The organism is Halomonas sp. 328 (assembly GCF_015645095.1).
In the GTDB taxonomy this organism is placed as follows: Bacteria; Pseudomonadota; Gammaproteobacteria; order Pseudomonadales; family Halomonadaceae; genus Bisbaumannia.
This window is the reverse complement of record NZ_JADOTW010000024.1, coordinates 1-56209: the sequence shown is the minus strand read 5'-3', so window position 1 is coordinate 56209 and position 56209 is coordinate 1. Positions and strand designations below refer to the sequence as shown.

General features: G+C 66.7%; 52 protein-coding genes and 1 pseudogene (1 of these 53 cut by a window edge). 22 read left to right on the top strand and 31 right to left on the bottom strand.

All coding sequences use genetic code 11. From position 1 onward, the window contains the following. The 19 genes from mgtE to argC all read right to left on the bottom strand — a co-directional run. Positions 1-1129, bottom strand: the 5' portion of a protein-coding gene (gene mgtE / locus IHD13_RS13215) for a magnesium transporter (protein WP_195861507.1). The gene continues 248 nt to the left of window position 1, outside the view; the window shows 1129 of its 1377 coding nt (coding positions 1-1129); it begins with the start codon at positions 1127-1129; its stop codon lies beyond the left edge, outside the window. A 147-nt stretch (positions 1130-1276) separates the two neighbouring features. Next, complete coding sequence (locus IHD13_RS13210) at positions 1277-1705, bottom strand: F0F1 ATP synthase subunit epsilon (protein WP_195861506.1); 429 nt, start codon at positions 1703-1705, stop codon at positions 1277-1279. A gap of 27 nt (positions 1706-1732) precedes the next feature. After that, positions 1733-3103: a F0F1 ATP synthase subunit beta gene (gene atpD, locus IHD13_RS13205; protein WP_195861505.1), complete on the bottom strand. Its 1371-nt coding sequence runs from the start codon at positions 3101-3103 to the stop codon at positions 1733-1735. 90 nt (positions 3104-3193) lie between these two features. Further along, the gene (atpG, locus tag IHD13_RS13200) at positions 3194-4075 is read right to left on the bottom strand and encodes a F0F1 ATP synthase subunit gamma (protein WP_195861504.1); all 882 of its coding nucleotides are present in this window, start codon (positions 4073-4075) and stop codon (positions 3194-3196) included. A gap of 73 nt (positions 4076-4148) precedes the next feature. After that, positions 4149-5693 (bottom strand): F0F1 ATP synthase subunit alpha, encoded by a 1545-nt coding sequence (gene atpA, locus IHD13_RS13195; protein WP_195861503.1) that lies wholly within the window; start codon positions 5691-5693, stop codon positions 4149-4151. Positions 5694-5709: 16 nt separating this feature from the next. Beyond that, positions 5710-6246 carry a F0F1 ATP synthase subunit delta gene (locus tag IHD13_RS13190; protein WP_195861502.1) on the bottom strand — a complete coding sequence of 179 codons (537 nt, stop codon included), beginning with the start codon at positions 6244-6246 and terminating at the stop codon, positions 5710-5712. Positions 6247-6257: 11 nt separating this feature from the next. Further along, positions 6258-6728: a F0F1 ATP synthase subunit B gene (locus IHD13_RS13185; protein ID WP_195861501.1), complete on the bottom strand. Its 471-nt coding sequence runs from the start codon at positions 6726-6728 to the stop codon at positions 6258-6260. 73 nt (positions 6729-6801) lie between these two features. After that, positions 6802-7029 carry a F0F1 ATP synthase subunit C gene (gene atpE, locus IHD13_RS13180; RefSeq protein ID WP_195861500.1) on the bottom strand — a complete coding sequence of 76 codons (228 nt, stop codon included), beginning with the start codon at positions 7027-7029 and terminating at the stop codon, positions 6802-6804. A gap of 68 nt (positions 7030-7097) precedes the next feature. Continuing rightward, complete coding sequence (gene atpB / locus IHD13_RS13175) at positions 7098-7925, bottom strand: F0F1 ATP synthase subunit A (protein WP_195861499.1); 828 nt, start codon at positions 7923-7925, stop codon at positions 7098-7100. Between the two features lie 12 nt (positions 7926-7937). Then, positions 7938-8342, bottom strand: coding sequence for an ATP synthase subunit I (locus tag IHD13_RS13170; protein WP_195861498.1), 405 nt, complete (start codon positions 8340-8342; stop codon positions 7938-7940). 201 nt (positions 8343-8543) lie between these two features. Continuing rightward, entirely contained in the window at positions 8544-9461 is a 918-nt protein-coding gene (locus tag IHD13_RS13165) for a ParB/RepB/Spo0J family partition protein (protein WP_195861497.1), read from the bottom strand. A gap of 10 nt (positions 9462-9471) precedes the next feature. Further along, positions 9472-10242 carry a ParA family protein gene (locus IHD13_RS13160; protein WP_195861496.1) on the bottom strand — a complete coding sequence of 257 codons (771 nt, stop codon included), beginning with the start codon at positions 10240-10242 and terminating at the stop codon, positions 9472-9474. 41 nt (positions 10243-10283) lie between these two features. Next, positions 10284-10937 (bottom strand): 16S rRNA (guanine(527)-N(7))-methyltransferase RsmG, encoded by a 654-nt coding sequence (gene rsmG, locus IHD13_RS13155; RefSeq protein ID WP_195861495.1) that lies wholly within the window; start codon positions 10935-10937, stop codon positions 10284-10286. Then, the gene (gene mnmG / locus IHD13_RS13150; protein ID WP_195861494.1) at positions 10934-12838 is read right to left on the bottom strand and encodes a tRNA uridine-5-carboxymethylaminomethyl(34) synthesis enzyme MnmG; all 1905 of its coding nucleotides are present in this window, start codon (positions 12836-12838) and stop codon (positions 10934-10936) included. The genes rsmG and mnmG overlap by 4 nt, the downstream gene beginning before the upstream one ends. Positions 12839-13363: 525 nt before the next feature. Continuing rightward, positions 13364-14131 (bottom strand): amino acid ABC transporter ATP-binding protein, encoded by a 768-nt coding sequence (locus IHD13_RS13145; RefSeq protein WP_195861493.1) that lies wholly within the window; start codon positions 14129-14131, stop codon positions 13364-13366. A 12-nt stretch (positions 14132-14143) separates the two neighbouring features. Next, a complete protein-coding gene (locus IHD13_RS13140) occupies positions 14144-14815 on the bottom strand; it encodes an amino acid ABC transporter permease (protein ID WP_195861492.1) in 672 nt (223 codons plus the stop codon). Between the two features lie 105 nt (positions 14816-14920). Further along, on the bottom strand, positions 14921-15688 hold the full coding sequence (locus IHD13_RS13135; RefSeq protein WP_195861491.1) for a transporter substrate-binding domain-containing protein: 768 nt from the start codon (positions 15686-15688) through the stop codon (positions 14921-14923). A 140-nt stretch (positions 15689-15828) separates the two neighbouring features. Further along, positions 15829-16197, bottom strand: a complete 369-nt coding sequence (erpA, locus tag IHD13_RS13130) for an iron-sulfur cluster insertion protein ErpA (RefSeq protein ID WP_195861490.1) — start codon at positions 16195-16197, stop codon at positions 15829-15831. Between the two features lie 348 nt (positions 16198-16545). Beyond that, a complete protein-coding gene (gene argC, locus IHD13_RS13125; RefSeq protein WP_195861489.1) occupies positions 16546-17577 on the bottom strand; it encodes an N-acetyl-gamma-glutamyl-phosphate reductase in 1032 nt (343 codons plus the stop codon). Between the two features lie 88 nt (positions 17578-17665). On the opposite strand from argC, the gene IHD13_RS13120 reads away from it, so the two are divergent. The 10 genes from IHD13_RS13120 (at position 17666) to IHD13_RS13075 (ending at position 27874) form a co-directional block, all read left to right on the top strand. After that, positions 17666-19414 carry a chloride channel protein gene (locus tag IHD13_RS13120; RefSeq protein ID WP_195861488.1) on the top strand — a complete coding sequence of 583 codons (1749 nt, stop codon included), beginning with the start codon at positions 17666-17668 and terminating at the stop codon, positions 19412-19414. A 27-nt stretch (positions 19415-19441) separates the two neighbouring features. Then, a complete protein-coding gene (hemJ, locus tag IHD13_RS13115; protein WP_195861487.1) occupies positions 19442-19873 on the top strand; it encodes a protoporphyrinogen oxidase HemJ in 432 nt (143 codons plus the stop codon). After that, positions 19873-20706, top strand: coding sequence for a bifunctional hydroxymethylpyrimidine kinase/phosphomethylpyrimidine kinase (gene thiD / locus IHD13_RS13110; RefSeq protein WP_195861486.1), 834 nt, complete (start codon positions 19873-19875; stop codon positions 20704-20706). Before hemJ ends, thiD begins: the two co-directional genes overlap by 1 nt. A 2-nt stretch (positions 20707-20708) precedes the next feature. Then, positions 20709-21359, top strand: coding sequence for a thiamine phosphate synthase (gene thiE, locus IHD13_RS13105; RefSeq protein ID WP_195861485.1), 651 nt, complete (start codon positions 20709-20711; stop codon positions 21357-21359). A 78-nt stretch (positions 21360-21437) separates the two neighbouring features. After that, positions 21438-22727, top strand: a complete 1290-nt coding sequence (hemL, locus tag IHD13_RS13100; RefSeq protein ID WP_195861484.1) for a glutamate-1-semialdehyde 2,1-aminomutase — start codon at positions 21438-21440, stop codon at positions 22725-22727. Between the two features lie 22 nt (positions 22728-22749). After that, a complete protein-coding gene (locus IHD13_RS13095) occupies positions 22750-24327 on the top strand; it encodes a bifunctional aminoglycoside phosphotransferase/ATP-binding protein (RefSeq protein ID WP_195861483.1) in 1578 nt (525 codons plus the stop codon). 163 nt (positions 24328-24490) lie between these two features. Next, the gene (gene rdgB / locus IHD13_RS13090) at positions 24491-25090 is read left to right on the top strand and encodes an RdgB/HAM1 family non-canonical purine NTP pyrophosphatase (protein WP_195861482.1); all 600 of its coding nucleotides are present in this window, start codon (positions 24491-24493) and stop codon (positions 25088-25090) included. Then, positions 25087-26256 carry a radical SAM family heme chaperone HemW gene (hemW, locus tag IHD13_RS13085; RefSeq protein ID WP_195861481.1) on the top strand — a complete coding sequence of 390 codons (1170 nt, stop codon included), beginning with the start codon at positions 25087-25089 and terminating at the stop codon, positions 26254-26256. The genes rdgB and hemW overlap by 4 nt, the downstream gene beginning before the upstream one ends. 37 nt (positions 26257-26293) lie before the next feature. Beyond that, the gene (locus tag IHD13_RS13080; protein ID WP_195861480.1) at positions 26294-26968 is read left to right on the top strand and encodes an OmpA family protein; all 675 of its coding nucleotides are present in this window, start codon (positions 26294-26296) and stop codon (positions 26966-26968) included. A 66-nt stretch (positions 26969-27034) separates the two neighbouring features. Then, on the top strand, positions 27035-27874 hold the full coding sequence (locus IHD13_RS13075) for a 23S rRNA (adenine(2030)-N(6))-methyltransferase RlmJ (RefSeq protein ID WP_195861479.1): 840 nt from the start codon (positions 27035-27037) through the stop codon (positions 27872-27874). A 76-nt stretch (positions 27875-27950) separates the two neighbouring features. Here the strand turns inward: IHD13_RS13075 and mnmE are convergent, their stop codons facing one another. The 4 genes from mnmE to rpmH form a co-directional block, all read right to left on the bottom strand. Beyond that, positions 27951-29324, bottom strand: coding sequence for a tRNA uridine-5-carboxymethylaminomethyl(34) synthesis GTPase MnmE (mnmE, locus tag IHD13_RS13070; protein ID WP_195861478.1), 1374 nt, complete (start codon positions 29322-29324; stop codon positions 27951-27953). Between the two features lie 105 nt (positions 29325-29429). Beyond that, positions 29430-31112, bottom strand: coding sequence for a membrane protein insertase YidC (gene yidC, locus IHD13_RS13065; protein ID WP_195861477.1), 1683 nt, complete (start codon positions 31110-31112; stop codon positions 29430-29432). Between the two features lie 116 nt (positions 31113-31228). Next, positions 31229-31612: a ribonuclease P protein component gene (rnpA, locus tag IHD13_RS13060; protein WP_195861476.1), complete on the bottom strand. Its 384-nt coding sequence runs from the start codon at positions 31610-31612 to the stop codon at positions 31229-31231. A gap of 13 nt (positions 31613-31625) precedes the next feature. Further along, positions 31626-31760, bottom strand: a complete 135-nt coding sequence (gene rpmH / locus IHD13_RS13055; RefSeq protein WP_010626003.1) for a 50S ribosomal protein L34 — start codon at positions 31758-31760, stop codon at positions 31626-31628. A 545-nt stretch (positions 31761-32305) separates the two neighbouring features. Here rpmH and dnaA point away from each other — a divergent pair. The 4 genes from dnaA (at position 32306) to gyrB (ending at position 38517) form a co-directional block, all read left to right on the top strand. Further along, positions 32306-33766: a chromosomal replication initiator protein DnaA gene (dnaA, locus tag IHD13_RS13050; protein ID WP_195861475.1), complete on the top strand. Its 1461-nt coding sequence runs from the start codon at positions 32306-32308 to the stop codon at positions 33764-33766. Between the two features lie 63 nt (positions 33767-33829). Then, complete coding sequence (gene dnaN, locus IHD13_RS13045; protein WP_195861474.1) at positions 33830-34936, top strand: DNA polymerase III subunit beta; 1107 nt, start codon at positions 33830-33832, stop codon at positions 34934-34936. Between the two features lie 44 nt (positions 34937-34980). Next, on the top strand, positions 34981-36093 hold the full coding sequence (gene recF, locus IHD13_RS13040; RefSeq protein ID WP_195861473.1) for a DNA replication/repair protein RecF: 1113 nt from the start codon (positions 34981-34983) through the stop codon (positions 36091-36093). Positions 36094-36096: 3 nt separating this feature from the next. Next, entirely contained in the window at positions 36097-38517 is a 2421-nt protein-coding gene (gyrB, locus tag IHD13_RS13035; protein WP_195861472.1) for a DNA topoisomerase (ATP-hydrolyzing) subunit B, read from the top strand. A 115-nt stretch (positions 38518-38632) separates the two neighbouring features. On the opposite strand, the gene gmhB is transcribed toward gyrB, so the two are convergent. The 3 genes from gmhB to glyQ all read right to left on the bottom strand — a co-directional run bounded on the left by gmhB (position 38633) and on the right by glyQ (position 42401). After that, positions 38633-39205: a D-glycero-beta-D-manno-heptose 1,7-bisphosphate 7-phosphatase gene (gmhB, locus tag IHD13_RS13030; RefSeq protein WP_195861471.1), complete on the bottom strand. Its 573-nt coding sequence runs from the start codon at positions 39203-39205 to the stop codon at positions 38633-38635. 176 nt (positions 39206-39381) lie between these two features. Continuing rightward, entirely contained in the window at positions 39382-41448 is a 2067-nt protein-coding gene (gene glyS, locus IHD13_RS13025) for a glycine--tRNA ligase subunit beta (RefSeq protein WP_195861470.1), read from the bottom strand. A 2-nt stretch (positions 41449-41450) separates the two neighbouring features. Next, the gene (glyQ, locus tag IHD13_RS13020; RefSeq protein WP_195861469.1) at positions 41451-42401 is read right to left on the bottom strand and encodes a glycine--tRNA ligase subunit alpha; all 951 of its coding nucleotides are present in this window, start codon (positions 42399-42401) and stop codon (positions 41451-41453) included. A gap of 124 nt (positions 42402-42525) precedes the next feature. On the opposite strand from glyQ, the gene rfaD reads away from it, so the two are divergent. Together rfaD and waaF are read left to right on the top strand one after the other, a co-directional pair. Further along, entirely contained in the window at positions 42526-43482 is a 957-nt protein-coding gene (rfaD, locus tag IHD13_RS13015; RefSeq protein ID WP_195861468.1) for an ADP-glyceromanno-heptose 6-epimerase, read from the top strand. Next, positions 43475-44518 (top strand): lipopolysaccharide heptosyltransferase II, encoded by a 1044-nt coding sequence (waaF, locus tag IHD13_RS13010; RefSeq protein ID WP_195861467.1) that lies wholly within the window; start codon positions 43475-43477, stop codon positions 44516-44518. Before rfaD ends, waaF begins: the two co-directional genes overlap by 8 nt. On the opposite strand, the gene IHD13_RS13005 is transcribed toward waaF, so the two are convergent. Next, positions 44515-46185: a sulfatase-like hydrolase/transferase gene (locus IHD13_RS13005; RefSeq protein ID WP_195861466.1), complete on the bottom strand. Its 1671-nt coding sequence runs from the start codon at positions 46183-46185 to the stop codon at positions 44515-44517. The genes waaF and IHD13_RS13005 overlap by 4 nt on opposite strands. Before the next feature lie 134 nt (positions 46186-46319). On the opposite strand from IHD13_RS13005, the gene IHD13_RS13000 reads away from it, so the two are divergent. Further along, entirely contained in the window at positions 46320-47102 is a 783-nt protein-coding gene (locus IHD13_RS13000) for a glycosyltransferase family 2 protein (protein WP_195861465.1), read from the top strand. A 51-nt stretch (positions 47103-47153) separates the two neighbouring features. Here IHD13_RS13000 and IHD13_RS12995 read toward each other — a convergent pair whose 3' ends face one another. Beyond that, entirely contained in the window at positions 47154-48224 is a 1071-nt protein-coding gene (locus IHD13_RS12995) for a glycosyltransferase family 9 protein (RefSeq protein WP_195861464.1), read from the bottom strand. 41 nt (positions 48225-48265) lie between these two features. Between IHD13_RS12995 and IHD13_RS12990 the strand changes: the two genes are divergently transcribed. Together IHD13_RS12990 and IHD13_RS12985 are read left to right on the top strand one after the other, a co-directional pair. Continuing rightward, positions 48266-49408 (top strand): glycosyltransferase family 4 protein, encoded by a 1143-nt coding sequence (locus tag IHD13_RS12990; RefSeq protein WP_230086296.1) that lies wholly within the window; start codon positions 48266-48268, stop codon positions 49406-49408. Further along, a complete protein-coding gene (locus IHD13_RS12985; protein WP_230086295.1) occupies positions 49405-50409 on the top strand; it encodes a glycosyltransferase family 9 protein in 1005 nt (334 codons plus the stop codon). The genes IHD13_RS12990 and IHD13_RS12985 overlap by 4 nt, the downstream gene beginning before the upstream one ends. Here the strand turns inward: IHD13_RS12985 and IHD13_RS12980 are convergent. Next, on the bottom strand, positions 50400-51116 hold the full coding sequence (locus tag IHD13_RS12980) for a 3-deoxy-D-manno-octulosonic acid kinase (RefSeq protein WP_195861463.1): 717 nt from the start codon (positions 51114-51116) through the stop codon (positions 50400-50402). The two genes, IHD13_RS12985 and IHD13_RS12980, sit on opposite strands and share 10 nt — an antisense overlap. On the opposite strand from IHD13_RS12980, the gene IHD13_RS12975 reads away from it, so the two are divergent. Genes IHD13_RS12975 through waaA form a run of 3 tightly spaced genes read left to right on the top strand, consistent with a single transcriptional unit; the run spans position 51115 to position 54921 of the window. After that, positions 51115-52182, top strand: a complete 1068-nt coding sequence (locus tag IHD13_RS12975; RefSeq protein WP_195861462.1) for a glycosyltransferase family 9 protein — start codon at positions 51115-51117, stop codon at positions 52180-52182. The genes IHD13_RS12980 and IHD13_RS12975 overlap by 2 nt on opposite strands. Beyond that, entirely contained in the window at positions 52179-53609 is a 1431-nt protein-coding gene (hldE, locus tag IHD13_RS12970; protein WP_195861461.1) for a bifunctional D-glycero-beta-D-manno-heptose-7-phosphate kinase/D-glycero-beta-D-manno-heptose 1-phosphate adenylyltransferase HldE, read from the top strand. The genes IHD13_RS12975 and hldE overlap by 4 nt, the downstream gene beginning before the upstream one ends. A 31-nt stretch (positions 53610-53640) precedes the next feature. Then, positions 53641-54921, top strand: coding sequence for a lipid IV(A) 3-deoxy-D-manno-octulosonic acid transferase (gene waaA, locus IHD13_RS12965; RefSeq protein ID WP_195861460.1), 1281 nt, complete (start codon positions 53641-53643; stop codon positions 54919-54921). A 22-nt stretch (positions 54922-54943) separates the two neighbouring features. On the opposite strand, the gene rpiA is transcribed toward waaA, so the two are convergent. Together rpiA and IHD13_RS12955 are read right to left on the bottom strand one after the other, a co-directional pair. Then, positions 54944-55618 carry a ribose-5-phosphate isomerase RpiA gene (rpiA, locus tag IHD13_RS12960; protein WP_195861459.1) on the bottom strand — a complete coding sequence of 225 codons (675 nt, stop codon included), beginning with the start codon at positions 55616-55618 and terminating at the stop codon, positions 54944-54946. A gap of 189 nt (positions 55619-55807) precedes the next feature. Then, positions 55808-56209: pseudogene (locus tag IHD13_RS12955) on the bottom strand (DUF6708 domain-containing protein); the annotation flags it as partial.

Genomic DNA, 56209 nt, shown 5'->3' with positions numbered 1-56209 from the left:
TGGTCAGACCGAGCGCCCCGGCCACCAGCAGCTCCCGACCCAGCAGCTTGCTCCAGTCCTTGACCCCCACGTCGCCGGTGGCCATGCCGCGCACCGTCAGGGTGGCGGCCTGGGCCCCTGCGTTACCGCCGCTGCCGATCAGCAGCGGCAGGAAGAACACCAGCGCCACCTGGGCGGCGATGGTCTCCTCGAAGTAAGCGATGCCGGCCCCGGAGAAGAGGTTGGCGAAGACCAGCAGCACCAGCCAGAAGACCCGCTTGCGATAGAGGCTCCACAACGGTACCCGGCTGACGCCATCTTCCAGGGCACCGATGGACATCCCCTTGTGGATATCCTCGGTGGCCTCGGACTCGGCCACGTCCATGGCGTCATCGTGGGTGACGATGCCCACCAGGCGCTGCTCGGCGTCGATCACCGGAATCGCCAGCAGGTCGTAGCGAGCCACCAGGCGCGCCACCTCTTCCTGCTCCTCGTCCACCGGGGCACTGATCACGTCCTTGATCATCAGGTCGTCGACCCGGGCCCCGGGCCGCGCCACCATCAGCTGGCGCAGGGAGAGGGTCCCGGCCAGCCGGCCGTCGGGCTCGACGATATAGAGCTGGTAGACGGTCTCGGCATCCGGGGCGGTCTGACGCACCCGCATCAGTGCCTGGGAGACGGTCATGCCGCTGGGGATGGCCACATAGTCCGAGGTCATGATGGCCCCGGCGGTGCCCTCCTCGTAGCTGGCCAAGCGCTTGAGCTCCTCCCGCTCCTGCTTGGCCATGCGTCGCAACAGGCCCTCGCGACGATCCTCGTCGAAGAGGTTGAAGAGGTCGGCACGTTCGTCGGAGCTCATCTCCTCCAGCACCAGCAGCAGGGCGTCGTCGCTGATCTGAGCCGCCCAGGCCAGCTGCAGTTCGGCGGGCAGGTAGCCCAGCACATTGGCCCGTCGCTCGATGGGCAGGCGCTCCATCAGCGCCTGGAAGCGCACCGCGCCCTGCTCTTCCTCGGCGATATCCTCGAGGATCTCGCCGATATCCGCGGCGCGCAGTTCCGGCAGGGCCTCATCCAGGGTGCCGGCATCCTCCTGCTCCAGGGCCGCCAGCAAAGCGCTCTTCTGCTCGGTGAGGGTTTCGTTCAGCGACATGGGCATCCTCCTGATGCCTCCACGATTCACGCGGCGACATATGACGGAATCTTCCGGAGGGTCTCCGGACAATGGGAGTCATGATACCAGACACGAAAACGCCCCCCGAACACTGTTCGAGGGGCGTTTTCCACGGCGCGGGCGAGATTAGCCCTGACCGAGTTTCTTGCGCAGCTGCTGAAGGGTCCGCAGCTGGGCCACGGCTTCGGCGAGTTCCGCCGCGGCGCGGGTGTAATCCAGCTCCGCGGACTTCTCGTTGAAGGACTTCAGCGCATGCTGGCGCGCCTCTTCGGCGGCGGCCTCGTCCAGATCATCGGCACGCACGGCGGTATCGCCGAGGATGGTCACCACATCGGGCTGCACTTCCATGAAGCCGCCGGAGATGTAGAAGTTCTCTTCCTCGCCACCGTCATGAATGACACGAATCGGACCCGGCTGCAGCTCGGTCAGCAGCGGGGCGTGCCCGGGCAGGATGCCCAGGTCGCCCATGACGCCGGCCGCGACGATCTGCTCGATCTGGCCGGAGAACACCGCTTTTTCGGCGCTGACGATCTCGCACTTGAAGCTGTTCGCCATAGTCTAGTCCTCTTGGTGGACGGCCCTTTACTTGTTGGCTTTCTCGACGGCCTCGTCGATGGTGCCAACCATGTAGAAGGCCTGCTCCGGCAGGTCGTCGTAGTCGCCGTTGAGGATGCCCTGGAAACCACGGATGGTCTCCTTCAGCGACACGTACTTGCCGGGCGCCCCGGTGAAGACCTCGGCAACGAAGAACGGCTGCGACAGGAAGCGCTGGATCTTACGCGCCCGGGCCACGGTCTGCTTGTCCTCGTCGGACAGCTCGTCCATGCCCAGGATGGCGATGATGTCCTTGAGCTCCTTGTAGCGCTGCAGCACGCCCTGCACGCGGCGGGCGGTGTCGTAGTGCTCGTCGCCAACCACCAGCGGATCCAGCTGACGGGAGGTGGAGTCCAGCGGATCGATGGCCGGGTAGATACCCAGCTCGGCGATGGAGCGGGACAGTACCACGGTGGCGTCCAGGTGGGCGAAGGTGGTCGCCGGGGACGGGTCGGTCAGGTCATCCGCGGGCACGTAGACCGCCTGCACGGAGGTGATGGAGCCGGTCTTGGTGGAGGTGATGCGCTCCTGCAGGACACCCATCTCCTCGGCCAGGGTCGGCTGGTAACCCACCGCGGAAGGCATACGACCCAGCAGCGCCGAGACCTCGGTACCGGCCAGGGTGTAGCGGTAGATGTTGTCGACGAACAGCAGCACGTCGCGGCCTTCATCGCGGAACTTCTCGGCGATGGTCAGGCCGGTCAGGGCCACGCGCAGGCGGTTCCCGGGCGGCTCGTTCATCTGACCGTAGACCAGCGATACCTTGTCGATAACGTTGGAGTCGGTCATCTCGTGATAGAAGTCGTTACCCTCACGGGTCCGCTCACCCACGCCGGCGAACACGGAGAAACCGCTGTGCTCGATGGCGATGTTGCGGATCAGCTCCATCATGTTGACGGTCTTGCCGACGCCGGCGCCGCCGAACAGGCCGACCTTACCACCCTTGGCGAACGGGCAGACCAGGTCGATGACCTTGATGCCGGTCTCCAGCAGCTCGTTGGAGGCCGCCTGATCCGCATAGCTTGGTGCCTTGCGGTGAATCGGCATGCGCTCTTCTTCGCCGATCGGGCCGGCTTCGTCGATGGGGCGACCCAGCACATCCATGATGCGCCCCAGGGTCTCCTTGCCCACCGGCACGGAGATGGCTGCGCCGGTGTTCTCGACGTCCATGCCCCGCTTGAGGCCTTCGGTGGAGCCCATGGCGATGGTCCGCACCACGCCGTCGCCCAGCTGCTGCTGGACCTCGAGCACGGTCTCGGAATTGGCGACATTCAGCGCGTCGTAGACCTTGGGAACATCGTCCCGCGGAAACTCTACGTCAATCACCGCGCCGATGATTTGTACGATACGTCCGCTCATCTTGGTTCCTCTCAAAACCCTGTAAATGAAATCCGGTGACGGAGGGTGGGGCCGATGGTCACGCCCGGGCTCGCATCACCCTCCGTGGTGCTATACGGCGGCGGCGCCGCCGACGATCTCGGAGATCTCCTGGGTGATGGCGGCCTGACGGGCCTTGTTGTACACCATCTCCAGGTCGTCGATCAGTCCGCCGGCGTTGTCGGTGGCATTCTTCATGGCGATCATTCGCGCGGCTTGCTCACAGGCCGCGTTCTCCACCACCGCCTGATAGACCTGTGACTCGATAAAGCGCGTCAGCAGGCTATCCAACAGCACCTTGGGGTCCGGCTCATACAGGTAGTCCCAGCTTCCGGGACGCGTCTGTTCTTCACTCTGATGCCCATTGCCCATGTCCGGGGAGAGGGGCAGTAACTGCCGCACCACCGGTTTCTGCGTCATGGTGTTGACGAACTCGTTGTACACCACGAACAGACGATCCAGGCGTCCCTCGTCATAGGCATCCAGCATCACCTTGACGCTACCGATCAGATCCTGCACCTCGGGGCTCTCCCCGAGGCCGCTCTTCGCCGCGACGAGGTTGCCCCCGTAGCTGCGGAAGAAGCCGCCGGCCTTGGAGCCCAGGGCACAGAAATCGATCTCTGCGCCCTGCTCGCGCCACTTCACCACGTCCTGTACCACGGCCTTGAACATATTGACGTTCAGGCCGCCGCACAGGCCGCGGTCGGTGGAGACGACGATATAACCGACTCGCTTGCCCTCGCGCTCGACCATGTAGTCGTGCTTGTACTCGGGGTTGGCGTCGGCGATATGACTCACGACGTTGCGGATCTGCTTGGCGTAAGGCTGGCTGGCCTTCATCAGATCTTGTGCTTTACGCATCTTCGACGCAGCGACCATTTCCATGGCGCTGGTGATCTTCTGCGTATTCTTGATGCTCCCGATCTGGGTGCGAATCTCTTTTGCAGCTGCCATAGCGATCTACCTTTCGTTCGTGGCCCTCAGAAAGCTCCAGGGCCCACCCCGCGAGCGGAGTGGGCCAGTGGCGTTACCAGCTCTGAGTGGCCTTGAACTTCTCGAGACCCGCCTTGAGGCCGTTCTGAATCTCCTCGCTGTAGTCGCCGGTCTGGTTGATCTTGTCGATCAGCTCGGCATGCTCGGCCTTCATGTAAGCGTGCAGGGCACGCTCGAAGTCCAGCACCTTGCTGACGTCGATATCGTCCAGGAAGCCTTCGTTGGCGGCATACAGGGAGATCCCCATCTCGGCCACGGACATCGGCGAGTACTGCAGCTGCTTCATCAGCTCGGTGACGCGCTGACCGTGCTCCAGCTGCTTGCGGGTGGCCTCGTCCAGGTCGGAAGCGAACTGGGAGAAGGCCGCCAGCTCGCGGTACTGGGCCAGGGCCAGACGCACGCCGCCGCCGAGCTTCTTGATGATCTTGGTCTGGGCCGAACCACCCACCCGCGATACCGACAGGCCGGCGTTGATGGCCGGGCGGATACCGGAGTTGAAGAGGTCGGTCTCCAGGAAGATCTGACCGTCGGTGATGGAGATCACGTTGGTCGGAACGAAGGCGGAGACGTCGCCACCCTGGGTCTCGATGATCGGCAGGGCGGTCAGGGAACCGGTCTGGCCTTTCACTTCGCCATTGGTGAACTTCTCCACGTAGTCGGCGTTGACGCGCGCGGCGCGCTCGAGCAGACGGGAGTGGAGGTAGAAGACGTCACCCGGGTAGGCTTCGCGGCCCGGCGGACGACGCAGCAGCAGGGAGACCTGACGGTAGGCCCAGGCCTGCTTGGTCAGGTCGTCATAGACGATCAGGGCGTCCTGGCCGCGGTCGCGGAAGTACTCGCCCATGGTGCAGCCGGCGTAGGGAGCCAGGAACTGCATCGGGGCCGGGTCGGAGGCACCGGACGCGACCACGATGGTGTGCTCCATGGCGCCGTGCTCTTCCAGCTTGCGTACCACGTTGGCGATGGTCGACTGCTTCTGACCGATGGCCACGTAGATGCAGGTAACGCCCTTGCCCTTCTGGTTGATGATGGCGTCGATGGCGATGGCCGACTTACCGATCTGGCGGTCGCCGATGATCAGCTCACGCTGACCGCGACCGATCGGTACCATCGCATCGATGGACTTGAGGCCGGTCTGGATCGGCTGGTCGACGGACTGACGGGTGATGACGCCCGGGGCGACCTTTTCCACCGCGTCGGTGAGCTTGGCGCCCACCTCGCCCTTGCCGTCGATCGGGTTACCCAGCGGATCGACCACGCGGCCGATCAGCTCGGGACCCACCGGCACCTCGAGGATACGACCGGTACACTGGGCGGTCATGCCCTCTTCGAGCTGCAGGTAGTCGCCCAGGACCACGGCGCCCACGGAGTCGCGCTCCAGGTTGAGCACCATGCCGTAGATGCCGCCGGGGAATTCGATCATTTCACCGAACATCGCATCCGCCAGGCCGTGGATCTTCACGATGCCGTCGGAAACGCTGACGATGGTGCCCTGATTGCGGGCTTCGGATGCGACATCCAGCTTCTCGATTCGCTGCTTGATGATGTCGCTGATCTCGGAAGGATTCAGTTGCTGCATGCCATGTCCCTCAGACTCAGGCGGAAAGTGACTCACGGAGGCGATTCAGTCGACCGCGTGCGGACCCGTCGATGACGGTGTCGCCGGCACGCAGGATGACGCCGCCGAGAAGGGATGAGTCCACCTGAGTGATAATGGAGATTTCGCGATTCAGGCGCTTCTTGAGTGCCTTGGCGAGCTTCTGCTGCTGTTTGTCGTCGAGCGCGAAGGCCGAGACCACGGTCACGTCGAGCCGCTGTTCGTGCTCGGCGCGCAGGACCTCGAACTGCTCGGCAACGGCGCCCAGGGCCGCCAGGCGACCCTGTTCGGCCAGCATGGCGAGGTAGTTCGTCAGGCCGCTATCGAGCTTGAGCTCGGCGATCTCAGCCAGCAGCGTGACCTTGCGGTCGGCGCTCAGCTTAGGGCTGGAGAGCACCTTCTGCATCTCGGCATCGGCAACGACCTGGCCGAGCTTGGCGAGCCACTCGGACCAGGTCGTCAGCGCCTGATGATCGCGTGCGTACTCGAACGCCGCCTTGGCATAGGGCCGGGCGACGGTAGACAGTTCCGCCATGGATCACCTCCTCACAGTTCGGCCGCGAGCTTGTCGAGCATCTCGCGATGGGCCTTCTCGTCGATGGAGGCTTCCAGGACGCGCTCGGCGCCGACCATGGCCAGAGTGGCTACCTGACTACGCAGCTCATCCTTGGCACGGTTAATTTCCTGATCGATCTCGGCGCGGGCGCTGGCCACCAGGCGTTCGCCTTCGGCACGGGCCTGCTCGCGAGCTTCCTCGATCATCTGAGCGGAGCGCTTATTGGCCTGCTCGAGGATCTCAGAGGCCTGCTGCTTGGTCTCGCGCAGGGTCTCGGCGGCCTGCTCCTGAGCGAGTTCCAGGTCGCGGGAAGCACGGCTAGCCGCATCAAGGCCATCGGCGATCTTCTTCTGGCGCTCGTGGAGCGCGGAGCTGATCGGCGGCCACACATACTTTATGCAAAACCAGACAAAGATCGCGAAGGCGATCGTCTGTCCGATAAGCGTCATGTTGATATTCACGAGAGAGTACCTCTGACGGATTCGTGGCGACCGGAAGCGAGCAAAACCGAGCGCAGAGCGCTCGGTTCAGTCGTTAACCGGCAACAACGAAGATCAGGTACATCGCGATACCGACGCCGATCATCGGCACGGCGTCGAGCAGACCGGCCATGATGAAGGTGCGGGTCTGCAGCTGGTCGCCCAGCTCCGGCTGACGAGCGGTGGACTCGAGCAGCTTGCCACCCAGCAGGGCGAAGCCGAGGCCGGTAGCCAGGGCGCTGACGCTGATGATGATGGCTGCAGCAATGTAGACGATTTCCATGGTAGTGCTCCTAGTTTCGAGTTGAGGTTAAGTTTGAGTTGCAGTTGATTGAAAAGCTTGCTCGGTTCTCAGTGATGCTCGTGAGCCGCGCTGAGGTACACGATCGACAGGGTGGTGAAGATGAACGCCTGCAGGGACACCACCAGGATGTGGAAGATGGCCCAGGGCACGTCCAGCACCCAGATGGCCCAGAAGGGCAGCAGGGCGATCAGGATGAAGATCACCTCACCGGCGAACATGTTGCCGAAGAGACGCAGACCCAGGCTGATCGGCTTGACCAGCAGGCCCACCACTTCCAGCACCAGGTTGAAGGGAATCAGCAGCCAGTGGTTGAACGGCGTCAGGGAGAGCTCCTTGGCGAAGCCGCCCACGCCCTTGACCTTGCAGCTGTAGTAGATGATCAGCAGGAAGACGCCCAGGGCGATGCCCAGGGTGGCGTTGACGTCGGTGGTGGGCACGATCTTCATGTAGCCGACGCCCAGGCGCCCGAACATCTCGGGAATATAGTCCACCGGGATCAGCTTCAGGCTGTTCATCAGCAGGATCCACATGAACAGGGTCAGCGCCAGGGGCGCGATCGCCGGGTTCTTGCCGTGGAAGGTGGAACGGGTCAGGTTCTCGATGAATTCGAAGACCATCTCCACCGCATTCTGCAGCATGCCCGGCACGCCGGTGGTGGCCGCCTTGCCCGCCTTGCGGAACAGGGCAATGAACAGCGCCCCCATGGCGATCGACCAGCCCATGGTATCCACATGAATGGCCCAGAAGCCCATGTCGGTGGCTTCCTGGGAGGTACTGGCCCAGGACCAGCCATTATCCGGATGCTTGCCGAAGGTCAGGTTCTGGAGGTGGTGCTGTATGTAATAGATGGCCGATATTTCATTATCTGCTGCCATACGCTGCTTACCTCAGGGTCTGGGGGTCGACCGCTCACGCATTAACCAAGGGGTCAGCCAGTGCGCGAGTTGGGCCGCCACATATGCGCCAAAGAAAAAAGCCGGGTTTGAGGGGGGCACTGTGACAAAGACGATCACGAACAGAGCCACCGTCAAACCGAACTTGCCCATGGCTGCCTGGTAGAGGTTCATCACGCTGACCCGCGCATGACGACCGCCCCTTACCCGCAGGCCACGCCAGAAAAAGTACAGACTCGGCAAGAGGCAGACCATGCCGCCCAGCAGGGCCGAGATGGCGCCTTCACCACCGGCCCGTGTCGCGGCCAGGGCCATCAGCACCAGGGTCGCCAGCAGTTGTGCCAGCAGCAGGCGACGAAAATCCAGGCGCCGGCGCCGTGAAACAGGGGGTCGTGGCATAAGCGGCCTGCACCTCAGACTTGCCTGCTGGATAGGCCGAAGGCGGTGCCGCCTTATACGACGCCCAACCTCAGGCAAACCACCGCGGATTATAGGGAAGGCCTATGACGGCTTCAACCAAAGCCGGAGCGATTTTGCGCGATTTTGCGACAGCTTACGACCAAAAGCCGAGACTTGGTTAAAACTAGCTTGCTAACAAAGTCAGCGGATATGCGCCAGGATGCCATCCAGCTCATCGAGGCTGGTATAGCGAATGGTCAAGCGGCCCTTGCCGCCACGGCCATGCTGGATCTTCACCGGGGCGCCGAGCAGTTCGCCGAGCTGGGTCTCGAGCCGTGCCACGTCGGCGGAGGGGGCCTCGCGCTTGGGCTTGGCCGGCTCGCCATTGACCAGCCGCTTCACCAGGGCCTCGGTATCGCGCACCGTGAGGTCCTTGTTGACCACCTCGTGGGCGGCCTGGCGCTGCTTGGCCCCGGACAGGGCCAGCAGGGCCCGGGCATGGCCCATGTCCAGGTCGCCCCGCTCCAGCAGGGTCTGCACCTCCGGGTCCAGGGCCAGCAGGCGCAGCAGGTTGGCCACCTGGGCCCGGGACTTGCCCACCGCATCGGCGACCTGCTGCTGGGTCAGCTCGAACTCGTCGAGCAGCCGCTTCAGCGCCATGGCCTCCTCGACGGGATTGAGGTTCTCGCGCTGGATGTTCTCGATCAGCGCCAGCGCCAGGGCCACCTGGTCGCTGACCTCGCGAACCACGGCGGGAATCACGTCCAGCTCGGCGAGCTGGGCGGCCCGCCAGCGCCGTTCACCGGCGATGATCTCGTAACGCTTGTCGCCGATGGGGCGGACCACGATGGGCTGCATCACCCCCTGGGCACGAATGGAGTCGGCCAGTTCCTCCAGGGCCTCGGGCTGGATATCGCGACGCGGCTGGTACTTGCCCCGGGTCAGCTGCCCCAGGGGCAACCGCTCGAGGCGTTCACCGGCGGCGGCATCGAGCTCGGGCTCGTGCTCGGCACCGTTCAGCTCCATCGACTCGGCGCTCTCTTCCAGCAGTTCGCGGCGGCGAGCCCCGGCGCCGATCAGGGCATCCAGGCCGCGCCCCAGGGCACGTTTACGGGTCATCGGCGTTTCCTCACAGCGACAAGCGACGAATCAGTTCCTTGGCCAGCACCCGATAGGCCTGACTGCCCCGGGAGAGGCGCGCATACTTGGTCACCGGCAGGCCATGGCTGGGGGCCTCGGCCACCCGCACGTTGCGCGGGATGGTGGTCTTGAGCAGGGTCTCGCCGAAGTAGTCGAGCAGCTGCTTGCTGACGTCCCGGGTGAGGCCATTGCGGGCGTCGTACATGGTGCGCAGGATACCGAAGATGGCCAGGCCCGGATTGACGCTCTCCTTGATCTGGTCGACGGTGTCGAGCAGCGCCGAGAGCCCCTCCAGGGCATAGAACTCGCACTGCAGGGGAATCATCACGCCGTCGGCGGCGGTCAGGGCGTTGACGGTGAGCATGTTCAGCGACGGCGGGCAGTCGATCAGCACCACGTCGTATTCGCCGGCCACCGGGCCGATGGCGTCCAGCAGGCAGCGCTCGCGTCCCTCGTCCCGCTCGAGCAGGTCGACCTCGGCGGCGGTCAGGTCACCGTTGCCGGGTAGCAGGCCGTAGCCCGCCTCGGGGCAGTCGAGGATCACCTCGGCGGCCCCCTTGTCGCCCAGCAGCACCTCCAGGACGCTGCCCTCCAGCTCATGCTTGTCGACGCCGCTGCCCATGGTGGCGTGCCCCTGGGGATCCAGGTCCACCAGCAGCACCCGGCGATCCAGGGCGGCCAGGCTAGCGGCCAGGTTGACCGCCGTGGTGGTCTTGCCCACGCCGCCCTTCTGGTTGGTCAAGGCGATGATCTTGGTCACGAGCGACTTCCTTGCGTCTGACGGCCCGCCCGACAGGCGGCCTAGGTGGTCGGGTGGCGCTGCAGGATCAGCAGCTGCCGCTGGCTCTCGTCGAAGGGTACCGCCAGTTCATGGCGAGCGTTCAAGCGTACCCTGGGCGGCAGCGCCTCCAGCTCCTCGTCGGCGGCGGGGCCCTTCATGGCCAGCCACTCGCCGCCCTCGGCCAGCAGGCCCTCGGTGAGGGTAACGAAGTCGCCCAGGCTGGCGAAGGCCCGGGAAATCAGCTGATCGAAGGGCGCGTCCCGATGCGCCTCGACCCGCGCCTGCACCGGGGTGACGTTGGTCAGCCCCAATTCCAGCACGGCCTGGCGTTGAAAGCGCACCTTCTTGCCGTTGCTGTCGAGCAGGCTCACCTCGAGCCGCGGCGCCAGGATCGCCAGCACCAGGCCGGGCAGGCCCGGGCCGGCGCCCACGTCGAGCAGCCGCGGGCCACGCACCCAGGGCAATACCGCGGCGCTATCCAGCAGGTGGCGAGAGACCATGGCCAGCGGATCGCGTACCGCGGTGAGGTTATAGGCGCGGTTCCACTTGTGCAACAGCGCCAGCAGGGCCAGCAGCTGGTCGCGCTGGGCCGGATCGACGGCGAGTTCGAGTCGCGCGAGGCCCTCATCGAGCCGACGTGCGATGGTCGGGGTCAGGGTCAGGGTCTGGCTCATTGATTCACCGCCTGGCTCTCCTGAAGCAGGCGATGCTTCTTGAGGTGGATCAGCAGGATGGAGACCGCCGCCGGCGTCACCCCGGAGATGCGCCCGGCCTGGGCCAGGGTCGCCGGCCGCGCTTCGCTCAGCTTCTGGCGAATCTCGTTGGAGAGCCCCTCGACCCGGTCGAAATCGAGATCCGCCGGCAGGCGGGTCCCCTCGAAGCGCTTGAGCTTGTCGATCTCGGCCTGCTGGCGATCGATATAGCCCTGGTACTTGGCCTGGATCTGCACCTGCTCGGCCACGGCGCGGTCGTCCACCGGCGCCCCCTCGATCCCCGGCAGGCCGGCCAGGTCGCCGTACTCCAGCTCCGGGCGCTTGAGCAGGTCCATCAGGTTGTGCTCGCGGCTCAAGGGCTTGTCGAGACGTTGCGCCAGTGCCTCGGCGGCGGCGCTGCCGGGTTGCACCCAGCTAGCCCGGAAGCGGGCGCTCTCGCGCTCAATCGCCTCGCGCTTGGTGGCGAAGGCGGTCCAGCGGGCGTCGTCCACCAGGCCCAGCTCACGGCCGACCTCGGTGAGTCGCAGGTCGGCGTTGTCCTCGCGCAGCAGCAACCGGTACTCGGCCCGGGAGGTGAACATGCGGTAGGGCTCCTGGGTGCCTAGGGTGATCAGGTCGTCCACCAGCACCCCCAGGTAGGCCTCGTCGCGACGCGGCCACCAGGCCTCGAGCCCCTGGGCGCGGCGGGCCGCATTGAGCCCCGCCAGCAGACCCTGGGCGCCGGCCTCCTCGTAGCCGGTGGTGCCGTTGATCTGACCGGCGAAGAAGAGGTTGTGGATAAATTTCGTTTCCAGGGAGTGCTTGAGGTCCCGGGGATCGAAGAAATCGTACTCGATGGCATAGCCGGGCCGGGTGATATGGGCGTTCTCCAGCCCCCGGATGGAGCGCACCACCTGCAGCTGCACGTCGAAGGGCAGCGAGGTGGAGATGCCGTTGGGGTAGAGCTCGTGGGTGTCCAGGCCCTCCGGCTCGATGAACACCTGGTGGCTCGCCTTGTCGGCGAAGCGGTGCACCTTGTCCTCGATGGAGGGGCAGTACCGCGGCCCAACCCCTTCGATGACCCCGGAATACATGGGCGAGCGATCCAGGTTGGCGAGGATGATCTCGTGGGTGCGCTCGTTGGTATGGGCGATATGGCAATCCACCTGGCGGGGATGCATCTCGCGGCTGCCCAGATAGGACATCACCGGGGTCGGGGTATCGCCGGGCTGCGCCTCCAGCACCGAGAAGTCGACGCTCTTGGCATCGATGCGCGGCGGGGTCCCGGTCTTCAGCCGGGCCACGTTGAAGGGCAGGGCGCGCAGGCGTTCCGCCAGGGCATTGGAGGGCGGGTCCCCGGCGCGGCCGCCGCGGCTCTGGTCGAGGCCGATATGGATCACCCCGCCCAGGAAGGTCCCGGTACACAGCACCACGCTTTCGCCATGGAAACGGATGCCGGTCTCGGTGACCACCCCGCGCACGGTGTCGTTATCCACAAGCAGATCGCCGGCGGCCTGCTGGAAGAGCGTCAGGTTGGGCTGGTTCTCGAGCATGCCGCGGATCGCTGCCTTGTAACGCACCCGGTCCGCCTGGGCACGGGTGGCCCGCACCGCGGGTCCCTTGCGGGCATTGAGCACCCGGAACTGGATGCCACCCAGGTCGGTGGCCAGGGCCATGGCCCCGCCGAGTGCATCGATCTCCTTGACCAGATGACTCTTGCCGATCCCGCCGATGGCGGGATTGCAGGACATCTGACCCAGGGTCTCGATGTTATGGGTCAGCAGCAGGGTCTGACAGCCCATGCGGGCGGAGGCCAGGGCGGCTTCGGTTCCCGCATGGCCACCGCCGATGACGATGACGTCAAAGCGGTCGGGGTAATCCACGTTGCACCTCGAATGGCGCCGGCGGCGCCGCAGTAGAGCTCGGAGCAGAAAATCAGCCGCACAGTATAAACCCCCTGTGGGTAACCGTCAGGGGTTTTGCACAACCTCGTCCCCTCTTCCCCTTCCCTCTGGGTTACTAGTTATAAAAGAAGAGAGATAAAAGAGAAGTTCTGTTGCTGTAGTGACTATTGGTGTGGACAAAATCCGGGGATAAGCGGATAAATCCTTTTTTTATCAACAAGATTCGTTGTTGACGACGACGAGGAGAAGCTCGTAGGGTCCTGCGGACATCCGGCATCGAGCCTGTGGATGAAAGCTCGGGTTATGCACAGCGCGATTCCTGCACCGCTTGTCCACCGGCGGCTACCGCACTTGCACCCGCGATGGTCAACAGTCGCCCGGATCGGCGGAGAGCCAGTGGTGGCGGGGCCTGGCGGCCCTTGCGAAAAAATTGTGTCCACAGGCGAAAAAAGGGCCTGTCGATAAGCCGACAGGCCCTTTTTTCCATCGAATGGGGCGATGCGCCTAGTGCTTCAGGACCCGCGCCAGGAAGTTCCGGGTCCGTTCGTCCTGAGGCTCATCGAAGATCCGCTCGGGGGCCGCTTCCTCGGCGATCTCGCCCTGGTGGATATAGATGACCCGGTCGGCTACCTCCCGGGCGAAGCCCATCTCATGGGTGACGATGATCATGGTCATGCCCTCCCGGGCCAGCTCGCGCATGGCGTCCAGCACCTCGCCGATCATCTCCGGGTCGAGGGCCGAGGTGGGCTCGTCGAAGAGCATCAGTCGCGGCTCCATGGCCAGGGCGCGGGCCAGGGCGACCCGCTGCTGCTGGCCGCCGGAGAGCTGGCTGGGGTACTTGTCGGCCTGATCGCGGATCCCCACGCGGTCCAGCAGGCGTTCGGCGCTCTCGTTGGCCTGGGCGGCGCTGACGCCGCGCACCTTGAGGGGCGCCAGGGTGACGTTGTCGCGCACCGAGAGGTGGGGGAAGAGGTTGAACTGCTGGAACACCATGCCCACCTCGGTACGGATGCGCTGCAGGGCCTTGGCGCCCTTGCCGTGGGGCACCAGGTTGTGTCCATCGACCACGATATGACCGTCCTGGAACTCCTCCAGCCCATTGATGCAGCGGATCAGGGTCGACTTGCCGGAGCCGCTGGCACCGATGACGACCACCACCTCGCCGGGCTTCACCTCCAGGTCGATATTCTTGAGCACATGCAGGCTACCGAAGTGCTTGTTGAGCTTCTGCATGCGCACGATGGGTTGGCTATCGTGCTGGCTCTCTGTCATGGATGGGGTCCCTTATTGTCCGACCAGGCCGCGGCGCTCCAGTTGGCGCAGCAGCAGGGAGAGGCTCCAGGTAATGGCCAGGTAGAGCATGGCCACCATGAAATAGACCTCCAGGGCGGTGAAGGTGGTGGCGATATAGATCTGCCCCTGGCGCACCAGCTCGCCGACGCCGATCACCGAGAACAGCGAGGTGTCCTTGATGCTGATGATGCCCTGGTTGCCCAGCGGCGGGATCATGCGCCGGAAGGCCTGGGGCCAGATCACGTAGCGGAAGGCCTGGGTACGCGACAGCCCCAGTGACAGGGAGGCCTCGCGCTGGCCGCGTTCGATGGACTGCACCCCGCCGCGTACCACCTCGGAGATATAGGCGCCGGAGTTGACCGCGATGGCGGCGATGCCGGCGGTCAGGGCATTGATGGGGCCGCCCAGCAACTGGGGCAGGCCGTAGAAGATAAACAGCACCTGGACCAGGATGGGGGTGCCGCGGAACACCTCGATATAGAGGATGGCGGGCAGGCGCAGCCAGCGGGAGCGGCTGATGCGCATCAGCCCGAAGACGATGCCGATCACGAAGCCGATGGCCAGGCCACCGAAGGAGATCAGCAGGGTCCAGGGGATGCCGGGCAGCAGATGGGGGATGGACCCGAAGGCCGCCGCCCAGTCGAATTGAAAGGTGACTTCCACTAGCGTCTCTCCGGTTCACGGAAACGACGCGGGGCCGGGAGGCATGGCCACCCGGCCCCGCCGGTGATATCGCCGACCCACGGGCCGGCGCTGGTACCAGGGGTCTTACTCCTCGCTGGGGGCCTCGCCGAACCACTTGGCGTAGATCTCGTCGTAGGTACCGTCCTCGCGCATCTCGGCGAGTGCCTGGTTGACCGGCTCGACCCACTGGCTGCCCTTGTGGAAGACGATGCCGTACTGCTGGCCTTCGTAGAGGGGGCCCACGACCTTGGTGCGGCCCTCGCCGCGGGTCTGGGCGAAGTAGGAGACATTGGGCGCGTCGTAGAAGGCGGCATCCACGTTGCGCCCCAGCAGCGCCATGTACATGTCGCTGTTGCCCGGGTAGGGGGTGATATCGGCGCTGTCGCCGAGCTGCTCCTGGAGGAAGTCGTAGCTGGTGGAGCCGATACGGGTGGCGACCGACAGGCCTGCCAGGTCTTCGAGGGTCTCGACGCTGTCGTTGTCGGCGCGGACGATGATCTGCAGGCCGGAGTCGTAGTAGGGATCGGAGAAGTCGACGATCTGGGCGCGCTCCTCGGTGATGGTGACCCCGGCGATGGCGATCTCCTGGCTGCCGGTCTGCACCGCCGGGATGATGCCGGCGAACTCCATGGTGGTGAGGTCGACCTCGAAGCCGGCGCGGTCGGCCACCTCGTTGATGATGTCCATGTCGAAGCCGATCATCTCCCCGGTCTCGGGGTCGAGCATCTCGAAGGGCACGAAGCTGGGATCGGTGACCACCTTGACCTGCGGCAGGTCGGCGAAGGCACTGGTGGAGAGGGCGAGGCCGGCGCCCAGGGCGGCGGCGAGGGAGGCACGTTGCAGCTTGTTCATCGGGTTCCCCATTATTCCGTTTATTGATGGAACACACCCATCCAACATGACGAGATAAGGGGGGAGCGTCAAGTTGGCATAAAAAAACCTCCCAGCCGGGGGCGCGGGAGGTTTTTTCACGGCCTTGCGTGGGTAAGCGCTTACACCATAAAAGAGGCGCCGCAGCCGCAGGTGCTGGTGGCATTGGGGTTCTTGACCACGAAGCGGGCGCCAGCCAGGCCCTCCTCGTAATCCACCGTGGACCCCACCAGGTACTGGTAGGAGAGGGGATCCACCACCATCGCCACGCCATCGAAGTCGATCAGGGTGTCGTCGTCGCTGCTCTCCTCGGCGAAGTCGAAGCCGTACTGGAAGCCGGAGCAGCCGCCACCGGTGACATAGACCCGTAGCTTGAGCTCGGCGTTGCCTTCCTCGGCGATCAGGGCACGCAGGCGGCGCTGGGCCCCCTCGGAGAGCAGCATGGGCTTGGGGGTAAAGGAGGCTGGCTCGAAGGATTCGGCTCCGCTCATGGACGCGCTCCTGCCGGTGAATAGACCCCCCATTATCCACAAACCCCAGCAAAAGGGTCAACTTTTGCCGGGGATGGGCAACAGAGGATGTCGCAGCTTGGTATAGAGAGCCGGGGCTACCCTGGGGGCAGGTCTTCGCGGGGCGCGGTAAACCCCTCCCTGGGCGCTACTTTTGCCCTGCTTCGCTCTCGCATCTTGCTCCGCTTGCAGGACCGGTGCTGGCCATCCCTGGCCAGCCCGTTCGGAGGAGTCCTCCTCACCCCTGGCAAAAAACCCCCGCTCTTCCCTGCCCCCAGCGCCCCTCGGTAATGGCAATTGCGATGGTCTTGGTTGCCTGGGGGGTGGGGCTTAGGGCATCAAGGCCGGGGCGCCGAGGCCGGCCATCTCGTCGAAGCCGAACATCAGGTTGAGGTTCTGGATCGCCTGGCCGGAGGCGCCCTTGACCAGGTTGTCGATCACCGCCAGCACCACCACGGTGTCGCCGTCGCCGGGGCGGTGCACCGCCAGGCGGCAGATATCACTGCCCTTGACGCTACGGGTCTCCGGGTGGCTGCCGGCGGGCATCACGTCCACCGCCGGCTCGTCGGCGAAGCGCTTCTCGAAGAGCGCCTGCAGATCACCCGGCTCGCTGGTCAGGCGACCATAGAGGGTGGCGTGGATGCCACGGATCATCGGCGTCAGGTGGGGCACGAAGGTGAGGCCCACCGGGCCGCCGGCGGCCTGGCTCAGGCCCTGGCGGATCTCCGGCAGGTGGCGATGGCCGCTGGCACCGTAGGCCTTGAAGGATTCGCTGGCCTCGGCCAGCAGGGAGGGGACCTTGGCGCCGCGCCCGGCCCCGGTGACCCCGGACTTGCAGTCGGCGATGACGTGCTGGGCATTGATCAGCCCCGCCTCCAGCAGCGGCAGCAGGCCCAGCTGCACGGCGGTGGGGTAGCAGCCCGGCACGGCGATCAGGCGGGCGTTGCGAATCGCCTCGCGATTGACCTCCGGCAGGCCATAGACCGCTTCCTCGAGCAGCTCGGGGGCGCCATGGGGCTGACCATACCACCGGGCCCACTCCTCGGCGTCCTTGAGGCGGAAGTCGGCGGAGAGGTCGATCACCCGGGTGCCGCGGGCCAGCAGCTCGCCGGCCAGGGCATGGGCCACCCCGTGGGGAGTGGCGAAGAAGACCGCATCGCAGGCCGCCAGGCGCTCGGGATCCGGTTCGCTGAAGGCCAGGTCGTAGTGGCCGCGCAGGTTGGGGTACATGTCGCTGACCGCGACGCCCGCCTCGGAGCGGGAGGTGATCAGGGTCACCTCGACCTGGGGGTGCTGCGCCAGCAGGCGCAGCAGCTCGACGCCGGTGTAGCCGGTGCCGCCGACGATACCAACCTTGATCACGATGCACTCCTTCTTGACCGAATCTGACGAAAGCCTGCCTTTATGATACATCTCTAGGGCCTGCCACCCCACTCTTAGAGGACACCCTTTGCCGCGACTGCCCCGCCCTAGCCTCGAGGCCTTCCGTCGCCAGCTGGCCAGCGTCGATGCCCTGCCCCAGCTGTGTGTGCTGGGGCTGGTCTCGGGGCTGTTGACCGGCGGCCTGATGGTGGGCTTTCGCCTGCTGCTGGAGGGGGGCGCCCTGGCGCTGATGCCGGGGGGGGACGTGGAGGCCTTCGAGGCCCTGGATCCCTGGCTGCGCGCCCTGCTGCCGCTGCTCGCGGTCACCCTGATCGGCCTGGGTCTGTGGCGTCAGCCGGCGGCGGCGCGCAAGATGGGCGTCGGCCATGTGGTGGAGCGGCTGACCCAGCATCAGGGGCGCTTCCCGCTGCGCAACTGGCTGAACCAGTGGTGGGTAGGGGCCGTGGCGGTACTGGGCGGGCTCTCCGCCGGTCGCGAGGGACCGGCCATTCACCTCGGCGCCGCCGCCTCCAGCGGCATCGGTCAGGTGCTGCGGCTACCCCATAACAGCCTGCGGGTGCTGGTGGCCTGCGGCACCGCGGCGGGCATCTCCGCTTCCTTCAATACCCCCATCGCCGGGGTCATCTTCGCCATGGAAGTGGTGATGCTGGAGTACACCATCACCGGCTTCATGCCGGTGATCCTGGCGTCCACCATGGGAGCGGTGGTGGCCCATCTGGTGTATGGCCCCGAGCCCGCCTTCCAGGTGCCCATCGTCACCCTGGAGTCGCTGACCAACCTGCCCTGGATCGTGATCACCGCCCTGGGGATCGGCCTGCTGGCGGGGCTCTTTATCCGCGTGGCCCAGAGCGGCGAGCGCCTGGCGGTGCTGCCCGGCTGGTTGCGCTTGATGCTGGCCGGCGTCGCCACCGGGGCCTTGGCCTGGTGGTACCCGGAGGTCCAGGGCATCGGCTACGACAGCCTGGCCCTGGCGATGACCGGCGAGCTGGCCATCGACGTGCTGCTGGCCCTGGTGGTGGGCAAGCTCCTGCTCACCGCCTTTACCCTGGCCTGCGGGGTACCGATCGGCATCATCGGCCCGGTGCTGGTGGTGGGGGCCGCGGCCGGGGCCCTGAGCGGCCTGCTGGGCGCCTGGCTGTGGCCGGGAGCGGCCGCCGATCCGGGGCTCTACGCCATGCTGGGCATGGCGGCGATGATGGGCGCCGTGCTCCAGGCCCCCCTGGCGGCGCTGATGGCCCTGCTGGAGCTGACCCATAACCCCAATATCATCCTGCCGGGAATGCTGGCGGTGGTGATCTCCGGGCTCACGGTGCGCCAGTGGTGGCGCTGCGATGGCCTCTTCATGACCCTCACCCGCCAGGGCCTGCACCCCCTGCAGCAGCCGCTGATGCAGGCCCTCTCCCGGGTCTCGGTGCCGGCGGTGATGGAGTCGCGGGTGGCGGTGACCCTGCGCCTGGTCAGCCATGACGAGGCCCAGGCCCTGCTCGACCACAAGCCGAGCTGGATCGTGATCCGCCGCTCCACGGAGGACAAGCCGACCCTGGCCCTCAAGGCGGCGGACCTGGCCCGCGCCCTGCTCGACCCACGCTGGGCCGAGCAGGCGCAGATCGACCTGCTGGAGGTCCCGGGCCAGCGTCTGGACATGGCGGCCATCCCGGTCCAGGCGACCCTCTCCGAGGCCTTCCAGCGCCTCGACCAGCACGACGTCGACGCCCTCTATGTGGAGAACCCGGTGGCGCCACCCGGGCGACGGATTTCCGGTATCATCACCCGCGAAGCCATCGAGCTCTATTACCGTTTCCGGCCCCCCCGCTGAGGCCGGCCATCCCCTGCTGGAGTCACTATGTATCTGTGGATCAAGGCCCTGCACCTGATCGCCGTGGTCACCTGGTTCGCCGCCCTCTTCTACCTGCCGCGCCTGTTCGTCTACCACGCCATGGCTCGAGACCAGGGCGACCAGCAAGCCATCGACTACTTCCTGGTCATGGAGCGCAAGCTCTATCGCGGCATCATGACCCCCTCGATGATCGCGGTGCTGCTGCTGGGCGGCTGGATGCTCTACCTGGTACCCGCCTGGCTGAGCCAGGGCTGGATGCACGCCAAGCTGACCCTGATCCTGCTGCTGGTGGGCTATCACCATGTCTGCCTGGCGCACATGAAGCGGCTCGCCGCCGGCACCTGCGACAAGTCCCACCGCTACTTCCGGGTCTTCAACGAGTTGCCGGTGCTGGTGCTGCTGGCGGTGGTGATCCTCGCCGTGGTGAAGCCGTTCTGATGGCGGCGCTGAACGAGACCCGCGAGCTGCCGGTGGTGCTGGTGCTGGCCGGCCATGATCCTAGCGGCGGCGCCGGCCTGGTGGCCGACAGCGAGGCCATCGCCGGTTGCGGCGCCTGGGCGCTGACCGTGCCCACCGCCCTGACGGTGCAGAACAGCGCCGATGTGGCGGCGGTCCTGCCCTGCCCCGGCGAGCAGATCCGCGCCATGGCGGCGGCCCTGGGGGAGTTCCGGGTGGCCGCCATCAAGGTCGGCCTGGTGGCCAGCCTCGAGGCCCTGGATGCGGTAGTGGACGTGGTCAGGCGCCACCCCGGGGTGCCCCTGGTGGTGGATCCGGTACTCAAGGCGGGGGGCGGGCGAGAGTTATCCACAACCGAACTGGTGGATGCCTTCCGCGAGCGGCTGCTACCCCTTGTGGATATCCTGACCCCCAACCGCGACGAACTGGCACGCCTGGCCGGCCCCGGGTTCGAGGACGAGACCCAGCGCTGCGTGGAACTGCTCTCCCTGGGCTGCCAGGCGATCCTGGTCACCGGCACCGACAGTCGCGAGGCGGGAGAGGCCCCGGACAGGGTTGTCCACACCCTGCATACCCCGGACAATGATCGCCAATGGCAGTGGCCGCGCCTGGCCGGCAGTTATCACGGTTCCGGCTGCACTCTGGCGGCGGCCCTGGCGGCCCGACTGGCGGTGGGCGAACCCCTGGCCGGCGCCTGCGAGCAGGCCCAGGAGTTTACCTGGCAGGCCCTCAGGCATGGCTGGCGCCCGGGCGAGGCCCAGGCCCTGCCGCGGCGCCTGTGGCGCCACCCCGACTGGATTCCGACGGCGGAGTAGTTATGCACAACCCATCCTGGGGCCATGGCCTCTATGCGATCACCGATGCCCGGCTGCTGCCCGATGACGCGCGGCTGCTGGCCGGCTGCGAGGCGGCCCTGCGCGGCGGCCTGGCGCTGCTCCAGTATCGCGACAAGTCGGCGGAGGCCGACAAGCGCCACCGCCAGGCCCGGGCCCTGGCGGCCCTCTGCCATGACCACGAGGTGCCGCTGATCATCAATGACGACACCGCCCTGGCCGAGCGCCTGCGCCGGGAGGGCCACGCCAACGTCGGCCTGCACCTGGGCCAGGGCGATGGCGCCCTGGGCGAGGCCCGGGAGCGCCTGGGGCCCGAGGCGATCCTCGGCGCCACCTGCCATGGCCGCCTGGCACTCGCCGAGCGGGCCGCCCGGGAAGGCGCCAGCTACGTGGCCTTCGGGCGCTTCTTCGCCTCCCGTACCAAGCCCGAGGCGCCCCCCGCCGAGCTCGAGCTGCTGGGCGAGGCCGGGGCCCTGGGCCTGCCCCGGGTGGCCATCGGCGGCATCGATGCCGAGACCATCGGCGCGGCGCGCCGTGCCGGCGCCGACCTGCTGGCCACGGTGGCGGCGGTGTTCGCTGCCGCCGATATCGAGGCCAGCGTCCGCGACCTGAATCACCGGCTGAGCGCCTGTTAAACGCTTATCCACAGGCTGCTCACGAAAGTTATCCGCACTATCCAGATAGTTATCCACAATCCATCACGAGAGGCTTCCATGACCACCTCCGCACAGCTCTTCGAACAGGCCTGCCGCCATATCCCCGGGGGCGTCAACTCGCCGGTGCGTGCCTTCAAGGGCCTCGAGCGGCCGCCGGTGTTTATCGAGCGGGCCCAGGGCGCCTACCTCTTCGACGTGGAGGGGCAGCGCTATATCGACTACGTGGGCTCCTGGGGCCCCATGATCACCGGCCATGCCGACCCGGAGGTGCTGGGTGCGGTGCGCGAGCGCCTCGACCTGGGCCTCTCCTTCGGCACCCCCACCGCCATCGAGACCACCATGGCGGACCTGATCTGCGAGATCCTGCCCAGCATCGAGCTGGTGCGCATGGTCAACTCCGGCACCGAGGCCACCATGTCGGCGATCCGCCTGGCGCGGGGCTATACCGGTCGCGACAAGATCGTCAAGTTCGAGGGCGACTACCATGGCCACTCCGACTCCCTGCTGGTCAAGGCCGGCTCCGGCGCCCTGACCCATGGCGAGCCCAGCTCCCCCGGGGTGCCCGCTTCCCTGGCCGAGCATACCATCACCCTGCCCCATAACGACCTGGATGCCGTTGAGCAGTGCTTCGCCGAGCTGGGCGAGCAGATCGCCGGCATCATCGTCGAGCCGGTGGCCGGCAACATGAACTGCATCCCGCCCCTGCCCGGCTTCCTGGAGGGGCTGCGCCAGGTCTGCGATCGCCACGGCAGCGTGCTGATCTTCGACGAGGTGATGACCGGCTTCCGGGTCGCCCTGGGGGGCGCCCAGGCCCACTACGGCATTACCCCTGACCTGACCTGCCTGGGCAAGATCGTCGGCGGCGGCATGCCGGTGGGGGCCTTCGGTGGCAAGCGCGAGATCATGGAGCAGATCTCGCCGCTGGGCCCGGTCTACCAGGCCGGGACCCTCTCCGGCAGCCCCCTGGCCATGGCCGCCGGCATCGCCCTGCTCACCAAGGTGCGCGAACCCGGCTTCCACGACGCCCTGGCCCAGCGGGTCGCGACCCTCTGCGACGGCCTCGAGGCACGCGCCCAGGCCGCCGGCATCGAGATGATCACCCAGCGCGCCGGTGGCATGTTCGGGGTCTTCTTCACCGGCCAGTCCCGGGTCGATAACTTCGCCCAGGCCACCGCCTGCGACGCCGAGGCCTTCCGCCGCTTCTTCTCCGCCATGCTCGACGAGGGCGTCTACCTGGCGCCGTCCGCCTATGAGGCGGGCTTCATGTCCAGCGCCCATACTGCGGAGGACATCCAGGCCACCCTGGATGCGGCCGAGCGAGCCTTCGCCCGGCTGGCCCAGCGCTAACTCGTCGTCAGGAGGTGTCACGGTGAGCGAGACCCTGATTCAGGCCCTGCAGGCGCCGGCCTGCTACGACCATGACGTCACGGGCGTCGAGGTCCACGAGACGCATATCTCGTGGATCCTGCTCACCGGTGACTACGCCTACAAGATCAAGAAGCCGCTGAATTTCGGCAGCTTCCTCGACTTCTCGACCCTGGAGCAGCGCCGCCGGCTCTGCGAGCAGGAGGTGCGCCTCAACCGGCGCCTGGCGCCCAACCTCTACCTGGCGGCGGTGCCCATCTCCGGCACCCCGGAGGCGCCGCGGGTCGATGACCCCAGCGCGCCCTTCGAGTACGCGGTGAAGATGCGCCAGTTCAGCAACCGCCACCTGTTCAGTACCCTCCAGGCGGAGGGAAGCCTCTCCCTGGAGCTGATCGATGACCTCATCGATCAGCTGGTGGATTTCCACGAGGGGGCCGAGCGCATCGCCGCGGACAATCCCCTGGGCGGGGCCGAGGCCACCGCCGAGATCCTCGCCCGGGAGTTCGTGCTGATCGCCCCGCGCTTGCCGGGGGAGGCGCGCCAGGCTCGCCTGGGGCGGCTCCAGGTGCAGGTGGAGGAGATCCAGGGACGCCTGGCCCCGCTGCTGGCCGAGCGGCATGCCCAGGGCTTCGTGCGCGAGACCCATGGCGATATCCACCTGGGCAATGCGGTGCACCACCAGGGCCGGGCGCTGCTCTTCGACGGCATCGAGTTCAATGACGCCCTGCGCTGGAGCGACGTGGGCTGTGACCTGGCCTTCCTGTTGATGGACCTGGAGGCCCGGGGCGAGCACGCCCTGGCCCATCATGCCCTGAATCACTACCTGGAGCTTTCCGGCGACTATGGCCTGGTCAGGGCCCTGGGCTATTACAAGCTCTACCGCGCCCTGGTACGGGTCAAGGTGGCGGCGCTGCGCCTGGAGCAGGTCAGCGGCGACGAGCACGAGGCGCTGCTGGCGGAGCTCGACCACTACCTGGGCCTGGCCGAGGGCTATGCGGAGTTCCGTTTCCCCTACCTGGTGCTGGGGGCCGGGGTCTCCGGCAGCGGCAAGAGTCGCTTCACCGGCGAGATGGTGCGCCGCCTGGGGGCGGTACGGTTGCGCTCCGACGTGGAGCGCAAGCGCCTCTACGGCTTCGCGCCCCTCGCCGACAGCCGCGACACCGGGGTGGATATCTATGCCCCGGAGGCCACCCGGCGTACCTACCGACGCCTGGCCCGGCTCACCGGTACCCTGCTGGAGGCGGGCCTGCCCGTGTGCATCGATGCCACCTGCCTGGCCCGCTGGCAGCGGGAGCTGCTGAGTCGCGAGGCGGAGGCCCGCGGCCTGCCACTGTTGATCGTCAGCTTCGAGGCCGACGAGGCCACCCTGCGCCGGCGCATCGAGAAGCGTGCCCGCCGCGGCGGCGACCCCTCCGAGGCGAGCCTGGCGGTGCTGGAACGGCAACTGGCCGCCCGGGAGCCCTTCGCCGAGGAGGAGCGTTGCCACCTGGTGCACCTGGATACCACGGCCGCGGATGCCAGTGAGACCCTGGTCAACCTGATTCGCCAGCATATGGGCCATGCGGTCGGCGAGGTCGATTGACCTCGCGGTCGGCCTGATTCGTCAGCCTATGGACCAGGCGGTGGGCGAGGTTAACGAGCACTTGGTAGCCTTGCCATTGTGGGAGTTCGGCTTTGCCGAACGATTGGCGCCGTTAGGCGCCTCGGCCGTTATCAGGCCGGATAAGCCATGTTAGGAGTAATAAATGAGTGAGCCCCAGTCCCTGGTGCTGGCCAGCGGTAATGCCGGCAAGTTGCGCGAGTTCGAGGCACTGCTGGCGCCGCTGGGTTTTCGCGTCCGGCCCCAGGCCGATTTTCGGGTCCCCGAGGTGGAGGAGACTGGCCTGACCTTCGTCGAGAACGCCCTGCTCAAGGCCCGGGAGGCGTGCCGAATCAGCGGGTTGCCGGCCCTGGCCGATGATTCCGGCCTGGAGGTGGATGCCCTGCAGGGGGCTCCGGGGATCTACTCGGCCCGCTATGCCGGCGAGCCGAAGAGCGACGAGCGCAACAATCGCAAGCTGCTGGAGGCCCTGGCGGAGGTGCCGGAGGGACAGCGCAGCGGTCGCTACTGGTGCGTGCTGGTCTACCTGCGCCACGCCGAGGATCCGGTGCCGCTGATCGTCCAGACGAGCTGGGAGGGGGAGATCCTGGCCCATCCCCGTGGCGAGGGCGGCTTCGGCTATGATCCGCTGTTCTGGCCCCAGGGCGCCGGCATGAGCGCCGCCGAACTCTCCGCCCAGGAGAAGAATCGCCTCAGCCATCGCGGCCGGGCCATGGCCGAGCTGGTGGAGCGGCTGCGGGTATGAGCCTTCCCCTGCCGCCCCTGTCGCTCTATCTGCACGTGCCCTGGTGCGTGCGCAAGTGCCCCTACTGCGACTTCAACTCCCATGGGGTCGGCAGCGGGGCCAGCCTGCCCGAGGAGGCGTACCTGGCGGCACTGCTCGCGGACCTGGAGGCGGAGCTGCCCCTGGTGGCGGGCCGCGAGCTGGTCAGCGTCTTTATCGGCGGCGGCACCCCCAGCCTGATGTCGGCGGATTTCTATCGACGCTTCCTGGCCCGCCTGGGCGAGGCACTGCCCTGGGCCGCGGAGATCGAGATCACCCTGGAGGCCAACCCCGGCACCTTCGAGCAGGCGCGCTTCGCCGCCTATCGCGAGGCGGGCATCAATCGCCTCTCCCTGGGCGTACAGAGCTTCCAGGATGCCCAGCTCCAGGCCCTGGGACGGATCCATGGCGGCAGGGAAGCCGAGCGGGCGGTGAGCGAGGCCCGTTCGGCGGGCTTCGATAATCTCAATATCGATCTGATGCATGGCCTGCCGGAGCAGAGCCCGGCGCTTGCCCTCGACGATATCGACCGGGCCCTGGCGCTATCGCCCACCCACCTTTCCTGGTACCAGCTGACCCTGGAGCCGAATACCGAATTCCACTCGCGGCCGCCGGTGCTGCCCGAGGAGGAGGCGCTATGGGCGATCCAGGATGCCGGTCATGAGCGCCTGGAGGCCGCCGGCCTGGGCCGCTACGAGATCTCCGCCTATGCGCGCCCCGGACGCCAGGCGCGACACAACCTCAACTACTGGCGCTTCGGTGACTACCTGGGGATCGGCGCCGGCGCCCATGGCAAGCTGAGTCACCGAGGCCCGGAGGGGGGGCTTTCGATCGAGCGGCGCTGGAAGAGTCGCCAACCGGAGGCCTACCTGCGTCGCCGGGAGGATCCCCGGGGCTTCGTCGCCGGGCATCGCCGCCTCGATGCCGATGAGCTCCCCCTGGAGTTCGCCATGAATGCCCTGCGCCTTACCGAAGGGGTGCCCATGGCACTTTGGGAGGCGCATAGTGGTCTATCTCGGGCGACCCTGGAGGCGCGTCTAACGCGGGCCCGCAATCTGGGACTTCTCGTGGAAGATGACACTCGCCTGCAAGCCACGCCCCAGGGTCTACTATTCTTAAATGAGTTGCTGGCTTCCCTCGAGGAGTGAACCCGTGACCCACCCGCGACGTTCTAGGAGTTACGTTATGCCCAAGATGCTTCGTTTGGCCTATCCCCTGGCAGCCGGATTGCTGCTGGTAGGGTGCGCCACCACCGATCCCTACGGTGGTCAGACCGATCGTAGCCGCACCATGGGAGGGGCCGGTATCGGTGCCGCCGTGGGCGCCGCCGCCGGGGCCCTGAGTGGCAGTGGCAGCACCAGTCGCCGTGATCGCGCCCTGATCGGTGCCGCCGTAGGCGCCGCCGCCGGGGCCGGGGTCGGCGCCTATATGGATCGCCAGGAGGCCCAGTTGCGCCAGAGCATGCAGGGCACCGGGATCGAGGTCGATCGCCGCGGCGACGATATCATCCTCAATATGCCCAGCAGTGTGACCTTCGGCTTCGACTCCAGCGAGCTGACCCCCTCGGCCCGCTCCGCCCTCAACGATGTCTCCCAGGTGCTGCGCGACTTCCCCGATACCCGGGTCAATATCGCCGGCCATACCGACAGCACCGGCGATGCCCGCTACAACCAGGGGCTCTCCGAGCGGCGTGCCCAATCGGTGGGCAACTATCTGACCCAGAGCGGCGTCGCCATGCATCGGCTCAACATGATGGGTTATGGTGAGACCATGCCAGTGGCCAGCAACGCCACCGAGCAGGGCCGTGCCCAGAACCGTCGCGTCGAGATTACCCTGAGCCCGATGCAGCAGCAGATGTAAGCTTGCCTGCCGATCGGCATCCCGGCCCACGGAAGCGATTCCGTGGGCCTTTTCTTGGAAACCGTCATGCTCGCCTACCAACACGCCTATCACGCCGGCAATTTCGCCGACGTGCACAAGCACCTGACCCTGGTGACGCTTCGCGAGCGTCTTTTACGTAAAGAATCGCCAATTACGTATGTGGATACCCACGCCGGACGAGGGCTCTATCCCCTCCAGGGCGAGGAGGCCCGCAAGCTTCAGGAGCACCGGGATGGGGTCGAGCCGGTGTGGCGGGCCCGCAGTGCCGCCTCCGGGACCCTCAAGGCCTGGCTGGCACGCTTGGCCGAGGCCCAGCCCGGCAAGGAGCTGACCCACTACCCCGGCTCGCCCTGGTGGCTGGCCCAGGGGTTGCGAGAACAGGATCGCCTGAGCCTCTTCGAGCTGCATCCCGGCGAGTTCGCCCACCTGGATCAGCATATCGAGGATGCACGGATTCGCCATGTGCATGGCGATGGCCTGGCCGGACTGCGGCGCATGCTGCCGGTGGCCACGCCACGGCTCTGCGTGCTGATCGATCCCAGCTACGAGCTCAAGGAGGAGTACCGGGAGCTGGTCGCCAGCCTGGCCTGGGTGGGGCGCAAGGTGCGCCATGCGGTGGTGGCGGTGTGGTATCCGCTGTTGCCGGCGGGACGTCATCGAGAGCTGCTGGAGGGGCTCAAGGAGACCGGCCTGCGCAAGGTCTGGCGCAGCGAGGTACGCCTCCGGGAACCCGGCGCGGAACGCCACGGCATGTATGGCAGCGGCATGCTGGTGCTCAACCCGCCCTGGGGATTGGAGCAGGCACTGGAGGAGGCGCTGGGCCAGGTCACCGCCATCTGGGGCGCCCCGGCCCGCCACCAGGCGGACTGGTGGCTCCCGGAGTAGAGAGAAGCTACCGAAGATCTCGCCGAGCAGCGGTCTTTGTGTCGACGGCGCGATCGGCGCGGAGGCTTATCACCGGTTATTTGCCGATACAGAAGCTACCGAAGATCTCGCCCAGGAGGTCATCCGCGCTGAATTCGCCGGTGATCTCCCCCAGGGCCTGCTGGGCCTCGCGCAGGTCCTCCGCCAGCAGTTCGCCGGCGCCATGGCCCTGGAGCTGGGCCGCGCCGTTCTCCAGGGCCTCCCGGGCCCGGTCCAGGGCGTCCAGGTGACGGCGCCGGGCCGAGAAGCGCCCCTCGGTGGTGGCGCTGTAGCCCATCACCGCCTTGAGATGCGCCTTGAGGTTATCCACACCCTCGCCGGTCTTGGCGGAGAGGCGAATCACCGGCGGGGCTGTGGATAAGTCGGGGGCCGGGGCCTCTCGGCTGGTGTCGATCTTGTTGCGGATCAGGGTCAGCCGGGACGGATCCGGCAGCCGGGCCACGAACTCCGGCCAGATGGCCATGGGATCGGTGGCTTCGGTGGTGGTGGCATCCACCAGCAGCAGCACCCGGTCGGCCTTCTCGATCTCGTCCCAGGCCCGGGCCACGCCGATCTGTTCCACCGCGTCCGGGGTATCGCGCAGGCCGGCGGTATCGATCACGTGCAGCGGCATGCCGTCGATATGGATATGCTCGCGCAGCACGTCCCGGGTGGTGCCGGCGATATCGGTGACGATGGCGGTCTCCTGCTCGGTGAGGGCATTGAGCAGGCTCGACTTGCCGGCGTTGGGGCGCCCGGCGATCACCACGCTCATGCCTTCGCGCATCAGCGCCCCCTGGCCGGCGGCACCGCGTACCGTCGCCAGTTCGTTGCTCACCCCCTCGAGCATCTCCGCCACCTTGCCATCGGCGAGGAAGTCGATCTCCTCCTCGGGGAAGTCGATGGCCGCCTCCACATAGATGCGCAGCTCGATCAGCCGCTGCACCAGGGCCGAGACCCGGGTCGAGAACTCCCCCTGCAGGGAGCGCAGGGCGTTCTCGGCGGCGGCCCGGGAGCTGGCGTCGATCAGGTCGGCGATCGCCTCCGCCTGGGCCAGGTCGAGCTTGTCGTTGAGGAAGGCGCGCTCGGAGAACTCGCCGGGGCGGGCCAGGCGCGCCCCCAGCTGCACGCAGCGTTCCAGCAGCAGGTCCATGATCACCGGGCCACCATGCCCCTGCAGCTCGAGGACGTCCTCGCCGGTGAAGGAGTGGGGGCCGGGGAAGTAGAGGGCGATGCCCTCGTCGAGCTGCCCCGTGGCGCCCCGGAAGGGGCCGTAGTGGGCATGCCGGGGGCGGGGGCAATGGCCGAGGATGGCTTCCGCCAGGGCGGCGCTCAAGGGGCCGGAGACGCGGATGATGCCCACCCCGCCGCGCCCCGGCGGGGTGGCCAGGGCGGCGATGGTGTCCTGAGGGTAGAGGGGAGTGGCGGACATGTCAGGCTCCTTGCGGCGATGGGGCTATTGTCGTGGCGGCGGGCCACAAACGCCAGACCCCCGCCGGGGCGGGGGTCTGGGAGTCGTCGGAGGTGAAGCCGCGGGCTAGCCCTTGGTCTTCATGCCCTTGCCGACGCTGGGGTCGTTCTCGATCTTGCGGGTGATCACGTACTGCTGGGCGATGGAGATGATGTTGTTCACCACCCAGTAGATCACCAGGCCCGCCGGGAACCACAGGAAGAAGAAGGTGAAGACGATGGGCAGCATCTTCATGATCTTCGCCTGCATGGGATCGGGCGGTGCCGGGTTGAGCATCTGCTGCACGAACATGGAGGCGCCCATCAGGATCGGCAGGACGAAGAAGGGATCCTTCACCGACAGGTCCTGGATCCAGAACATGAAGGGCGCGTGGCGCAGCTCCACGGACTCCAGCAGCATCCAGTAGAGGGCGATGAAGACCGGCATCTGCACCAGGATCGGCAGACAGCCCCCCAGCGGATTGATCTTCTCCTTCTGGTAGAACTTCATCATCTCCTGGGACATCTTCTGGCGGTCATCGCCATAGAGTTCCTTGAGACGCTGCATCTCCGGGCCCAGCTTGCGCATCCGCGCCATGGACTTGTAGGCCTTGGCGGAGAGCGGCCACATCACCAGTTTGACGAAGATCGTCAGCATGACGATGGACCAGCCCCAGTTGCCCAGCACGTCGTGGATCTTGTCGAGCAGCCAGAACAGCGGGTTGGCCAGGAACCACAGCCAGCCATAGTCCACGGTCAGGCGCAGGTTGGGGGCCACCTCTTCCAGGCGCTCCTGCACCTTGGGTCCCAGGTAGAGGGTCGCGCCCAGGGTCGCCTCGCCATTGGCGGCCAGGGTCTGGCTGGGGCCGGCGAAGGCCGCCACGTTGCGATTACGGGAATCGGTGGTGGCGTAGTAGAGGTTCTGCTGCTCCTGGTTCGGGGCCCAGGCGGAAACGAAGTAGTGCTGGATGATCGCTACCCAGCCACCCAGGGCGTCCTGGTTGGCGAAGTTACCGCGCTGGATATCGGAGAAGTCGACCTTCTCGTAGCGGGACTCCGGCGTGGAGTAGGCCGCCCCCAGGTAGGAGCTCATGCCCATGGCGACGCCGCTGGTGGGGTCGGGGCTGTCGTCCCGGGCGAGCTGACCGATAAAGCGGGCGCTGACCGGGGTCTCGCTGCGGTTGGCCAGGTAGTAGCTCACGTCCACCGCGTAGTTGTCGCGCTCGAAGGTGAAGCGCTTGATCACATCCACGCCATTGACCTCGGCGTGCATGTCCACCACCAGGCGATCCTCACCGTCGGCCAGACGATACTCGGTCTGCTCCGGGGTGAAGTGGATACGCCCCTGGTGACCCTCCAGCTGCAGCCCCGACTTGGCCACATAGCTGCGGCTCTCGCTATCGGAGAGCAGCACGAAGGGGCGGTCGGAGTCGAGGCTCAGCAGGTGTCGGGGGAGGGCGGCATAGACGATATCGCCCCCCTGGGGGTCGATGCGCAGGTCCAGCACGTCGGTGATCACGGCGATCAGGTCACGGCTGGTGCTGCCCTGGGCGGGGGCTTCGGGCATCTCGCCGTCGATGGCCTCGGCGCTCCGGGGGGCCGTGGGAACGGCCAGGCCGTCGTCGCCGGGGGCGGCGACCTCACCGTTCTGGGTGATGGCGGGGGCGTCAGGTTCGGGGGCGGCCTGACCATAATCCTGATTCCACTGCACGATCAGCAGATAGGCGAGCACGGCCAATGGAATCAGTAGGAGTAGTCGTTTTACGTCCATGGGGATCCTGCCCGGTGGGTAGTGAAAGTGTGAGCAAAGCCGTCTCCGAGACACACGAAAGCCTGCCGGAGGCAGGCTGAAGGTGTCACCGCATCGGCGACAGCGTCGGTGTCAGGTCAGGACCGGTCGGTATCGGCCGCCATCTTGCGCGCGTCTTTTTCCAGGCGCCGCCACATGCCATGAAGCTGGCGGTGCAGGGTGGCGTTATCCAGCTCGTGAGCCCCGCGTCGAGCGAGAACCACGATATCCACCGCGGGCAGACGCTGCTGTTGCAGACGGATGGATTCACGAACCAGTCGCTTCAGACGGTTGCGATCGACGGCGCGCCGCACGTTCTTCTTGCTGAAGACCAGGCCGAGGCGCACATGACCGAGATCATTGCGTCGACCCAGGGCCATCAGCCCCTTGCCGTGGACCTTGAAGTCCGCATGGTCGAAGACATGTCGATAGTCCCCGGCCGTCAGCAGACGCAGCCGCCGGGGAAAGCCCTGACAGGACACGCGTGATCCGCGATCAGGCGCTCAGACGCTTGCGGCCCTTGGCGCGGCGGCGCGCCAGGACGGCACGACCGTTCTTGGTGGCCATGCGAGCACGGAAGCCGTGCACACGCTTGCGCTTGAGAACGCTCGGTTGAAAGGTGCGTTTCATAACTCTCGATTCCCACGTGGTTGATTGGACTGAACGTCAGAGTGCGGCCCGGTTTCCCCGACGGATTACGCGGGAGCTTTCGGGTCAAGACCGGGAATTCTAGAGAATTCGCCGCCCCGGTGCAATTTTTCTGCGCTCCGGGGCGAGGCTTTTCGCGATTTCCCTGGCCAGTGAGATGCTGCCCGGGTGGTTCGGGGGAATCGAGATCAACCAACTATAATAATTTAGCCCTTTTAGATGATGTTGTTATTAATACTGGGGAAAAGATTTGTGGATAAGCCATAATAGCCGTTGAGTATCAAAGATGTAGCTTATAGAAAAGAGTGTGGGCAAGCTGCCGGCAAGGGCTGAGGAAGCTGGGGAGGAGCTGGTGACGGCACGGGGTTTCGTCCACAAGCCTGGGCTTATCCACTGACCCGGCATCGATCCGCCAAGGGGTTGGGGACAAGTTGTCCACAGCTGCACTCGCGGCCGGATCCATGTGGATAACCCGGCCCGGTGACGATACAATGGCCGGTCATTCGACAACTGCATGGTGAGGTCGCGTGTCCGTCGCTCTTTGGCAACAGTGTCTGGATTACCTGCAGGACGAGCTGAACTCTCAGCAGTTCAATACCTGGATTCGTCCCCTGCAGGCGGAGGAAGGCGAGTCCAATGAGCTGCGCCTGCTGGCTCCCAACCGCTTCGTGCGCGATTGGGTCAGCGACAAGTACATCAAGCGCATCAATGAACTGCTGCGTGAACTGGCCTCGGGCAAGCCGCCCAAGGTGAGCCTCACGGTGGGCAGTCGTGGCAGCGTGCCCAACCCCCAGCCCCGCAACCTGGGGGCGCCGGTCTCGGCCGCACCGCGGCGTCCCAGCGCGCCGGCGGTGCAGACGCCGCCCCGCGGCGATGACTATGCCGACGAAAAGGAGATCGAGGCCCTCGAGGAGAACGCCCCGCGGCGCGGCGAGCGCCAGGTGCAGGTGGAGGGCAGCCTCAAGCACTCCAGCGGCCTCAACCCCAATTTCACCTTCGAGACCTTCGTCGAGGGCAAGTCGAACCAGCTGGCCCGGGCCGCCTCCCGTCAAGTCTCCGAGAACCCCGGCGGGGCCTACAACCCATTGTTCCTGTATGGCGGCGTGGGCCTGGGCAAGACCCACCTGATGCATGCGGTGGGCAATGCCCTGGCCGGGCGCCGCGAGAACGCCAAGGTGGTCTACCTGCACTCCGAGCGCTTCGTGGCGGACATGGTCAAGGCACTGCAGCTCAATGCCATCAACGACTTCAAGCGCTTCTACCGCAGCGTCGACGCCCTGCTGATCGATGACATCCAGTTCTTCGCCGGCAAGGAGCGCTCCCAGGAGGAGTTCTTCCACACCTTCAATGCCCTGCTCGAAGGGGGCCAGCAGATGATCCTTACCTCGGATCGCTACCCCAAGGAGATCAGCGGCGTCGAGGAGCGCCTCAAGTCGCGCTTCGGCTGGGGACTGACGGTGGCCATCGAACCGCCGGAGCTGGAGACCCGGGTGGCGATCCTGATGAAGAAAGCCGATCAGGCCAAGGTCGACCTGCCCCATGACGCGGCCTTCTTTATCGCCCAGAAGATCCGCTCCAATGTGCGCGAGCTGGAGGGCGCCCTGAAGAAGGTGATCGCCGACTCCCACTTCATGGGCAAGCCGATCACCCAGGATTTCATCCGCGAGTCGCTGAAGGACCTGCTGGCCCTGCAGGACAAGCAGGTGGGGGTCGACAATATTCAGCGCACCGTGGCCGAGTACTACAAGATCAAGCTCGCCGACCTGCTCTCCAAGCGGCGTTCCCGCTCGGTGGCGCGGCCGCGACAGATCGCCATGGCGCTGGCCAAGGAGTTGACCAATCACAGCCTGCCGGAGATCGGCGACGCCTTCGGCGGTCGCGATCACACCACGGTGCTGCATGCCTGCCGCAAGGTGCAGTCCCTGCAGGAAGAGAGCGCGGATATCCGCGAGGACTACAAGAACCTACTGCGTTTGCTGACCAGTTGAGGCCAGGCGCCAGGCAAGGCGCGATGATTGGCCGCCATCAATCCCAGGACAAGTGGAGCCCCCATGAAATTTTCCATCTCCCGTGAAGCCCTGCTGCGTCCGCTGGCCCTGGTCGCTGGCGTCGTGGAGCGTCGCCAGACCCTGCCGGTGTTGTCCAACGTCTTGATCCGGGTGGATGAGGCGCAGCAGGTGGCCCTGACCGGTACCGACCTGGAGGTCGAGCTGATCGGGCGTACCGCCGCTTCCCAGGTAGAGGCGCCCGGGGCGGTCACCGTGCCGGCCCGCAAGCTGATGGACATCTGCAAGTCGCTGCCGGACCAGGCCGAGCTGCATTTCGCCCTGGAGGAGGGGCGGGCGGTGCTGCGCAGCGGGCGCTCCCGCTTCACCCTCTCCACCCTGCCGGTGGCCGAGTTCCCGAGCATCGAAGAGGGGCAGGGCAACACCGAGCTGAGCCTGCCGCGGGGTACCCTCAAGCAGTTGATCGATGCCACCGCCTTCGCCATGGCCCAGCAGGACGTGCGCTACTACCTCAACGGCATGCTGCTGGAGTTGAAGGATAACCTGGTGCGTACCGTGGCCACCGATGGCCACCGCCTGGCGGTCTGCTCGCGTCCCGCCGATATCCAGGTCTCGCCGGCCCAGAAGCTGATCGTGCCGCGCAAGGGCGTGCTGGAGCTGGTGCGCCTGCTGGATGGCAGCGACGAGCCGGTGACCCTGACCCTGGGGGCCAGCCACGTGCGCGCGCATACCGGCGACTTCACCTTCACCTCCAAGCTGGTGGACGGCAAGTTCCCGGATTACGAGCGGGTGGTGCCCCGGGGCGGCGACAAGGTATTCCTGGCCGATCGAGCCGAGCTGCGCCAGGTGCTGTCACGGACCTCCATCCTCTCCAACGAGAAGTACCGCGGCGTGCGGCTGCTGCTGGAGGAGGGCAACCTGCGAGTGATGGCCAACAACCCCGAGCAGGAGGAGGCCGAGGAGAATGTCGCCGTGGAATATAGTGGCAACTCCCTGGAGATCGGCTTCAACGTCGGCTACCTGATCGACGTGCTCAATACCCTCGACGACGAGCGGGTGCAGATGACCCTCTCCGATCCCAACAGCAGCGCCCTGATGGAGCAGCCCGGCGGCGGCGATGCCATGTATGTGGTCATGCCGATGCGTCTTTAATTGATTGATATGCATCGCTTTTTCGTCATCGTCGAGGGCTGACGATGGTCATCGAGCGTCTCGCCTTCAGCGGCCTGCGCAACCTCGAACCCCTCGAGATGCGTCCGCAGCCGGGGATCAACCTGATCCTCGGCCCCAACGGCAGCGGCAAGACCAGCCTGCTGGAGGGAATCCATGTGCTGGGCATGGGACGCTCCTTCCGCACCCAGCAATTGCGTCATGCCATCGCCCATGATCAGCCCGCCCTGACGCTTCATGCCCGCCTGAGCGGCGATCTCGCCCTGGGGGTGCGCCGCCAGCGGGATGCCGGCGAGCTCGAGCTTCGCCTGGGCGGCGAGCGCATTGCCCGCCTGGCGCAGTTGGCCGAGGCCCTCCCCCTGCAGCTGATCAATCCCGATGCCTTCCGCCTGCTGGAGGGTGGCCCGGCGGCGCGTCGAGAGTTTCTCGACTGGGGCGTGTTTCACGTGAAACATGGCTTCATGCAAGTGTGGAAGGGCGTACGCCGGGCCCTGAAACATCGGAATGCCCTGCTCAGGCATGATAGAATCGACCTTCGCTCCCTGGACAGCTGGGAGCATGAGCTGGTGCGCTGGAGCGAGCAGCTGGACGAGCTTCGCCAGGCTTATATGGGCGACTTCCTGCCGGTCTTCGAGGAGACCCTCAAGGAGTTGCTGCCCTTGCCTGGCCTGGAGCTGCGCTACTCCCGGGGCTGGGACAAGCGTCGTCCCCTGGCCGAGATCCTGCAACAGGGGCGTGACACCGATCGCCAGATGGGGTTTACCCAGCAGGGCCCCCAGCGGGCCGATCTGCGCATCCGCCTGAAGCGGCGTCCGGCGGTGGAGGTGCTCTCCCGCGGCCAGCAGAAGCTGGTGGTCAGTGCCATGAAACTGGCCCAGGGGCGGGTGCTGGAGGCCATGACCGGCCGCACCTGCCTCTATTTGATCGACGATCTGCCCGCGGAGCTGGATGCGGGCCATCGCGAGATGTTCTGCCACTGGCTGTCGTGTCTGGACTGTCAAGCATTCATCACCAGTGTCGAACCCCAGGCACTCGCCGGGCACTGGCGTCCGGAGACCCCGGTCGCCATGTTTCACGTGAAACAGGGCCGGCTCGAGTTCCAAGGCGACGGAATGAAAAGACTTCACATGATGGAGTAGTCAATGAGCGAACAGGCTTACGACTCATCGAGCATCAAGGTCCTCAAGGGCCTGGATGCGGTACGCAAGCGCCCCGGCATGTATATCGGCGACACCGACGATGGCACGGGCCTGCACCACATGGTCTTCGAGCTGGTGGACAACTCCATCGATGAGGCACTGGCGGGGCACTGCAGCGAGATCCGGGTAGTGATTCACCCGGATGAATCGATCACCGTCAGCGATAACGGCCGCGGCATCCCCACCGATATCCATGAGGAGGAGGGGGTCTCGGCGGCGGAAGTGATCATGACGGTGCTCCACGCCGGCGGCAAGTTCGACGACAACTCCTACAAGGTCTCCGGTGGCCTCCATGGGGTCGGGGTCTCGGTGGTCAACGCCCTCTCGGAGGAGCTCAAGCTGACCATCTGGCGTGCCGGCCAGGTCCATGAACAGGTCTATCACCACGGCGTGCCCGCGGCCCCCCTGGGCGTGGTGGGCAAGACCGAGCAGAGCGGTACCCGGGTGCACTTCCGGCCCTCGCCGGAGACCTTCGCCAATATCGAGTTCCACTACGATATCCTCGCCAAGCGGCTGCGCGAGCTCTCCTTCCTCAATTCCGGGGTGGCGATTCGCCTGCTCGACGAGCGCAGCGGCAAGGAGGAACTGTTCCACTACGAGGGTGGCCTCAAGGCCTTCGTCAATCACCTCAATACCAACAAGAGTACCCTCAATACGGTCTTCCACTTCAATGCGGAACGCGAGGATGGGGTCGGTGTCGAGGTGGCGATGCAGTGGAACGACACCTTTGCCGAGAATATCTTCTGCTATACCAACAACATCCCCCAGCGCGATGGCGGCACCCACCTGGCGGGCTTTCGGGCGGCACTGACGCGTACCCTCAACAGCTACATCGAGGCCGAGGGGCTGCTCAAGAAGTCCAAGGTCAACACCTCCGGGGATGATGCCCGTGAAGGCCTGACGGCGATTATCTCGGTCAAGGTGCCGGATCCCAAGTTCTCCTCCCAGACCAAGGAGAAACTGGTCTCCTCCGAGGTGAAGACCGCGGTGGAACAGGAGATGGGCAGGCTCTTCTCCGAGTACCTGATCGAGCACCCCAACGAGGCCAAGGCGGTGGTCAACAAGATGCTCGACGCCGCCCGAGCCCGCGAGGCCGCCCGCAAGGCCCGCGACATGACCCGTCGCAAGGGTGCCCTGGATATCGCCGGTCTGCCCGGCAAGCTGGCGGACTGCCAGGAGAAGGATCCCAGCCTCTCCGAGCTCTATCTGGTGGAGGGTGACTCCGCCGGTGGCAGTGCCAAGCAGGGGCGCGATCGCCGTACCCAGGCGATCCTGCCCCTCAAGGGCAAGATCCTCAACGTGGAGAAGGCACGCTTCGACAAGATGCTCTCCTCGGCGGAGGTGGGCACCCTGATCACCGCCCTCGGTTGTGGGATCGGCCGGGAGGAGTTCAACCCGGACAAGCTGCGCTACCACTCCATCATCATCATGACCGACGCGGACGTGGACGGCTCGCACATTCGTACCCTGCTGCTGACCTTCTTCTTCCGTCAGATGTCGCAGCTGATCGAACGGGGGCATGTGTTTATCGCCCAGCCACCGCTCTACAAGATCAAGCGCGGCAAGCAGGAGACCTACCTCAAGGACGAACAGGCGCTGACCGACTACCTCACCGCCACCGCCCTGGATGGTGCCCGGCTCTACGTCAATGCCGATGCCCCGGGCATCGCCGGCGAGCAGCTCGAGGCCCTGGTCAAGCAGTATCGGGACGTGATGAACCGCATCGATCGCCTCTCCCGGGTCTATCCCGATGAGGTGCTGCGCAAGATGGTGCATGCCGCCCCCCTGAATGGTGATGAGAGTCTCCGGGATCGCGGCACCATGCAGCAGTGGATCGATGGCCTGCAGGCCGAGATGGATGCCATGGTGGCCTACGAGGGGGGGCCGCGCTATGTCTTCCAGCTGCACGAGGACAGCGAGCGTGGCCTCTACCTGCCCAAGGTGTCGCTGATCGCCCATGGGGTGACCACCGACTATGTCTGGGGCAACGATTTCTTCGGTAGCGCCGACTATCGCGCCATGGCCAACCTGGGCCAGACCCTGGATGGCCTGCTGGAGGAGGGCGCCTACGTGGCCCGTGGCGAGCGGCAGCGCCCGGTGGTGACCTTCTACGAGGCCCTGGAATGGCTGATGAAGGAGGCCCAGCGCGGCTTCTCCATTCAGCGCTACAAGGGGCTGGGGGAGATGAACCCGGAGCAGCTGTGGGATACCACCATGAATCCGGACACTCGGCGCATGCTGCGGGTCTCCATCGAGGATGCGGTGGCCGCCGACATGATGTTCAATACCCTGATGGGGGACGAGGTGGAGCCGCGTCGCGACTTTATCGAGCGCAATGCCCTGGTCGCCAACCTGGACGTTTAACTGGGCTGCGCCCCCCGGCTGCGCCGGTAGCTGTAAGCCATAAGCTTTAAGCTGGAAGAAAAATCGCCCCCATGGCCTTGCCATGGGGGCGATTTGCATTCAGCAGCTATCCAGCTTATCGCGGCTGTTTGGCCAGCAGCCAGTCGACGAAGCCGGCCAGGTCGTCGAAGAGGAGGGGTTCGTTGCCGGGGGCGGCGAGCTCCGGATGCTTGGCCAGGGTGCGCTCGCCCTTGCCGGTTTTGACCAGCACGTTGCGACAGCCCTGGGTCTCACCGGCCTGCAGGTCCCGCAGGCTATCCCCCACCATCCAGCTCCCCGCCAGGCTCTCCAGTCCCAGCGCCACGCGGATCTGCTCGAGGAGGCCGGGGAGCGGCTTGCGGCAGTCGCAATGGTCGTCGGGGCCATGGGGACAGTAGGCGATATGGGCCAGTTCGCCGCCGGCCTCGGTGACCCGGCGCCGCAGCTCCGCATGCATCTCTCCCAGGGTGGCCTCGCTATAGTAGCCCCGGGCGATGCCCGACTGGTTGGTGGCCACCGCCACCGTCCACCCTGCCCGAGAGAGCCGGCCGATGGCGGCGATGGCGCTGGGGTAGGGGTGGAACTCATCGAGGGACTTCACGTAGGCATCGGAGTCCTGGTTGATCACGCCATCGCGATCGAGGATGACCAGGCGGTCGGGGGAGGGCATGGGCGTCGCGTCCTCGTTGCTGTCGTCGGGTGGAGGGGAGTGTTTCACGTGGAACAACGTCTGCCAAGTCGGCTTGCCACGGGTGGTGTTTCACGTGAAACGCCCGGATGGGCGGAATGAATAGAAAAGGGCCGGCGAGTCACACTCGCCGGCCCTTGGTCTTGCGGGGGCTCTGCTTACTGCTGGAGTTCGGCGATATCCGCCACCTCCAGGAACAGCCCCTGGAGGTCGGCGAGCAGGGCCAGGCGATTGGCCCGCACCGTCGGCTCCTCGGCCATCACCATCACCTCGTCGAAGAAAGTGTCCACTGGTTCGCGCAGGGCGGCCAGGCGATCCAGGGCGGCGCTGTAGTCGGCGGCCTGGAACAGCGGGGCCACCTCCTCGCGGCGGGCCGCCAGGGCCTGGTGCAGGGCCTGCTCGGCGCGCTCCTGGAGCAGCTCGGGGTCGACCCGGGTGCTGCCGTCGTGGGCCTGCTTGGCGAGGATATTGGAGACCCGCTTGTTGGCGGCGGCCAGGGCGGCGGCCTCATCGCGGGCGGCGAAGCCATGCACGGCACGCATGCGGCGGGCGAAGTCCAGGGGCTTGGTGACCGGGCGGGCGCGCACCGCCAGGTAGCTCTCCACCGCCATGCCCTCGTCCTGGGCCCAGGCGCGGAAGCGCTCGAGCATATAGTCGAGTACCAGGTCCACCAGGCCCTCGGTCTTGGGCAGCTCGCCATGCTGCTCCACCGCGAGGGTCAGCAGCTCGCGCAGGTCGAGGTCCAGCTCGCCCTTGACCAGGATATTGAGCACGGCGATGGCGGCGCGGCGCAGGGCGAAGGGATCCTTGGTGCCGGTGGGGCGCTGACCGATGCCGAAGATGCCGGTCAGGGTGTCCAGGCGATCGGCCAGGGCCACGGCCTGGCCGGTGGGGCTCTGGGGGATCTCGTCGCCGGCGTTGCGCGGCAGGTACTGCTCGTAGAGGGCCCGGGCCACGGCTTCGGGCTCACCATCCTGGCGGGCGTAGTAGCAGCCCATGATGCCCTGCAGCTCGGGGAACTCCAGGACCATCTCGGTGACCAGGTCGCACTTGGCCAGCTGGGCGGCCCGCTCGGCATGCAGGGGGTCGCCGCCGATGCGTTCGGCGATATGCCGGGCCACCACCGCGGAGCGGTCGGCCTTGTCGGCCAGGGTACCCAGCTGCTGCTGGAAGACCACGCTGGCCAGGCCGTCGCGGCGCTCGGCCAGCGGCGTCTTGCGGTCAGTGTCGTAGAAGAAGGCGGCGTCGGCCAGGCGCGGACGGATGACCCGCTCGTTGCCCTCGATCACCTGCTGGGGGTCCTGACTCTCGATATTGGACACGGTGATAAACAGCGGCTTGAGCTTGCCGTCGCTATCCAGCAGGTGGAAGTACTTCTGGTTGGCCTTCATCGAGGAGATCAGGCACTCCGGCGGCACTTCCAGGAAGCGCTCGTCGAAGCTACCGGTCAGGGCCACCGGCCACTCCACCAGGCCGCTGACCTCGTCGAGCAGCGCTTCGTCGATCACCGCCTCGGCCTCCTGGCACTCCGCCTCGGCCAGCACCTGCTCGCGGATACGCTCGCGACGCTTGTGGCGGTCGGCCAGCACATAGGCCTCTTCCAGGATCGCCAGGTAGCCGTCGGCATGCGCCAGCTCGATGGCCTGGGGGGCGTGGAAGCGGTGACCATAGGTGGTGCGGCCGGCCGAGAGGCCGAGGATCTCGGCCTCCACCACGGCGTCACCGTAGAGCATCACCAGCCAGTGCACCGGACGCGAGAACTCGATGCGCGAGGCGCCCCAGCGCATGTTCTTGGGCACCGGCAGGGCGGCGATGGCCTTGTCGGCGATGGCCGGCAGCAGGGCGGTGGTGGCCTCGCCCTGCTGTTGTTCCCGGTAGCCGAGCCAGGTGCCCTTGTCGGTCTCCAGGTGGATCAGCTCGTCGACGCCGACGCCGCAGGAGCGGGCGAAGCCCTCGGCGGCCTTGGTGGGCTGGCCGTCCTTGAAGGCGGCGGCCAGGGCCGGACCGCGGCGTTCGACTTCGCGATCCGGCTGCTTGTCGGCGAGCTCGAGAATCTCCACCGCCAGGCGGCGGGGACTGGCGTGGGCGCGGATGGCGCCGAAGTCGATCTCGGCCTCGCCCAGGCCGCGACGCAGGCCCTCGGCCAGGGCGTCGGCGAGGCTATCGATGGCACCGGGAGGCAGTTCCTCGACACCGAGTTCCAGCAAGAAAGTAGAGGATGCCATGCTCAAGCGTCTCCCTGTTCGTCGGCCAGCAGTTCACGGCGCAGGGCCTCGGGGGCCATGGGGAAGCCGGCGGCCTTGCGTGAGTCGTAGTAGGCGTGGGCCACGTCCCGGGCCATGGTGCGCACCCGCAGGATATAGCGTTGGCGTTCGGTGACCGAGATGGCGTGGCGGGCGTCCAGCAGGTTGAAGGTGTGGGAGGCCTTCAGCACCTGCTCGTAGGCGGGCAGCGGCAGGCCGGCCTCGAGCAGCTTGGCGCACTCCTTCTCCTGGTGATCGAAGGCATTGAACAGCGCCGGTACGTCGGCGTGCTCGAAGTTGTAGGCGGACTGCTCGCGCTCGTTCTGCAGGTAGACGTCGCCGTAGGTGACCCGGGAGCCGTCCGGGGCGATGGTCCAGACCAGGTCGTAGACGCTGTCCACGTCCTGCAGGTACATGGCGATGCGCTCCAGGCCATAGGTGAGCTCACCGGTGACCGGGAAGCACTCGATGCCGCCGGCCTGCTGGAAGTAGGTGAACTGGGTCACCTCCATGCCGTTGAGCCAGACTTCCCAGCCCAGGCCCCAGGCACCCAGGGTCGGCGATTCCCAGTTGTCCTCGACGAAGCGGATATCGTGCACCAGGGGATCGATGCCCAGGCGTTTCAGGGAGCCCAGGTAAAGCTCCTGGAAGTCCTTGGGGGAGGGTTTCATCACCACCTGGAACTGATAGTAGTGCTGCAGGCGGTTGGGGTTCTCGCCATAGCGGCCGTCGGTGGGGCGGCGGGACGGCTGCACATAGGCGGCGTTCCAGGTCTCGGGGCCGATGGAGCGCAGGAAGGTGGCCGGGTGAAAGGTGCCGGCACCGACTTCCATATCCAGCGGCTGCATGACCACACAGCCCTGTTCGGCCCAGTATTGCTGCAGGGCGAGGATCAGGCCCTGGAAGGTTTTCGCGTCAGGCGTCGACTCTGTCATTGGTGAAGCACCGGTTGGCCCATGAATTCACAAGGCGTCAAGTATACAATCAGTGGGGAATCGGTTATAGGCACCCGGGCAAGTCGGTCCGCGGCGCCGGCCCGGACGATATGAGGACGCAACGATGATCGTAGTAACAGGCGGGGCCGGCTTTATCGGCTCGAATCTGGTCAAGGCCCTGAATGCCCGTGGCCACCAGGACGTGATGGTGGTGGACGACCTCTCCGACGGCACCAAGTTCGTCAACCTGGCCGACTGCACCCTGGGCGACTACCTGGACAAGGATGACTTCCGGCGTCGCGCCGAGGCGGAACTCGCCGGCGGGCCGGCGACCCTGCCGACCATCGAGGCGATCTTCCACGAGGGGGCCTGCTCCGACACCACCGAGTGGGACGGCCGCTTCATGCTCGACAACAACTTCGAGTACTCCAAGGTGCTGCTGCACTTCTGCCAGCAGCGCGGCATCCCCTTCCTCTACGCCTCCTCGGCGGCCACCTATGGCGGCAGCGAGGTGTTCGTGGAGGCGCCTGAGCACGAGAAGCCCCTTAACGTCTACGGCTACTCCAAGCTGCTCTTCGACCAGTACGTGCGCGCCCGCTGGGATCAGTTCACCAGCCAGGTAGTGGGCTTTCGCTACTTCAACGTCTATGGTCCCCGGGAGCAGCACAAGGGCAAGATGGCCAGCGTCGCCTATCACCATCACACCCAGGTGAGCGCCGGCCAGGACCTCAAGCTGTTCGGTGCCTGGGACGGCTATGAGGCGGGCATGCAGAGCCGCGACTTCGTCTATGTGGGGGATGTGGTCAACGTCAACCTGTGGTTCCTCGACCACCCGGAGCGCTCCGGCATCTTCAACCTGGGCAGCGGCCGCGCCGAGCCTTTCAAGGCCATCGGCGAGGCGGTGATCGACTACTACGGCCGTGGCAAGATCGAGTACATCGATTTCCCCGAGGAGCTCAAGGGGCGCTACCAGAGCTACACCCGCGCCGATATCTCGCGGCTGCGGGAGGCCGGCTATGACGCCGAGTTCAAGAGCGTGGCCCAGGGCGTGCGCGCCTACCTGGAGTGGCTGAATGGCTAGGCCCGAGGCCATCGAGGGGCCGCGCATCCTGGTGGTCGGCCCCTCCTGGGTCGGCGACATGGTGATGGCCCAGAGCCTGTTCATGACCCTCAAGGCGCGCCATCCCGGCTGCCGCCTCGGCGTGGTGGCGCCGCCCTGGTCGCTGCCGATCCTAGAACGCATGGCCGAGGTGGACGAGGCCCATGGCCTGGAAGTGGGGCATGGCCAGTTCGGCTGGGGCGTGCGCCGGGCCCTGGCCGCGCGGCTCAAGGGGCACTTCGATCGCGCCATCGTCCTGCCGCGCTCCCTGAAGTCGGCCCTGGTGCCCTTCCTGGCGCGCATTCCCCGGCGTACCGGCTTCACCGGCGAGCAGCGCTACGGCCTGCTCAATGATCGTCGGCGCCTCGACAAGGCGGTGCTGGACCAGACCGTGAAGCGCTTCGTGGCCCTGGGCCTGCCCGCCGAAGCGGCGGCGCGAGGCGATTTCCCGATCCCGCGGCCGCGGCTGGCGGTGGATGCCGATAACCTGGTATCGCTGCGCCTGGCCCAGGGGCTGTCGTCGCGGCCCGCCATCGGCATGATGCCCGGTGCCGAGTATGGGCCCGCCAAGCAGTGGCCCCTGGAGCATTTTCGGGCCCTGGCCGAGTCCCTGGTGGAGCGAGGCTTCGAGGTGCGGGTACTGGGTGGCCCCAAGGACGTGGAGGCCGGCGAGACCATCGCCGCGGGCCTAGCTCATGCCCATAACCTCTGTGGCAAGACCCGGCTGGCGGATGCGGTGGACCTGCTCGCCGATTGCCGCCAGGTGGTGACCAACGACTCCGGCCTGATGCATGTGGCGGCGGCAGTGGGCACCCGGGTGCATGCCCTCTACGGCTCCTCCTCGCCGGCCTATACGCCGCCACTGACCGGCAACGCCGAGATCCACACCCTGTCCCTCGACTGCTCGCCCTGCTTCCAGCGCACCTGCCCCCTGGGGCATACCCACTGCCTGACCCAAATGACCCCGGAACGCCTGCTGGCGGCCCTGCTGGCCGAGCCTTCCGGCGCCGAGGGTTAAAGCGGCGGCATCTCCCCCGCGGGCTTGTCCTGGGGGACCTCGGTGATCTGCTCCTGGGGGGCCGTCGGCTCGGTCTCGGGTTGTGGCGCCAGCCCCTCCCAGAGCCGTTGTTGCAGGGCGCGCTCCTGGGTCAGGCGGCGGTTGATCTCTTCCACCCCGTGACGCTCCACCAGGTTGAGGGTCGGCGTCAGCAGCGAGACCCCCAGCCCCGCCCGGTGCTGGGCCAGCTCGAAGCCCATGGCCTCCAGCAGGGTGGGATAGAGGTCCAGCATCGAGGCCTCGCGTACCACCCGGGCCTCGTCGATCCCCGGGCCCAGCAACATGAAGGTGTTATCCCGGTCGCTGAGATTCAGCTGATCCCAGGCCGAGACCCGCATGGTGAGGTGATCGCTGGCAAGCATCACCAGAGTGTTGTCCAGCAGCCCCTGGGCCTCGAGGCGCTCCAGCAGGTCTCGGGTCAGCCAGGCGGTGCACTCCACCGAGTAGAGGATATCCACGCCATCGAACTCCCCCTGGCGCTCGAGGCAGCGTCGGGCCGGGTGGCCATGGGGGGCGTGGCCACCCAGGGTCAGCATGACCAGCCCCCAGGGGCCGGGCTCGGCATTCAGCGTCAGGATCTCCTCCACGGCGAAGTCGAAGAGGGTGTCGTCGTAGAGGCCCCAGTCGTTGAGGTAGTCGGGGTCCGCCATGCGCGGTACCAGCTCCTCGCGGCCCAGCACTCGCTCGAAGCCATGGCCATGGTAGAAGAGCCCCTTGCCGGCGAAGGTCTTGCTGGCGCCACCCAGGTAACTGAGGCGATAACCCTCCTCACCGAGCAGGTCACCCAGGCAGTCGATGCCGGGCACCACCGCCTCCAGAGGCTCGAACTGGCGATCGTGCAGCAGGCCGGCGGGCATCAGCGGCACCCCGCACTGGCTGGCGATCATCCCGGCCATGGTCCAGCCGGTGTTGTCGATCTGGCGCACGCCTTCGAAGACGCTGCCCTGTTCGCCGAGATGATCCAGGTCGGCGTAGGCATCGCCGAAGCGCTCCCGGTCGGCATAGGTGCGCTCGATGCTCTCCAGATAGATCAGCAGCAGGTTGGGCGGCGATGCGGGGCGGGCCTCGATCTGGGGCGCCTGGTAGCGGCGGTCGAGCCAGGCGCCATCCTCCTCCACCACGATGGCGGCCCCCCGCTGGCCGAGGCCGAACAAGAGAGGGTTGCCGGCCACCAGGACCAGCATCAGCACCTTCTCCAGCAGCCGCCAACGCTTGTCGGTGCGTATCAGCCAGGTAAAGGCCACCAGGCTCAGGGCCGCCGCCAGGGTATAGAGGAAGGCCGCGGTGATACGCCCGGCGCCGCCATGGTCGGTGATCCCCGCCTGCAGATGGAAGAAGAGCGCGCCCAGGTCGACGCTGCCGAAGCCATCGGAGAGATAGACATAGAGCCACCACAGGGCCAGGGGCAACAGCGACCAGGGCCAGACCCGTCGATAGCGGGCATGGCGAGGGCCCCCCCAGCCCAGCCAGGCGGCCAGGCCCAGCCACAGGCCGGCGATGGGCAATACGCTAAGCCAGGGGATGGGCAAGAGCACGCTCAGGGCGTGCCCCAGGCAGAGCCCCAGGTAGCCCAGGGCCCACCAGCGGGGGTGGCGCAGGAGGTGGCTCGGCAAGTGCAATCGGGACATCAGGGCGGGAATCCTAGGGAGTGTGGTATCGCTCCCTAGCCTAGCAAGCTTCGCCGCCTGGCTGGAGGGGCGGCGTTGCGATGGGGCAAGGGCCCCCTTACACTGGCGCCACCTTCCTTAGCGCTGGATCTCCTATGTCCCTGGCTGCCGTACTGATCGTCAAGAATGAGGCCGAGCACCTCGCCGCCTGCCTCGATACCCTGACCTGGGTCGACGAGATCGTGGTGCTGGATGCCGGCAGCCAGGACACCACTCGCGAGATCGCCGCCCGCTATACCGACAAGGTAGCAGTGGCGGCGGACTGGCAGGGATTCGGGGTCCAGCGCCGGCGTGCCGAGGCCCTAGTGGAGAGCGACTGGATCCTGATGGTGGATGCCGACGAGCGGGTGACGCCGGAACTGCGCCAGAGCATCCAGGCGGCCCTGGCCGATGGAACGCCTGCCATCTATACCCTGGCGCGGCTCTCCTGGTGCTTCGGTGACTTTATTCGCCACTCCGGCTGGTACCCGGACCGGGTGGCACGCCTCTATCCTCGGGGGCGTGCCGGCTACAACGACGCCCTGGTACACGAGAAGCTGGAGAATCCCGAGAGCCTGCCGGTCAAGGCGCTCTCCGGGGATCTGCTCCACTTCACCTACCGGGACCTGCGCCACTACCTGGAGAAATCGGCCCACTACGCCCAGGCCTGGGCGGAACAGCGGGCCGCCCGGGGCAAGCGCGGCAGCCTCGGCGCCGGTGTGGTGCACGGCATCGGCTGCTTCCTGCGCATGTACCTGCTCAAGGCGGGCTTCCTGGACGGGCGCCAAGGGCTGCTGCTGGCGCTGCTCTCGGCGCACTCCACCTTTGCCAAGTATGCGGATCTCTGGGTACGGACCCGTACCAGCCCGCTGCCCGCCGAGGATTCCGACAAGGGCTAAAGGCAAAGCCTCCTTTGCTGTTCTCCAGCCCCATGGATTCCCGGGTATTAATTATTCTTCGTTATTATCCAGGGAGCGAATCCTCTCGGCGATGGCCTCGGCCGCGGCCTCCAGATCGATCCGCGCCATATCGGTCTCTTGGCCCGGCTGGGCCGGCGGGCTGAAGGCCAGCCGGTGCTCCGCTCGATTGCAGGTCTGCCAGCGTAGCGGCGTCGCCGAGCGTTTGGCGGGGTAGAAACCCGCCGTGGGACGATCCAGGCAGCCGGCGATATGCAAGGGGCCGGTGGAGCCGGCGATAACGAGGTCCGCGGCGCTCAGGGTCCTGGCGAAGGCGGACAGATCGGGGCGTGGCGGCACCCGATGAGCCTCGAGGCCCGCTTCCCGGAGATTGGCTACCAGGGCCTCGGCGGTGGCCTCCTCGCCCGGGCCAGCGGTCAGCAGCCAGAGGAGAGGGCGAGGCAGGCGGGCGGACACGCCGACCGCCAGGTCGCGATATTGCGCCGCCGTCAGATTGACCGCCGAGCCGCCGCTGCCCGGGTGCAGGAAAAGCCAGGGGCAGGACGGATCCAGGCCCAGTTCCTCGCTTAGCCCTTGTCGCTGCTCCTGACGCTCGCCCTTGGGCAGCGGCCAGTAGGGGGGCGCCACCTCTGGCGTGGCCTGCCCCAGCTCGCGCTGCAGGGCCCGGGCCAGTTCCAGGTTGTAGACGTATTCCGGCTTCTCGGAACGGGAGCGGCGCTGGGTGATCCGGCGATGGTAGAAGACCTGGGCCCACTTGGTGGCTGGCGCCAGGCGCAGGGGAATGCCCGCCCGCCAGGCCAGCCAGCCGATGCGCGGCGTGGAGAAGAGCGTCAAGAGGGCATCGAAGCGCCCGCGGCGCAGGGCCTGTAGCAGCTCGCGCTGTGCTAGGCGATCGCCGCCGTCGCCGGGATCCACCAGCACCTCGTCCACCCAGGGGCAGGCTCGGGCCAGGGCCGCGGTATAGTTGGGCACCAGGACGGTGATATGGTTAGCGCCACTGGCCCGCTTGAGGCTCGCCAGGGCCGGCCAGGCGAGCATGAAGTCGCCGAGCTTGTCGTTGCGCACCACCAGGATGCGTCGCGGGGAGGAAGCGGTATCGGTCATCGGCTGGCCTGGGTCCCGTCATCGCAACGAAGGAGACGACCTTGTCCCACAAGGTAATGCATATCTGCCTCTCTGAGGGGTGGGGTGGACTGGAGATGTACCCGGCGCGGATCATTCCCGAACTCGAGCGCCAGGGCTGGCAGGCCCATGGCCTGGCGCTGACGGGGTCCCGGGTGGCGGCCAGCCTCGAGGAGGCGGGCATCGTGCCGCTGACGGTGTCCTCCCGGGGGGGCGCCCTGCTGGCGGCACCGCGCATCCTGCGCTACCTGAAGCACCATGATATCCGCGTGGTGCATTGTCACAAGTCCAGCGACCTGCGCCTGGCCGCCCTGCTGGCCAGCCTGCGGCCCTCCCTGCGCCTGGTGTTTACCGAGCACATGGGGGTGACCCGGCCCAAGAAGGGACTCTACCATCGCTGGGCCTACGGCAAGCTGAGCCGGCTGCTCTCCATCAGCGAGGCGACCCGGGCCCGTAACCTCAAGGCCTTCGCCCTGCCCCCGGAACGCATTCGTCGCCTCTATCTGGGCATCGACACCGCCCCCTACCGGCCACGGTTGATGGAGCAGGAACGCGACAGCCTGCGCGCCGAGCTGGGCATTCCCGAGGGGGCCCTGGCCATCGGTCTGCCCGGGCGACTGACGCCGGGCAAGGGCCAGGAGCTGTGGTTGGAGGCCCTGGCGGAACTGGCCCGACTGGCCCCCAAGCTGACCTTCCAGGGGGTGCTGATCGGTGGCCTCAAGGCCAGCGAGGGCAGCGACGAGGCCTATGTGGCTCGGTTGCGCTCGCGCATCGCCGAGCTGGCCCTGGGCGAGCGGATCACCCTGACCGGCTTTCGTCGCGACCTGCCCCGGCTGATGGAGGCCCTGGACGTGGTCTGCGTGCCCTCGGTGAACGAGGCCTTCGGCCTGACGGTGATCGAGGCCATGGCCGCCGGCAAGGCGGTGATCGGCGCCGACAGTGGCGCCATTCCCGAGCTATTGCCTCCCGAGTGCGGACGCCTGGCGCCGCCGGACTCGCCCCTGGCCTGGGCCGAGGCCCTGGTCGAGCTGGCCGAGGATGCCGGCCTGCGCCGGGCCCTGGGGCAAACCGCCGCCGAGCGGGTCGCCCGCGAGTTCGAGATCCGCGGGCATATCACCGCCTTGACGACGATCTATCAACAAATCTTGCAGGAGAAGCTGCCTTGAAAGCCTGGATCGAGAAGGGGGGCTACCTAAATGAGCGTGGTCGGCGCTGGTTAACGGGGCTGCATATGGAGGAGGTCCGCCGAATCCTGGTGATTCGTCAGTGTGCCTTCGGCGACATGATGGCGGCGCGGCCCTTCCTGGTGGAACTGCGTCGTTTCTTTCCCCGGGCCCATATCACTCTAAGCACGGTCAGCCGCTATCAATACGCCCTGCCGATGGACCTGATCGATGAGGTCCATGTGCTGGATGGCGAGGGGTCTCTGGCCGAGCAATGGCGATCACTGCGAGAGCCGGGGCGTTATGACGTGCTCTTCGACCTGGCCGATACCTCCCGTTCCCGGCTACTCAGCCTGGTGACCCGGGCGAAGGTCAAGCTCGGCTTCCCCTATCGCCAGGTCTTCAATCGGTTGCTTTTCGATGTGGGCATCCTGCGCTCTGACTTTCATTATGAGGCTGAGATCCTGCTCGACTTCCTCAAGGTCATGGGGCACAAGCCGGAGTATCCGCTGGAATTCTCCCTGCCTCGCCACCAGCCGCGGGAGGCACGACGCCGAATCGTCTACTTCCCTTATGCGGCGGTGAGCCGTAAGTCCCTCTCTCGAGAATCCTGGGCGGAGCTGATCGATCAGGCGGCTACGCGCTTCCCCGCCTATCAGCATGTGCTGCTGGAAGGGCACAAGGCGGAAGAGAGTGGTGACTTCCTGGACGATATCACGGGTCGTCACGACAATGTCTCGGTGCAGCGGCGCCTCGACCTGGATGCCCTGGCGCCTTTCCTTGCCGAGAGCGCGCTGCTGGTCTCGGGGGATACCGGGGTCAGGAACATGGCGCTGGCCACCCATACGCCGACGCTGGGGATCTTTTATATGACAGTCCCCTTCCGTTACTGGCCGCATTATGAGGCGTGCCACGAGGCGGTCTTCCATCGCGACGGTCAAGTGCCGGGCAAGAGCGATATCCTGGGGGCCTTGGAAGCCCTGTTGGAACGCCTCTACCCCTGATAGCCGCGGCGAATGGCCGCCATGGCCTCAGGAACGCCGAATTTCTTCAGCGAGCGTTCCAGGCGCTGGAGGTTGCGCTCGCGCCAGGGGCCGGGGGCGCGCAGGCGGCACCGGTCGAGGTCGATCAGCCAGACCTGATCGGTCTCGTCCACCAGCAGGTTGCGGGCATTGAGGTCGACATGATCCAGGCCGGCCTGGTGGAACTGACGGATGGTTCGGCCGACCCGGGCCAGCAGGCTGGCGTCGGCGCGGGTCAGGCGCTCGGCCAGGGCCTTGGCGCCGGGCAGGCGCACCGTGATCAGTGCCGCCTCATAGGTGGCGCCGCGGCGCCAGACGCAGGCCGCCACCGGGCGCGGCACCGGCAGGCCCCGCTCATGGAGTGCTGCCGTCAGGCGCAGCTCGCGGAAGGCACGGCTGCGCTCCTCGCCGGCCCACAGGTAGCGCTCTTCGCTGAGCCGGGCGATCAGGCCGCCGCGGCGGTAAGGACGCAGCACCCACTCCTCGGGGCCCGCATCCAGGAAGAGGCTGGCGCCGCGGCCGGGGGCCTGACCCACCACCGCCCGGCGGGCCTGCCAGAAGTCGCCCCGGAACCAGGCCGGCGCCGGCACGCCACCGGGGCCGATTTGTGGCCCAGGCGTGGCGTCACTTAAACTGTCGGCATCATATAGAATGACAGCCTTTTCCGTTCGGGATATAGCCAACCGCATGAAGCATCCTCTGCCCGTCCACCCCGAGCACCTCTGCGTGCTGCGGCTCTCCGCCCTGGGCGATGTCTGCAACCTGGTGCCGACGGTACGCGCCCTGCAACGCCAGTGGCCCGGCGTGCGCATCACCTGGATCATCGGCAAGGGCGAGCACAGTCTACTGGCCGGCCTCTCCGGGGTCGAGTTCGTGGTCTATGACAAGGCCAGTGGCCTGGCCGGCATGCGCGCCATCTGGCGCCAACTTCGCGACACCCGTTTCGATGCCCTGCTGCATATGCAGCAGGCGGTACGCGCCAGCCTGCTCTCCCTCGGCCTCAAGGCCCGGGTGCGCATCGGCTACGACAAGGCCCGTGCCAAGGACAAGCAGCACTGGTTCGTGCAGCACCATCTGGCCCCCCATCCCCGCGCCCATGTCCTCGACTCCTTCATGGATTTCGCTCGCCTGCTGGGCGTGGAGGATACCTCCCTGGCCTGGGATCTGCCGATCCCCGAAGCCGCGGTGGCCGAGGCTCGGCGGCTCACCGGCGAGGCCCCCTACCTGCTGGTCAGCCCCTGCAGCAGTGCGCGCCTGCGTAACTTCCGCAACTGGTCGGCGGAGGGCTTCGCCGCGGTGATCGAGCACGCCTGGCGTCAGTATGGCCTGAAAACGGTGCTCTCCGGCAGTCATACCCCCCAGGAGCGGGAGATGGCCGAACGCATTCGCCAGCTATGCCAGGACGAGGTGGTGATCGATGCCATCGGCGCCACCTCCCTCAAGGGCCTGCTGGCGCTGATCGACCGGGCCCGGGTGGTGGTGGCCCCCGATTCCGGCCCGGTGCATATGGCCAATGCCCTCGATACCCCGGTGGTGGGGCTCTTCGCCACCACCAATCCGGAGCGGGCCGGCCCCTATCAATGGCGCGATTCGGTGGTGAATCGTTATCCCGAGGCGGTGCGGACCTACCTGCACAAGGACCCCGAGACCCTGGAGTGGGGTCAGCGGGTGCGCCATCCGGACGCCATGTCCCTGATTCGTGCCGAGGACGTGATCCTACGCCTCGACGCCCTGCTATCGGAGCCCAAGGAATGAAGCTTGATCTGACCGCCCTGGAACAGGCCCGCCTGCTGGTGGTGGGCGATGTCATGCTGGATCGCTACTGGCACGGCGGCACCTCGCGTATCTCTCCCGAGGCGCCGGTGCCGGTGGTCAAGGTGGGTGAGAGCGAGGACCGCCCCGGTGGCGCCGCCAACGTGGCGCTGAATATCGCCTCCCTGGGGGCCCAGGCCGAACTGGCCGGCCTGGTGGGCGACGATCACAACGCCGGCCTGCTGAGCGAACGCCTGGAAGACGCCGGGGTAAGCGTTCACTTCCAGCGCAGCGCCGAGATTCCGACCATCACCAAGCTGCGGGTAATGAGCCGCAACCAGCAGCTGATTCGCCTCGACTTCGAGGAAGGACTCTGCGAGGTGGATACCGGCGAGCTGGGCGAGCGGGTCGCCGAGCGCCTGGCGGGAGTGGACCTGGTGATCCTCTCCGACTACGGCAAGGGCACCCTCAACCGGGTCGAGGCGCTGATCGCGGCGGTGCGTGCCGCCGGCAAGCGGGTGCTGGTCGACCCCAAGGGCGGCGACTTTCGCAAGTATCGCGGGGCCAGCGTCATCACCCCCAACCTCAGCGAGTTCGAGGCGGTGGTGGGCCCCTGCCGCGACGACGCCGAGCTGGCCACCAAGGGCGAGGCGCTGCGCGCCGAGCTCGACCTCGAAGCCCTGCTGATCACCCGCAGCGAGAAGGGCATGACCCTGATCCGCGCCGATCACGAGCCGTTGCACCTGCCGACCCGGGCCCGGGAGGTGTTCGATGTCACCGGCGCCGGCGATACCGTGATCGGCGTGCTGGGCCTGGCGCTGGCCGCCGGCCACGCCTTCCCCGAGGCGATGACCCTGGCCAACCTGGCCGCCGGCCTGGTGGTGGCCAAGCCCGGCACCGCCACCCTTTCCATCGCCGAGCTCTACACCGCCCTGCATGGCGACAAGCTGGCCGAGTTTGGCGTCATCGAGGCGGCGGGACTGTGCGAGGCGGTGCGTGCCGCCCAGGCCCGCGGCGAGCGGGTGGTGATGACCAACGGCTGCTTCGACATCCTGCATGCCGGCCATGTGGCCTACCTGGAGCAGGCCCGCAAGCTCGGCGACCGCCTGATCGTGGCGGTCAACGACGACGCCTCCATCGCCCGCCTCAAGGGGCCCAAGCGCCCCATCAACCCCCTGGTGCGGCGCATGCAGGTGCTGGCCGGCCTGGGCGCCGTGGATTGGGTGGTGCCCTTCGCCGAGGACACCCCCGCCGAGCTGATCGGCCGGGTCCTGCCGGACGTGCTGGTCAAGGGCGGCGACTACCGCCCCGAGGAGATCGCCGGCGGCGAGGCGGTGATCGCCCATGGCGGCGAGGTCAAGGTGCTGGGCTTCGAGGACGGGGTCTCCACCACGGCGATGATCTCCACCATCCTCGATCGCGAGGACTAGGCCGGATGCGAATCGCGTACGGGAAGCGCTGATGGGCTGGCCACGCGGGCTCTACTCGGCGGCCCTCTATGGGCTGACGCCGCTGATCTGGCGCCGGGTGTGGCGTGAGTCACTGCCCACTCACCCGCGCCGCCAGCGCCTGGGGTGGATTCCCCCCTCCCCGCCCGGCGAGCGGGTCACCTGGCTGCACTGCGCCTCCCTGGGTGAGGTGATCGCCGCCCGCCCGTTGATCGAGGCCCTGGCCCGTCCCGGCGAGCCACTGGTGATCACCACCATGACCGCCACCGGGGCCCAGCGAGCCCTGGCCCTGGCCGAGCGACTCAATGCGATGGGCCGGGCTCGGGTGACCCATGCCTTCCTGCCCCTGGACTTCCCCGGCGCGGCCCGGCGTTTCCTGGCCCGGTTGCGTCCGGCCCGGGCGCTCTTCTTCGAGACCGAGCTGTGGCCCAACCTGCTGGCCGCCTGCCATCGTCAGGGCGTGCCGGTGGCGGTGCTCAATGGGCGCCTCTCGCCCCGGGCCTTCCGTGGCTACCGTCGCCTGCGCCCGCTGATGCACGAGGCCCTGGGGAGCGTCGACTGGCTGGCCGCCAAGTCGGCGGCGGATGCCGAGCGCTTCCAGGCCCTGGGCATGGCCGCCGAGCGCACCACGGTGGTGGGCTCCCTCAAGTTCGATATCACTCCCGATGACGCGGCCCGAGAAGCGAGTCGGCGCTTACGTACCGAGCTGGGGGAGCGCCCGGTCTGGGTGGCCGGCTCGACCCATGAGGGCGAGGACGAGCAACTGCTGGCCGCTCATGCCCGGCTGCGCGAGCACTATCCCCAGGCGCTGTTGCTTCTGGTGCCCCGCCACCCCCAGCGCTTCGATGCCGTGGCCGAGCTCTGCGAGCGTCGGGGCCTGGCCACCGCCAGGCGCTCCCGTCAGGAAGCGGTGGATGCCGACACGGCGGTCTACCTGGGCGATACCCTGGGCGAGCTGATGACCCTCTACGGGGCGGGTGACCTGGCCTTCGTGGGGGGCAGCCTGGTACCGGTGGGGGGCCATAACCTGCTGGAGCCGGCGGCCCTGGGGGTGCCGGTACTGACTGGCCCGGCCCTGGCCAATTTCGAGGAGGTCGCCGAGGCGCTGCGCGAGGCCGAGGCCCTGGTGGAGGTGGCCGATGGCATGGCGCTGGCCGAGGCCCTGGAAGCGCTCTTCGCCGACGAACCGGCGCGGCAACGCCTCGGCGAGGCGGGGCGCCAGGTGGTGGCCGCCAACCGCGGCGCCCTGGCGCGCACCCTGGAAGGGCTGTCGAAGCCGCCCTTCCAGGGTTAGCGAGCTTTTACTTCTAATGTGCTCAGGCCGGGGTCAGGCGTTCCACGCCGGCTTCGGTACCGAGCAGCAGCACATCCGCGCCACGGGCCGCGAAGAGCCCATTGGTGACCACCCCGACGATGGCGTTGAGGCGGGCCTCCATGGCCAGCGGATCGGCGATCGGGAAATCGAAGCAGTCGATGATCTGGTTGCCGTTATCGGTGATCACCCCCTCCCGATAGACCGGGTCGGCGCCCAGCTTGACCAGCTCCCGGGCCACGTAGGAGCGGGCCATGGGAATCACCTCCACGGGCAGCGGGAACTCGCCCAGGGTGGTTACCCGCTTGGAGGCGTCGGCGATGCAGATGAATTTCTCGGCACAGGCGGCGACGATCTTCTCCCGGGTCAGGGCGGCGCCGCCGCCCTTGATCATATGTAAGTGAGCGTTCACCTCGTCGGCGCCGTCGATATAGAAGGGTACGCTGCCGGTCGAGTTGAGCTCGAAGACCTCGATACCGTGTCCCTTGAGGCGCTCGGCGCTGGCCTCGGAGCTGGCCACGGCGCCGGCGAAATCGTCGCGCAGCTTGGCCAGTTGATCGATGAAGAGGTTGGCGGTGGAGCCGGTACCGATGCCGAGGATGGTGTCGCGCTGCAGGTGGGGGCGGATCTCGTCGATGGCGGCGGCGGCCACCGCGGCCTTGAGTTCGTCTTGGGTCATGGAGGGGTCCGAGGGGCTGGATGAGTGTGGGCCCATTATAGGGCAGCGTGCCCCGGCTTTGGATGGCTGGAAGCCTGCTGGGTTGTGTACGAAAAGTGGGCGAGTGCCGGCGGCTTTCTTGCAGGGCCTAGCGTTAACCTCGCCGGATCCCGGTACCTTGACCAGTATAGGCAGCTGGTCGCCCGAGCCTTATCGGTCGATGGTCTCCGGCATGGGGGATTCCTCCCGGTGCAGCCCCTCGGCGATTTCCAGGTCATAGAGCCGGGTGGTGGGGCCATCGGGGCGACAGCGCTCCTTGACCAGTGGGTGCCACTGATTGGCGGCGGCACGCTGACGGGCATAGTTGGCGGTGATGTCTTGAATAAAGAATCCTGGGTAAAAAAAGGCAGCGCCAAGGATGCGCACTCTTGCGCGCCCCGGTGAAAAAACACCATCCTGCACTAGCTTACGATAATGCTTGAGATCTAGTGTGGCCTTCTTCTTCCGCCTCCGGTAACCCTCCAGCACTTCCTCGCGATTGGAGGTGGTGATGGAATGGCCCTGCTCGTCGAACCAGGGCCCCCGCTCCATATAGCAGCGCAGATACTCCCA

Excerpts from the sequence above, each read along its gene's own strand:
- hldE (WP_195861461.1), top strand. The coding sequence starts at position 52,179 with ATGAAGCTTGATCTGACCGCCCTGGAACAGGCCCGCCTGCTGGTGGTG.
- gyrB (WP_195861472.1), top strand. The coding sequence starts at position 36,097 with ATGAGCGAACAGGCTTACGACTCATCGAGCATCAAGGTCCTCAAGGGC.
- atpD (WP_195861505.1), bottom strand. The coding sequence starts at position 3,103 with ATGAGCGGACGTATCGTACAAATCATCGGCGCGGTGATTGACGTAGAG.
- rdgB (WP_195861482.1), top strand. The coding sequence starts at position 24,491 with ATGAGTGAGCCCCAGTCCCTGGTGCTGGCCAGCGGTAATGCCGGCAAG.
- rsmG (WP_195861495.1), bottom strand. The coding sequence starts at position 10,937 with ATGAGCCAGACCCTGACCCTGACCCCGACCATCGCACGTCGGCTCGAT.
- rpiA (WP_195861459.1), bottom strand. The coding sequence starts at position 55,618 with ATGACCCAAGACGAACTCAAGGCCGCGGTGGCCGCCGCCGCCATCGAC.
- mnmE (WP_195861478.1), bottom strand. The coding sequence starts at position 29,324 with ATGTCCGCCACTCCCCTCTACCCTCAGGACACCATCGCCGCCCTGGCC.
- waaA (WP_195861460.1), top strand. The coding sequence starts at position 53,641 with ATGGGCTGGCCACGCGGGCTCTACTCGGCGGCCCTCTATGGGCTGACG.
- IHD13_RS13135 (WP_195861491.1), bottom strand. The coding sequence starts at position 15,688 with ATGAACAAGCTGCAACGTGCCTCCCTCGCCGCCGCCCTGGGCGCCGGC.
- IHD13_RS13000 (WP_195861465.1), top strand. The coding sequence starts at position 46,320 with ATGTCCCTGGCTGCCGTACTGATCGTCAAGAATGAGGCCGAGCACCTC.
- IHD13_RS13170 (WP_195861498.1), bottom strand. The coding sequence starts at position 8,342 with ATGCCACGACCCCCTGTTTCACGGCGCCGGCGCCTGGATTTTCGTCGC.
- IHD13_RS13145 (WP_195861493.1), bottom strand. The coding sequence starts at position 14,131 with ATGACAGAGAGCCAGCACGATAGCCAACCCATCGTGCGCATGCAGAAG.
- IHD13_RS12995 (WP_195861464.1), bottom strand. The coding sequence starts at position 48,224 with ATGACCGATACCGCTTCCTCCCCGCGACGCATCCTGGTGGTGCGCAAC.
- IHD13_RS13075 (WP_195861479.1), top strand. The coding sequence starts at position 27,035 with ATGCTCGCCTACCAACACGCCTATCACGCCGGCAATTTCGCCGACGTG.
- waaF (WP_195861467.1), top strand. The coding sequence starts at position 43,475 with ATGGCTAGGCCCGAGGCCATCGAGGGGCCGCGCATCCTGGTGGTCGGC.
- IHD13_RS12975 (WP_195861462.1), top strand. The coding sequence starts at position 51,115 with ATGAAGCATCCTCTGCCCGTCCACCCCGAGCACCTCTGCGTGCTGCGG.
- dnaN (WP_195861474.1), top strand. The coding sequence starts at position 33,830 with ATGAAATTTTCCATCTCCCGTGAAGCCCTGCTGCGTCCGCTGGCCCTG.
- yidC (WP_195861477.1), bottom strand. The coding sequence starts at position 31,112 with ATGGACGTAAAACGACTACTCCTACTGATTCCATTGGCCGTGCTCGCC.
- glyQ (WP_195861469.1), bottom strand. The coding sequence starts at position 42,401 with ATGACAGAGTCGACGCCTGACGCGAAAACCTTCCAGGGCCTGATCCTC.
- erpA (WP_195861490.1), bottom strand. The coding sequence starts at position 16,197 with ATGAGCGGAGCCGAATCCTTCGAGCCAGCCTCCTTTACCCCCAAGCCC.
- IHD13_RS13080 (WP_195861480.1), top strand. The coding sequence starts at position 26,294 with ATGCCCAAGATGCTTCGTTTGGCCTATCCCCTGGCAGCCGGATTGCTG.
- hemW (WP_195861481.1), top strand. The coding sequence starts at position 25,087 with ATGAGCCTTCCCCTGCCGCCCCTGTCGCTCTATCTGCACGTGCCCTGG.
- rpmH (WP_010626003.1), bottom strand. The coding sequence starts at position 31,760 with ATGAAACGCACCTTTCAACCGAGCGTTCTCAAGCGCAAGCGTGTGCAC.
- gmhB (WP_195861471.1), bottom strand. The coding sequence starts at position 39,205 with ATGCCCTCCCCCGACCGCCTGGTCATCCTCGATCGCGATGGCGTGATC.
- IHD13_RS13210 (WP_195861506.1), bottom strand. The coding sequence starts at position 1,705 with ATGGCGAACAGCTTCAAGTGCGAGATCGTCAGCGCCGAAAAAGCGGTG.
- recF (WP_195861473.1), top strand. The coding sequence starts at position 34,981 with ATGGTCATCGAGCGTCTCGCCTTCAGCGGCCTGCGCAACCTCGAACCC.
- thiD (WP_195861486.1), top strand. The coding sequence starts at position 19,873 with ATGGCGGCGCTGAACGAGACCCGCGAGCTGCCGGTGGTGCTGGTGCTG.
- IHD13_RS13190 (WP_195861502.1), bottom strand. The coding sequence starts at position 6,246 with ATGGCGGAACTGTCTACCGTCGCCCGGCCCTATGCCAAGGCGGCGTTC.
- rfaD (WP_195861468.1), top strand. The coding sequence starts at position 42,526 with ATGATCGTAGTAACAGGCGGGGCCGGCTTTATCGGCTCGAATCTGGTC.
- hemJ (WP_195861487.1), top strand. The coding sequence starts at position 19,442 with ATGTATCTGTGGATCAAGGCCCTGCACCTGATCGCCGTGGTCACCTGG.
- atpE (WP_195861500.1), bottom strand. The coding sequence starts at position 7,029 with ATGGAAATCGTCTACATTGCTGCAGCCATCATCATCAGCGTCAGCGCC.
- IHD13_RS13165 (WP_195861497.1), bottom strand. The coding sequence starts at position 9,461 with ATGACCCGTAAACGTGCCCTGGGGCGCGGCCTGGATGCCCTGATCGGC.
- atpB (WP_195861499.1), bottom strand. The coding sequence starts at position 7,925 with ATGGCAGCAGATAATGAAATATCGGCCATCTATTACATACAGCACCAC.
- IHD13_RS12980 (WP_195861463.1), bottom strand. The coding sequence starts at position 51,116 with ATGCGGTTGGCTATATCCCGAACGGAAAAGGCTGTCATTCTATATGAT.
- hemL (WP_195861484.1), top strand. The coding sequence starts at position 21,438 with ATGACCACCTCCGCACAGCTCTTCGAACAGGCCTGCCGCCATATCCCC.
- IHD13_RS13005 (WP_195861466.1), bottom strand. The coding sequence starts at position 46,185 with ATGTCCCGATTGCACTTGCCGAGCCACCTCCTGCGCCACCCCCGCTGG.
- thiE (WP_195861485.1), top strand. The coding sequence starts at position 20,709 with ATGCACAACCCATCCTGGGGCCATGGCCTCTATGCGATCACCGATGCC.
- atpA (WP_195861503.1), bottom strand. The coding sequence starts at position 5,693 with ATGCAGCAACTGAATCCTTCCGAGATCAGCGACATCATCAAGCAGCGA.
- glyS (WP_195861470.1), bottom strand. The coding sequence starts at position 41,448 with ATGGCATCCTCTACTTTCTTGCTGGAACTCGGTGTCGAGGAACTGCCT.
- atpG (WP_195861504.1), bottom strand. The coding sequence starts at position 4,075 with ATGGCAGCTGCAAAAGAGATTCGCACCCAGATCGGGAGCATCAAGAAT.